At 72.0% G+C, this 55253-nt stretch carries 55 protein-coding genes and 1 pseudogene (1 of these 56 running past the window's edge); 32 read left to right on the top strand and 24 right to left on the bottom strand.

The window, feature by feature from the left end; all coding sequences use genetic code 11:
* From ACIQJT_RS06465 to ACIQJT_RS06450, 4 genes are all read left to right on the top strand, one after another.
* Positions 1-922 carry the end of a S41 family peptidase gene (locus ACIQJT_RS06465; RefSeq protein WP_402640404.1) on the top strand. Its footprint begins 2279 nt before the window's first position, so the window shows 922 of its 3201 coding nt (coding positions 2280-3201); the start codon falls outside the window, past its left edge; its stop codon occupies positions 920-922.
* 87 nt (positions 923-1009) lie between these two features.
* On the top strand, positions 1010-1363 hold the full coding sequence (locus ACIQJT_RS06460) for a histidine triad nucleotide-binding protein (RefSeq protein ID WP_365450454.1): 354 nt from the start codon (positions 1010-1012) through the stop codon (positions 1361-1363).
* A 6-nt stretch (positions 1364-1369) separates the two neighbouring features.
* Positions 1370-2275: a ribonuclease Z gene (locus tag ACIQJT_RS06455; protein ID WP_402640402.1), complete on the top strand. Its 906-nt coding sequence runs from the start codon at positions 1370-1372 to the stop codon at positions 2273-2275.
* 20 nt (positions 2276-2295) lie between these two features.
* Entirely contained in the window at positions 2296-3285 is a 990-nt protein-coding gene (locus ACIQJT_RS06450) for an adenosine deaminase (protein WP_402640399.1), read from the top strand.
* 71 nt (positions 3286-3356) lie between these two features.
* On the opposite strand, the gene ACIQJT_RS06445 is transcribed toward ACIQJT_RS06450, so the two are convergent.
* Positions 3357-4544: an MFS transporter gene (locus tag ACIQJT_RS06445; RefSeq protein WP_365450462.1), complete on the bottom strand. Its 1188-nt coding sequence runs from the start codon at positions 4542-4544 to the stop codon at positions 3357-3359.
* 178 nt (positions 4545-4722) lie between these two features.
* The gene (locus tag ACIQJT_RS06440; protein ID WP_402640397.1) at positions 4723-5526 is read right to left on the bottom strand and encodes an IclR family transcriptional regulator; all 804 of its coding nucleotides are present in this window, start codon (positions 5524-5526) and stop codon (positions 4723-4725) included.
* A 105-nt stretch (positions 5527-5631) separates the two neighbouring features.
* On the opposite strand from ACIQJT_RS06440, the gene ACIQJT_RS06435 reads away from it, so the two are divergent.
* From ACIQJT_RS06435 to ACIQJT_RS06425, 3 genes are all read left to right on the top strand, one after another.
* Entirely contained in the window at positions 5632-6585 is a 954-nt protein-coding gene (locus ACIQJT_RS06435; RefSeq protein WP_402640394.1) for a 5-dehydro-4-deoxyglucarate dehydratase, read from the top strand.
* The gene (locus ACIQJT_RS06430; protein ID WP_402640392.1) at positions 6582-7871 is read left to right on the top strand and encodes a glucarate dehydratase family protein; all 1290 of its coding nucleotides are present in this window, start codon (positions 6582-6584) and stop codon (positions 7869-7871) included. Before ACIQJT_RS06435 ends, ACIQJT_RS06430 begins: the two co-directional genes overlap by 4 nt.
* A gap of 133 nt (positions 7872-8004) precedes the next feature.
* The gene (locus ACIQJT_RS06425; protein WP_402640389.1) at positions 8005-9138 is read left to right on the top strand and encodes a carbohydrate kinase family protein; all 1134 of its coding nucleotides are present in this window, start codon (positions 8005-8007) and stop codon (positions 9136-9138) included.
* A gap of 2 nt (positions 9139-9140) precedes the next feature.
* Here the strand turns inward: ACIQJT_RS06425 and ACIQJT_RS06420 are convergent, their stop codons facing one another.
* Positions 9141-9857, bottom strand: coding sequence for an FAD binding domain-containing protein (locus tag ACIQJT_RS06420; protein WP_402640386.1), 717 nt, complete (start codon positions 9855-9857; stop codon positions 9141-9143).
* Positions 9858-10109: 252 nt separating this feature from the next.
* Between ACIQJT_RS06420 and ACIQJT_RS06415 the strand changes: the two genes are divergently transcribed.
* Genes ACIQJT_RS06415 through ACIQJT_RS06400 form a run of 4 tightly spaced genes read left to right on the top strand, consistent with a single transcriptional unit; the run spans position 10110 to position 13339 of the window.
* Positions 10110-11168 carry a PhoH family protein gene (locus ACIQJT_RS06415; protein ID WP_078959977.1) on the top strand — a complete coding sequence of 353 codons (1059 nt, stop codon included), beginning with the start codon at positions 10110-10112 and terminating at the stop codon, positions 11166-11168.
* Positions 11169-11181: 13 nt separating this feature from the next.
* A complete protein-coding gene (gene ybeY / locus ACIQJT_RS06410) occupies positions 11182-11679 on the top strand; it encodes an rRNA maturation RNase YbeY (protein WP_053849756.1) in 498 nt (165 codons plus the stop codon).
* Positions 11676-12983 (top strand): hemolysin family protein, encoded by a 1308-nt coding sequence (locus tag ACIQJT_RS06405; protein ID WP_365450473.1) that lies wholly within the window; start codon positions 11676-11678, stop codon positions 12981-12983. The genes ybeY and ACIQJT_RS06405 overlap by 4 nt, the downstream gene beginning before the upstream one ends.
* Positions 12980-13339 carry an MmcQ/YjbR family DNA-binding protein gene (locus tag ACIQJT_RS06400; RefSeq protein WP_365450475.1) on the top strand — a complete coding sequence of 120 codons (360 nt, stop codon included), beginning with the start codon at positions 12980-12982 and terminating at the stop codon, positions 13337-13339. The genes ACIQJT_RS06405 and ACIQJT_RS06400 overlap by 4 nt, the downstream gene beginning before the upstream one ends.
* Before the next feature lie 185 nt (positions 13340-13524).
* Here the strand turns inward: ACIQJT_RS06400 and ACIQJT_RS06395 are convergent, their stop codons facing one another.
* Positions 13525-13647: a hypothetical protein gene (locus ACIQJT_RS06395; RefSeq protein WP_365450477.1), complete on the bottom strand. Its 123-nt coding sequence runs from the start codon at positions 13645-13647 to the stop codon at positions 13525-13527.
* A 432-nt stretch (positions 13648-14079) separates the two neighbouring features.
* Between ACIQJT_RS06395 and ACIQJT_RS06390 the strand changes: the two genes are divergently transcribed.
* Positions 14080-14991 (top strand): helix-turn-helix domain-containing protein, encoded by a 912-nt coding sequence (locus ACIQJT_RS06390; protein WP_402640381.1) that lies wholly within the window; start codon positions 14080-14082, stop codon positions 14989-14991.
* 49 nt (positions 14992-15040) lie between these two features.
* Positions 15041-15307: a DUF397 domain-containing protein gene (locus ACIQJT_RS06385; RefSeq protein ID WP_402640379.1), complete on the top strand. Its 267-nt coding sequence runs from the start codon at positions 15041-15043 to the stop codon at positions 15305-15307.
* Between the two features lie 98 nt (positions 15308-15405).
* Here the strand turns inward: ACIQJT_RS06385 and ACIQJT_RS06380 are convergent.
* A pseudogene (locus ACIQJT_RS06380) lies at positions 15406-16122 on the bottom strand (MFS transporter); the annotation flags it as partial.
* A 95-nt stretch (positions 16123-16217) separates the two neighbouring features.
* Between ACIQJT_RS06380 and ACIQJT_RS06375 the strand changes: the two are divergent.
* Complete coding sequence (locus tag ACIQJT_RS06375; protein ID WP_402640376.1) at positions 16218-16571, top strand: cytidine deaminase; 354 nt, start codon at positions 16218-16220, stop codon at positions 16569-16571.
* Between the two features lie 186 nt (positions 16572-16757).
* Here the strand turns inward: ACIQJT_RS06375 and ACIQJT_RS06370 are convergent, their stop codons facing one another.
* Both ACIQJT_RS06370 and ACIQJT_RS06365 read right to left on the bottom strand, forming a co-directional pair.
* The gene (locus tag ACIQJT_RS06370; protein WP_402640373.1) at positions 16758-17096 is read right to left on the bottom strand and encodes a P-II family nitrogen regulator; all 339 of its coding nucleotides are present in this window, start codon (positions 17094-17096) and stop codon (positions 16758-16760) included.
* Positions 17093-18412 carry an ammonium transporter gene (locus tag ACIQJT_RS06365; protein WP_402640371.1) on the bottom strand — a complete coding sequence of 440 codons (1320 nt, stop codon included), beginning with the start codon at positions 18410-18412 and terminating at the stop codon, positions 17093-17095. Before ACIQJT_RS06365 ends, ACIQJT_RS06370 begins: the two co-directional genes overlap by 4 nt.
* 165 nt (positions 18413-18577) lie before the next feature.
* On the opposite strand from ACIQJT_RS06365, the gene era reads away from it, so the two are divergent.
* Entirely contained in the window at positions 18578-19546 is a 969-nt protein-coding gene (era, locus tag ACIQJT_RS06360) for a GTPase Era (RefSeq protein ID WP_365450489.1), read from the top strand.
* On the opposite strand, the gene ACIQJT_RS06355 is transcribed toward era, so the two are convergent.
* Positions 19543-20397 carry a helix-turn-helix transcriptional regulator gene (locus tag ACIQJT_RS06355; protein ID WP_365450491.1) on the bottom strand — a complete coding sequence of 285 codons (855 nt, stop codon included), beginning with the start codon at positions 20395-20397 and terminating at the stop codon, positions 19543-19545. The genes era and ACIQJT_RS06355 overlap by 4 nt on opposite strands.
* 118 nt (positions 20398-20515) lie before the next feature.
* Between ACIQJT_RS06355 and ACIQJT_RS06350 the strand changes: the two genes are divergently transcribed.
* Positions 20516-21370 (top strand): NAD(P)-dependent oxidoreductase, encoded by an 855-nt coding sequence (locus ACIQJT_RS06350; protein ID WP_365450494.1) that lies wholly within the window; start codon positions 20516-20518, stop codon positions 21368-21370.
* A gap of 53 nt (positions 21371-21423) precedes the next feature.
* On the opposite strand, the gene ACIQJT_RS06345 is transcribed toward ACIQJT_RS06350, so the two are convergent.
* From ACIQJT_RS06345 to ACIQJT_RS06330, 4 genes are read right to left on the bottom strand one after another with little or no spacing between them, the layout of a single operon-like run.
* The gene (locus ACIQJT_RS06345) at positions 21424-22662 is read right to left on the bottom strand and encodes an MFS transporter (protein WP_402640368.1); all 1239 of its coding nucleotides are present in this window, start codon (positions 22660-22662) and stop codon (positions 21424-21426) included.
* Positions 22659-23987, bottom strand: coding sequence for a GH1 family beta-glucosidase (locus ACIQJT_RS06340; protein WP_402640365.1), 1329 nt, complete (start codon positions 23985-23987; stop codon positions 22659-22661). Before ACIQJT_RS06340 ends, ACIQJT_RS06345 begins: the two co-directional genes overlap by 4 nt.
* A gap of 58 nt (positions 23988-24045) precedes the next feature.
* Positions 24046-24312 carry a protealysin inhibitor emfourin gene (locus tag ACIQJT_RS06335; RefSeq protein ID WP_365450501.1) on the bottom strand — a complete coding sequence of 89 codons (267 nt, stop codon included), beginning with the start codon at positions 24310-24312 and terminating at the stop codon, positions 24046-24048.
* 21 nt (positions 24313-24333) lie between these two features.
* Positions 24334-25404 carry a M4 family metallopeptidase gene (locus tag ACIQJT_RS06330; protein WP_402640361.1) on the bottom strand — a complete coding sequence of 357 codons (1071 nt, stop codon included), beginning with the start codon at positions 25402-25404 and terminating at the stop codon, positions 24334-24336.
* A gap of 302 nt (positions 25405-25706) precedes the next feature.
* Here ACIQJT_RS06330 and leuA point away from each other — a divergent pair, with 302 nt between their 5' ends.
* From leuA to ACIQJT_RS06305, 5 genes are all read left to right on the top strand, one after another.
* A complete protein-coding gene (leuA, locus tag ACIQJT_RS06325; protein ID WP_365450507.1) occupies positions 25707-27428 on the top strand; it encodes a 2-isopropylmalate synthase in 1722 nt (573 codons plus the stop codon).
* A gap of 186 nt (positions 27429-27614) precedes the next feature.
* Positions 27615-28310: a TerB family tellurite resistance protein gene (locus ACIQJT_RS06320; protein ID WP_402640359.1), complete on the top strand. Its 696-nt coding sequence runs from the start codon at positions 27615-27617 to the stop codon at positions 28308-28310.
* Between the two features lie 137 nt (positions 28311-28447).
* Positions 28448-30523: an MMPL family transporter gene (locus ACIQJT_RS06315; RefSeq protein ID WP_402640356.1), complete on the top strand. Its 2076-nt coding sequence runs from the start codon at positions 28448-28450 to the stop codon at positions 30521-30523.
* Positions 30520-31812: a sensor histidine kinase gene (locus tag ACIQJT_RS06310; protein ID WP_402640354.1), complete on the top strand. Its 1293-nt coding sequence runs from the start codon at positions 30520-30522 to the stop codon at positions 31810-31812. The genes ACIQJT_RS06315 and ACIQJT_RS06310 overlap by 4 nt, the downstream gene beginning before the upstream one ends.
* Positions 31809-32474 carry a response regulator gene (locus ACIQJT_RS06305; RefSeq protein ID WP_402640352.1) on the top strand — a complete coding sequence of 222 codons (666 nt, stop codon included), beginning with the start codon at positions 31809-31811 and terminating at the stop codon, positions 32472-32474. Before ACIQJT_RS06310 ends, ACIQJT_RS06305 begins: the two co-directional genes overlap by 4 nt.
* A gap of 50 nt (positions 32475-32524) precedes the next feature.
* On the opposite strand, the gene ACIQJT_RS06300 is transcribed toward ACIQJT_RS06305, so the two are convergent.
* Together ACIQJT_RS06300 and ACIQJT_RS06295 are read right to left on the bottom strand one after the other, a co-directional pair.
* The gene (locus ACIQJT_RS06300) at positions 32525-33439 is read right to left on the bottom strand and encodes a hypothetical protein (protein WP_402640349.1); all 915 of its coding nucleotides are present in this window, start codon (positions 33437-33439) and stop codon (positions 32525-32527) included.
* On the bottom strand, positions 33436-33963 hold the full coding sequence (locus tag ACIQJT_RS06295) for a SigE family RNA polymerase sigma factor (protein WP_365450521.1): 528 nt from the start codon (positions 33961-33963) through the stop codon (positions 33436-33438). The genes ACIQJT_RS06300 and ACIQJT_RS06295 overlap by 4 nt, the downstream gene beginning before the upstream one ends.
* A gap of 81 nt (positions 33964-34044) precedes the next feature.
* Here ACIQJT_RS06295 and ACIQJT_RS06290 point away from each other — a divergent pair, with 81 nt between their 5' ends.
* Complete coding sequence (locus ACIQJT_RS06290; protein WP_365450523.1) at positions 34045-34470, top strand: protein phosphatase; 426 nt, start codon at positions 34045-34047, stop codon at positions 34468-34470.
* A 4-nt stretch (positions 34471-34474) separates the two neighbouring features.
* Here ACIQJT_RS06290 and bla read toward each other — a convergent pair whose 3' ends face one another.
* The 4 genes from bla to ACIQJT_RS06270 form a co-directional block, all read right to left on the bottom strand.
* Entirely contained in the window at positions 34475-35362 is an 888-nt protein-coding gene (gene bla, locus ACIQJT_RS06285) for a class A beta-lactamase (RefSeq protein ID WP_402641315.1), read from the bottom strand.
* 58 nt (positions 35363-35420) lie between these two features.
* Complete coding sequence (locus tag ACIQJT_RS06280) at positions 35421-36920, bottom strand: alpha/beta hydrolase (RefSeq protein WP_402640345.1); 1500 nt, start codon at positions 36918-36920, stop codon at positions 35421-35423.
* A gap of 73 nt (positions 36921-36993) precedes the next feature.
* Positions 36994-37188, bottom strand: coding sequence for a DUF397 domain-containing protein (locus ACIQJT_RS06275; protein WP_402640342.1), 195 nt, complete (start codon positions 37186-37188; stop codon positions 36994-36996).
* Positions 37170-38003, bottom strand: coding sequence for a helix-turn-helix transcriptional regulator (locus ACIQJT_RS06270; protein WP_402640339.1), 834 nt, complete (start codon positions 38001-38003; stop codon positions 37170-37172). Before ACIQJT_RS06270 ends, ACIQJT_RS06275 begins: the two co-directional genes overlap by 19 nt.
* Before the next feature lie 141 nt (positions 38004-38144).
* On the opposite strand from ACIQJT_RS06270, the gene ACIQJT_RS06265 reads away from it, so the two are divergent.
* From ACIQJT_RS06265 to ACIQJT_RS06255, 3 genes are all read left to right on the top strand, one after another.
* Positions 38145-38357: a hypothetical protein gene (locus ACIQJT_RS06265; protein ID WP_365450689.1), complete on the top strand. Its 213-nt coding sequence runs from the start codon at positions 38145-38147 to the stop codon at positions 38355-38357.
* A gap of 102 nt (positions 38358-38459) precedes the next feature.
* Positions 38460-39209: a DNA repair protein RecO gene (gene recO / locus ACIQJT_RS06260; RefSeq protein WP_280894531.1), complete on the top strand. Its 750-nt coding sequence runs from the start codon at positions 38460-38462 to the stop codon at positions 39207-39209.
* Between the two features lie 27 nt (positions 39210-39236).
* On the top strand, positions 39237-40085 hold the full coding sequence (locus tag ACIQJT_RS06255; RefSeq protein WP_402640337.1) for an isoprenyl transferase: 849 nt from the start codon (positions 39237-39239) through the stop codon (positions 40083-40085).
* A gap of 59 nt (positions 40086-40144) precedes the next feature.
* Here ACIQJT_RS06255 and ACIQJT_RS06250 read toward each other — a convergent pair whose 3' ends face one another.
* The 4 genes from ACIQJT_RS06250 to ACIQJT_RS06235 are packed head-to-tail and all read right to left on the bottom strand — an operon-like array spanning position 40145 to position 43242.
* Entirely contained in the window at positions 40145-40561 is a 417-nt protein-coding gene (locus ACIQJT_RS06250) for a Fur family transcriptional regulator (protein WP_053851443.1), read from the bottom strand.
* Between the two features lie 58 nt (positions 40562-40619).
* A complete protein-coding gene (locus ACIQJT_RS06245) occupies positions 40620-41522 on the bottom strand; it encodes a metal ABC transporter permease (protein WP_402640335.1) in 903 nt (300 codons plus the stop codon).
* Positions 41522-42298 (bottom strand): metal ABC transporter ATP-binding protein, encoded by a 777-nt coding sequence (locus ACIQJT_RS06240; RefSeq protein WP_365450535.1) that lies wholly within the window; start codon positions 42296-42298, stop codon positions 41522-41524. The genes ACIQJT_RS06245 and ACIQJT_RS06240 overlap by 1 nt, the downstream gene beginning before the upstream one ends.
* Positions 42295-43242, bottom strand: a complete 948-nt coding sequence (locus ACIQJT_RS06235; protein ID WP_402640332.1) for a metal ABC transporter substrate-binding protein — start codon at positions 43240-43242, stop codon at positions 42295-42297. The genes ACIQJT_RS06240 and ACIQJT_RS06235 overlap by 4 nt, the downstream gene beginning before the upstream one ends.
* A 131-nt stretch (positions 43243-43373) precedes the next feature.
* On the opposite strand from ACIQJT_RS06235, the gene ACIQJT_RS06230 reads away from it, so the two are divergent.
* The 4 genes from ACIQJT_RS06230 (at position 43374) to ACIQJT_RS06215 (ending at position 47365) form a co-directional block, all read left to right on the top strand.
* A complete protein-coding gene (locus ACIQJT_RS06230) occupies positions 43374-44756 on the top strand; it encodes a glycine--tRNA ligase (protein ID WP_365450540.1) in 1383 nt (460 codons plus the stop codon).
* Between the two features lie 197 nt (positions 44757-44953).
* Entirely contained in the window at positions 44954-45565 is a 612-nt protein-coding gene (locus ACIQJT_RS06225) for a LysE family translocator (protein WP_402640330.1), read from the top strand.
* A gap of 77 nt (positions 45566-45642) precedes the next feature.
* Positions 45643-46653 carry an aldo/keto reductase gene (locus ACIQJT_RS06220; RefSeq protein WP_402640328.1) on the top strand — a complete coding sequence of 337 codons (1011 nt, stop codon included), beginning with the start codon at positions 45643-45645 and terminating at the stop codon, positions 46651-46653.
* Between the two features lie 124 nt (positions 46654-46777).
* Entirely contained in the window at positions 46778-47365 is a 588-nt protein-coding gene (locus ACIQJT_RS06215; RefSeq protein ID WP_365450548.1) for a TetR family transcriptional regulator, read from the top strand.
* An 11-nt stretch (positions 47366-47376) separates the two neighbouring features.
* Here the strand turns inward: ACIQJT_RS06215 and ACIQJT_RS06210 are convergent, their stop codons facing one another.
* Complete coding sequence (locus tag ACIQJT_RS06210; protein ID WP_402640325.1) at positions 47377-47580, bottom strand: hypothetical protein; 204 nt, start codon at positions 47578-47580, stop codon at positions 47377-47379.
* Between the two features lie 89 nt (positions 47581-47669).
* A complete protein-coding gene (locus tag ACIQJT_RS06205) occupies positions 47670-49097 on the bottom strand; it encodes an MFS transporter (RefSeq protein ID WP_402640323.1) in 1428 nt (475 codons plus the stop codon).
* A gap of 101 nt (positions 49098-49198) precedes the next feature.
* Here ACIQJT_RS06205 and ACIQJT_RS06200 point away from each other — a divergent pair, with 101 nt between their 5' ends.
* The 3 genes from ACIQJT_RS06200 (at position 49199) to ACIQJT_RS06190 (ending at position 54949) form a co-directional block, all read left to right on the top strand.
* A complete protein-coding gene (locus ACIQJT_RS06200) occupies positions 49199-50095 on the top strand; it encodes a helix-turn-helix domain-containing protein (protein ID WP_402640321.1) in 897 nt (298 codons plus the stop codon).
* A gap of 112 nt (positions 50096-50207) precedes the next feature.
* Positions 50208-50696, top strand: a complete 489-nt coding sequence (locus ACIQJT_RS06195; protein ID WP_402640319.1) for a hypothetical protein — start codon at positions 50208-50210, stop codon at positions 50694-50696.
* An 8-nt stretch (positions 50697-50704) separates the two neighbouring features.
* Positions 50705-54949, top strand: coding sequence for an HAD-IC family P-type ATPase (locus ACIQJT_RS06190; protein WP_402640317.1), 4245 nt, complete (start codon positions 50705-50707; stop codon positions 54947-54949).
* Positions 54950-55253 lie beyond the last annotated feature (304 nt).

Below are 55253 nucleotides of genomic sequence, written 5' to 3'. Positions count from 1 at the left end.
CTCCCGCCACGAGGACGGCACCTGGCGCATCGACCGCATCCTGCCGACCGAGACCTCCGACCCCGCCGCCCGCTCCCCGCTCGCCGCCCCCGGGGTGGCGGTTCGCGCCGGGGACGCGATCGTGGCGGTGGGCGGCCGTCCGGTCGACCCGGTCACCGGCCCCGGCCCGCTCCTCGTCGGCACGGCCGGCCGGCCGATCGAGCTCACCGTCTCCCCGTCCGGCGGCGGCGAGCTGCGCCACGCCGTGGTCGTGCCCGTCTCCGACGAGGAGCCGCTGCGCTACCACGCCTGGGTCGCCGACCGCCGCGCCTACGTCCACGAGAAGTCGGGCGGGCGCCTCGGGTATCTGCACGTGCCGGACATGCAGGCCCCGGGCTGGGCCCAGATCCACCGCGACCTGCGCGTCGAGGTGGCCCGCGAGGGTCTGGTGGTCGACGTGCGCGAGAACCGCGGCGGACACACCTCCCAGCTCGTCGTGGAGAAGCTGGCCCGCCGGATCGTCGGCTGGGCGCTGCCGCGCGGAATGCGCGCCTACAGCTACCCGAGGGACGCGCCGCGCGGTCCCGTCGTCGCCGTGGCCAACGAGTTCTCCGGCTCGGACGGCGACATCGTCAACGCGGCGATCAAGGCGCTGGGCATCGGCCCGGTCGTCGGCACCCGCACCTGGGGCGGGGTCATCGGGATCGACAGCCGGTACCGGCTCGTCGACGGCACGCTGATCACCCAGCCGAAGTACGCCTTCTGGCTGGAGGGGTACGAGTGGGGCGTCGAGAACCACGGCGTCGACCCGGACGTGGAGGTGCTCCAGCGGCCCCAGGACTACGCGGCGGGCCGGGACGTCCAGTTGGACGAGGCGGTGCGGATCGCTCTGGAGGAGCTGGAGAACAGCCCCGCGAAAACACCGCCGGGGATACCCACCTAGGGGCGCGGGGAACCGCGCGACCAGCCACGACCGACCCGCACCCGCCGACGGTACGATGCCCCCGAAACCCAACGCGAAGGGACGACCATGCCAGGGGAACCCCAGGACGACTGCCTGTTCTGCAAGATCGTGGCGGGCCGGATCCCGGCGACGATCGTCCGGGAGACGGAGACGACCCTCGCCTTCCGGGACATCAACCCCCAGGCCCCCACGCACGTCCTCGTGATCCCCAAGGCGCACCACGAGAACGCCGCCGCCCTCGCCGCCGCCGCACCGCAGCTGGCCGCGGACGTCCTCCAGGCGACCCAGGCCGTCGCCGAGCAGGAGAAGCTGGAGAGCTACCGGACCGTCTTCAACACGGGCTCCGGCGCCGGACAGACCGTCTGGCACGCCCACGCCCATGTGATCGGCGGCCGCGGCCTCCAGTGGCCCCCCGGGTGACTTCCCGTGTCCGTACGTGAGTTGGTCGTCCTCGGCACAGCAAGCCAGGTCCCCACAAGGCACCGCAACCACAACGGCTACCTGCTGCGCTGGGACGGCGAGGGCATCCTCTTCGACCCCGGCGAGGGCACCCAGCGCCAGATGCTGCGTGCCGGGGTCGCCGCCCACGACCTGAACCGGATCTGTGTCACCCACTTCCACGGCGACCACTCCCTCGGCCTCGCGGGCGTGATCCAGCGCATCAACCTCGACCGGGTCCCGCACGAGGTCACCGCCCACTACCCGCAGTCGGGGCAGCGTTTCTTCGACCGGCTGCGGTACGCGACGGCGTACCGGGAGACGGTCCGGCTCACCGAGGCGCCGGTCGAGGCCGACGGGGTGCTCGCGCGGACCGGCGGCTACACCCTGGAGGCGCGCAGGCTGTCGCACCCCGTCGAGTCCTTCGGCTACCGCCTGACCGAACCCGACGGCCGCCGCATGCTCCCGGACCGGCTCGCCGCGCACGGCATCAAGGGCCCCGACGTCGGACGGCTCCAGGCGGAGGGTTCCCTGAACGGCGTCGTTCTCGACGAGGTCAGCGAGGTCCGCCGGGGCCAGCGGTTCGCGTTCGTCATGGACACCCGCCTGTGCGACGGCGTCCACGCCCTCGCCGACGGCTGCGACCTGCTCGTCATCGAGTCCACCTTCCTCGACGAGGACGAGCGGCTCGCCGTGGAGCACGGCCACCTGACCGCCGGCCAGGCCGCGACCGTCGCCCGCGACGCCGGCGTACGGCATCTCGTGCTCACCCACTTCAGCCAGCGCTACTCCGACCCGGAGGAGTTCGAACGGCAGGCGCGGGCCGCCGGGTACGAGGGCGAGCTGACCGTGGCCCACGACCTGCTGCGGGTCCCGGTTCCGAAACGGCGGTAAACCGGTCGTACGATTCTTCGATGCCCCTCCCCAAAGCTGAACTGCACCTGCACATCGAAGGCACCCTGGAGCCGGAGCTGGCTTTCGAGCTGGCCGCCCGCAACGGCGTCGAGCTGCCGTACGCCGCCACGGACGAGCTGCGCAAGGCGTACGACTTCGAGGACCTCCAGTCCTTCCTGAACCTGTACTACGAGCTCATGGCCGTCCTGCGCACCGAGCGGGACTTCGAGGACCTGGCGAACGCCTACCTCGCCCGGGCCGCCGCGCAGGGGGTGCGGCACGCGGAGATCTTCTTCGACCCGCAGGCGCACATCGTGCGCGGCGTGGGGATGGGGACGGTCGTGGAGGGGCTCTGGCGGGCGCTGGGGCGCAGTGCGGAGAACCACGGGGTCTCCACCCAGTTGATCATGTGCTTCCTGCGGGACGAGTCCGCGGAGTCGGCGATGGAGACGCTGGAGGCCGCGAGGCCGTACCTCGACCGGATCGTCGGGGTAGGGCTCGACTCCGCCGAGGTGGGGCATCCGCCGGTGAAGTTCCGCGAGGTGTACGAGACCGCCGCCGCGCTGGGGCTGCGGCGGGTGGCGCACGCCGGCGAGGAGGGGCCGCCGGAGTACATCGCCGAGGCGCTGGACGTGCTGGGGGTGGAGCGGATCGACCACGGGCTGCGGTGCGTGGAGTCGCCGGAGCTGGTGGAGCGGCTGGTGCGGGAGCGCGTGCCGCTGACCTTGTGCCCCTTGTCCAACGTACGGCTGCGGACGGTCGACGTGCTGGGTGATCATCCGTTGCCGGCGATGATGGACGCCGGGTTGATGTGCACGGTGAACTCCGACGACCCGGCTTACTTCGGGGGGTATGCGGGGGACAACTTCGACGCCGTTCAGAGGACTCTGGGGCTGAGCGAGGAGCGGTTGCGGGAGCTGGCCTGCAACTCCTTCCTCGCGTCCTTCCTGGAGCACGATGAAGAGTTGCGGGCCCGGTATCTGGCGGAAGTCGATGCGTACGAATTCTGAGGTGCGTGGTCGGGTGCGGGTGCTTCGTGGCCGGTCGCGCAGTTCCCCGCGCCCCTAAAGGCCAACAGCCCTCACGCAGCCGTCGCCTTGTCGTAGGCCTGGGTCTCCACCGGGATCTCCACCACCGGCAGTTGACGCCTGCCCGCGCCCAGTGCGACCGCTGTCATCGGTACGGCGATCAGCAGCAGACCCGCTGCCAGGACCGTGCCCATCGCCGGGAAGCCCGCCTGGGAGGCGAGGAGGCTGCCGGTGAGGGGGCCCGCTGCCGTGCCCAGGGAGGAGGCCGAGCCCACCAGGACCGCCCAGCGGCCGCGGGGGTCCAGGGAGGCGGCCAGGCCGATGACGTACGACAGGACGATCGGGTAGAGCGTGTTCCACGCGATCTCGCCGGTCGCGAAGGACGTCAGGTCGGTCGCGGAGGCGCTCAGCGTGATGCACGCGGCGATGAGGACCGTGCCGCCGCCGATGGGGAGCGCGCGGCCCAGCCGGGGGCCGAGGGCGCCCGCGCCGACGACGCCCAGCAGGCCCGCGCCCAGCGCGATCGCGAAGACCGCGCCGACCGTCGCCTCGGAGAGGTGGGCCTGGCTGAGGCCGATGCGGCCGCTGACGCCCCAGAGGGCGTTCTGGGCGAGGGACCAGCAGGGGAGGGTCGCGGCGAGGAGCAGGCCGGCCCGCGGGTGGGGCAGCGGGGCGCGGGTCTCCCGCTCCGGTGCGGGGGCGGTGCGCAGCGGGAGGCGGCTCGTCAGGGGCCAGACGGCCAGTGCGGTCAGGGCGATCGCGGCGAGCGGCTGGCCGTGGCCGGGGCCCAGGTGGGGGACGGTCAGGTAGACCGCGCCGGCGAGTGCGGACACGCCGAGCAGGCCGACCGTGGTGACGCGGTGCGGGTCGGGCTGGGCGGCGATGCCGGTGGCGGCCACCGCCGTCGCCGTACCGGAGCCGAAGCCGCCGATCAGGGCGCCCGCGACGACCGCCGGGACGGGGTGGGCGAGGGCGGCGCCGCCGTAGCCGAGGACGGCGAGAGCGAGGCCCACGCGGGCCAGGACGCGGGGGCCGGCACGGTCGACGCGGGAGGCGAGCAGGAAGCCCGCCGCGGCCGAACTCAGCAGCAGCGCGCTGCCGACGGCGCCGGCCTCGGTGGCGGTGAGAGCGAGCCCCGAGTCGAGGCGGCCGACGGTGGTCGGCAGGAGGTAGGGGGCGAGGTACCCGGCCGTGAAAAGGGCGATCAGGGGCCAGGGCAGGGTGGTGCGAGGGGCGGACACGGGCGTTCCCAGGGCATGCGGAAGAAGCGGCTCGAAAAGGGGGTTGGGCGCAAGCCGTCGACGGACAGGAACGCGCGAGGAATTTGTATCAAGCACGCGGTTGCGGAAGAAGAGCGGGATGCGTGATGTGGATCACGTTCTGTTTGGGATGTGCCAACCCGGGTAGAAGCGTCGCCCTCTAACGCCAACTGGGGGCGCCGCCCGCACCCGGTGCCGTCGCCTCGATCTTGCTCCTGATCTCGCGCATCACCGCGACGATCCGCTGTTCGTGATCCGGCGTCAGCCGGGCGACCGGGACCGAGCAGCTGACGGCGTCCTGGGCGGGCGAGTCGTAGTGCAGGGCGAAGCCGAAGCCGACGATCCCGAGGACGCCCTCCTCGCGGTCGATCGCGTAACCGCGGGCACGGACCTCGGCGAGATCGGCCACCAGCGAGTCGCGCGTGGTGTGGGAGTTCGGGGTGAGCGCCTCGTACGGCCCCTCGGGGAGCCGGTCGTCCGGCCGTTCGGCCAGCAGTGCCTTGCCCAGCGCGCCGACGTGCGCGGGCAGCCGGCGGCCCACCCGGCTGATGGTCCGCAGGTACTCGTGCGACTCACGCGTCGCCAGGTAGGCCACGTCCCGGCCGTCGAGCCGCCCCATGTGGATGGTCTCGCCCAGCGCCTGGGACGCCTCGTCGAGATACGGCCGGACGGCCCGGACGCGCGGGTCGGAGTCCAGATAGCTGGTGCCGGTGAGCAGGGCGTGGATGCCGATGCCGTAGAGCGAGCCGGTGACGTCGGTGCGCACCCAGCCGCGCGAGATCAGGGTCTGGAGCAGCGCGTACATCGAACTGCGCGGCACGCCCAGGGCGTCCGCGAGCTCCTGGAGCCGCGCCGGGCGGTCGCCGCGCGCGGCCAGCAGTTCGAGGAGCTCGACCGTGCGGGCCGCCGACTTGACCTCGCGGACACCGCCGGTCCCGGGGCGTCCGGCCCCTGTCTCTGACATGCACCGATCGTAATCGGCCCGGCGAACCCGGGACCGTCCCATTGACGGACGGGATTCGCCTACCTAATCTCCATCTGCATACGTAGATAACGTCTACATAGGGAGATGACGAGGGTGAGCCCCGACCCGGACACGGCCCGACGACTGCGGGACGGCATGGCACGCGGCGTGCTGTCGTTCCCGCTCACGAGCTTCCACGACGACGGCACCCTCGACCCGGACGGCTTCCGCGCGCACGTGGCCGCACAGCTCGGGCGGCAACCGGGCGCGCTCTTCCCGGCCTGCGGGACCGGCGAGTTCTTCTCGCTGGACGAGGACGAGTACCGGCAGGTCGTCACCATCGCGGTCGAGGAGGCAGGCGGCCGCGTGCCCGTCGTCGCCGGCACCGGCTACGGCTGGGCGCAGGCCGCCCGCTTCGCCCGGATCGCCGAGGAGGCGGGGGCGGACGCGCTGCTGGTCCTGCCGCACTACCTGGTCGCCGCCCCGCAGGACGGCCTGGTCGCGCAGCTCGGACAGATCGCGGCCCGCACCCGGCTCCCCCTCATCGCCTACCAGCGCGGCCAGGTCGCCTTCGGCCTCGACGCGTTCCGGCGGATCACCGGCATCCCCGGGGTCATCGGGCTCAAGGACGGGCACAGCGACCTCGACCGGCTCCAGCGCCTGACCCTCGCCGCACCCGAGGACTTCCTGTTCTTCAACGGCGCCTCCACCGCCGAGATCCAGGCCCGCGCCTACGCCGCCGTCGGCGTCCCCGCCTACTCCTCCGCCGTCCACGCCTTCGCCCCCGAGATCGCCGACGCCTTCTTCGACGCCCTGCGGGAAGGCCCCGAGGGCGACGGCACCGTGGAGAAGCTGCTGCGCGACTTCTACGTCCCGCTCGTCGAGCTCCGCGACCGCGTGCCCGGGTACGCCGTGTCCCTGGTGAAGGCGGCGGCACGGCTGCGAGGACGCCCGGTCGGGCCCGTCCGCGCGCCGCTCACCGAACCGTCGGACGCCGACCTGGCGGACCTCCGGCTGCTGCTGACCACCGGCCTCGACCTCGTAGGAGCCACCCTGTGAACCTCACGATCACCGACGTCCGGCTCACCCCGATCCTGGTCGCCGACCCGCCGCTGCTCAACACCCAGGGCGTGCACCAGCCGTACACACCCCGGCTGATCGTCGAGGTCGAGACCGCGGACGGGGTCGTCGGGGTCGGCGAGACCTACGGGGACACCAAGTACCTGGAACTGGCCCGGCCGTTCGCCGCGCGACTGGTCGGACGGCAGGCCTCGGATCTCAACGGGCTGTTCACCGTCGCCGATCAGGTCGCCGTCGACTCCTCCCGGGTCTCCGGGCAGGTCGACGTCGGCGGGCTGCGGGGCGTGCAGACCGCCGACAAGCTGCGGCTGTCCGTCGTCTCCGGGTTCGAGGTGGCCTGCCTCGACGCGCTGGGCAAGGCACTCGGGCTGCCGGTGCACGCCCTGCTCGGGGGCAAGGTCCGGGACGCGGTCGACTACAGCGCGTACCTCTTCTACAAGTGGGCCGCCCACCCCGAGGGCGTCGCCTGCGAGAAGGACGACTGGGGGGCGGCCCTCGATCCCGCGGGCGTGGTGGCGCAGGCCCGGCTGTTCACGGAGCGCCACGGCTTCACCTCCTTCAAGCTCAAGGGCGGCGTCTTCCCGCCGGACCAGGAGATCGCCGCGGTCCGCGCCCTCGCCGAGGCGTTCCCCGGGCACCCCCTGCGGCTCGACCCCAACGGCGCCTGGAGCGTGGCCACTTCGCTGAAGGTGGCCCGGGAGCTCGGCGACGTCCTGGAGTACCTGGAGGATCCCGCGCTGGGGACCGCGGCCATGGCGGAGGTGTCCGCCGGGACCGGCGTCCCGCTGGCCACCAACATGTGCGTGACGACCTTCGCGGAGATCAAGGAGGCGTTCGCCCGGGACGCCGTGCAGGTGGTGCTCTCGGACCACCACTACTGGGGCGGACTGCGCAACACCCAGCAACTCGCCGCGATCTGCCCGACCTTCGGGGTGGGCGTGTCCATGCACTCCAACACGCACCTCGGGATCTCACTGGCCGCGATGACACACGTGGCGGCCACCGTGCCGAACCTCCACCACGCCTGCGACTCGCACTACCCGTGGCAGTCGGAGGACGTGCTGACCGAGCGGCTGGTCTTCGAGGACGGCGCCGTGCGGGTCTCCGACGCACCCGGACTCGGTGTCGAACTCGACCGGGGCAAGGTGGACTTCCTGCACCGGCGGTGGCTGGAAGACGACGGGACGCTCCGGGACCGCGACGACGCCGCTGCGATGCGGGTCGCCGAGCCGGGATGGGTCACGCCCGCCGTGCCCCGCTGGTAGGCGGTGTTCCCGCGGACCGCGGGACCGGACTGCGACGGCCCGACCTGCCGGGCGGGTCGCGGGCGAGCGCCGACCCGATGTCGGCGGCGTGGTGCAGACTGGCCTGATCGGCACCACGTGCAGGGAGCTCACCGTGATCGCGTCCAACGGAAAGGGACCGTCGTACATCGGGGCAGCGGGGCAGTGCCAGGCCCGGGTCGACCCCCTGGCCGCCGTGCGCGCACCCGACGACCCGCCCTGGGACGTCTACCTCACCGGCACCGTCTTCCTCGACATCGTCTTCACCGGGCTCGGCTCCGCCCCGGTGCGCGGCACCGAGTCCTGGGCCCGCGGGATGGGGTCGAGCCCCGGCGGGGTGGCCAACATGGCGACCGCCCTGGCCCGGCTCGGACTGCGCACCTCGCTGGCCGCGGCCTTCGGTGACGACCACTACGGCGAGTACTGCTGGGACACCCTGGAGCAGGGCGAGGGCATCGACCTCTCCCCGTCGCGCCGGGTCCCCGGCTGGCACTCCCCGGTCACCGTGTCGATGGCGTACGAGGGCGAGCGCACCATGGTCTCCCACGGCCACGAACCGCCCCCCGAGGAGCCCGCCCCTGACTGTCCCCCACGCGCGCGTGCGGCCGTGGCCTCCCTGGAGCCGGGCAAGCGCGCCCCCTGGATCGCCCAGGCGGCCGCCAAGGGCACCCGCATCTTCGCCGACGTCGGCTGGGACGAGACCGGCGCCTGGGACCTGGCGGGCCTCGCCGACCTCGAACACTGCGAGGCCTTCCTGCCCAACGCGGAGGAGGCGATGCGCTACACCGGCGCCTCCTGCCCCCGCGAGGCCGCCCACGCCCTCACCGAGCACGTGCCGCTCGCCGTGGTCACCCTCGGCGCGGAAGGCGCCTACGCCGTGGACCGGCGCACCGGGGAGGCCGCCGAGGTCCCCGCCATCGAGGTCGAGGCGCTCGACCCGACCGGCGCCGGGGACGTCTTCGTGGCCGGCTTCGTCACCGGCACCCTCGCGGGCTGGCCGCTGGCCGACCGGCTGGCCTTCGCCGGGCTGACCGCCGCCCTCTCCGTCCAGGAGTTCGGCGGCTCCCTCTCCGCGCCGGGCTGGTCCGAGATCGGCGCCTGGTGGCGCAAGGTCCACTCGGTCGCCTCGCAGGACCCGACCGCGCTGCGGCGGTACGCCTTCCTGGCGGACCTGGTCCCGGAGGAGACGGCCCCAGGCTGGCCCCTGCGACGGGCGGTGCCGACGATCGGCTTCGGCAGGTCGACCTGACCTCAGCGGTCCGCGGCCCGCTCCAGGACCGCCAGCACCTGCTCCCGGACCACCTCGCCGGCCTCCGCGGGCAGCGCCCCGACCGCCGTGCCGCGCAGGGCGTCGAGCACACCGTCCGCGCCCGTGTCGCAGGGCACGCTCCCGGTCAGGAAGTCGTAGCCGTCACGGACGGCGACACGCAGCACGGGGCGCTCGCCGCCGTGCACGGCCGTGGCGACGACCAGGGGCGGCGGGCCGCCGGGTGCCTCGGCCACCTTGCGGTAGCCGCTCACCAGCGGGTCGTCCCAGTGCAGGCTGACCAGCAGCGGCTTCTTGGCGACCAGTTCGCCGAGGTCGGTCTCGAACGGCCCCTCCGCCGCCAGCACCCGGGCGCGGGCGCCGAGCACGAGGGCCGCGGGCAGCAGACAGCGCAGGGTGCTGCCGACGACGTTCCCGCCGACCGTGGCGGTGCGGCGCACGGCCCCGGTGCCGATGCCCGCCGCGGCCCGGCGCAGCACCTCCGGCACCCGTTCGTCGATCCGGTGCAGCAGGACCGCCGCCCCGACCTCCCCGGGGCCCAGGACGTTCGCCTCCGGCACCTCGCGCAGCGACACGGCCTGCTCGGGGAAGCCGTCGCGTTGCCACGCGGCCCACACGAGTGTGGCGCCACCGACGGGTATCGCCCCGTCGGACAGGCACTCCTGTGCCTCGGGCAGGGAGGTGGGCAGACGCAACAGCACGGGTTTCCTGCTTTCTCCGTACGGGCTCCGGGGCCACCACCGCCGTCGAGGTCTTCGAACACACGTGGTAGCGAGCGCATTCTCCCCGGGGCACCGGGGGAGCATGCAGGGCTCACCGCTGCATCGAGGGCGCCCTGATCGCCGAAAAGCCCTACGGCGTTGTCAGTGCACCGTCGTACCCTTGAATCCGCGAGGCCGCCTCCACAGGTGCGGCCGTGACGAGGAGGAACCGCAGGCGTTGAGCGCCGGCCCATGACTCAGACACCCACAGGTCACAGCCCCGCGCAGGGGCAGGCGAGAGCACAGTTCACCGTCCCCGCCCAGCACCCCATGGTCTCGGTCCTGGGGTCCGGCGACTCGCTCCTGCGCGTGATCGAGAAGGCCTTCCCGGCGGCCGACATCCATGTCCGGGGCAACGAGATCAGCGCGACCGGCGCGGCGGCGGACGTCGCCCTCGTCCAGCGCCTGTTCGACGAGATGATGCTGGTGCTCCGCACCGGACAGCCGATGACGGAGGACGCAGTGGAACGCTCGATCGCCATGCTGCGCGCGAGCGAGAACGGGACGAGCGACGGCCAGGAGACCCCGGCCGAGGTGCTCACACAGAACATCCTGTCCTCGCGCGGCCGCACCATCCGCCCCAAGACCCTCAACCAGAAGCGGTACGTCGACGCGATCGACAAGCACACGATCGTCTTCGGCATCGGCCCCGCCGGTACCGGCAAGACCTACCTCGCCATGGCCAAGGCGGTGCAGGCCCTCCAGTCCAAGCAGGTCAACCGCATCATCCTGACCCGCCCCGCGGTGGAGGCGGGCGAGCGGCTCGGCTTCCTGCCGGGCACGCTCTACGAGAAGATCGACCCGTACCTGCGCCCGCTGTACGACGCCCTGCACGACATGCTGGACCCGGACTCGATCCCGAGGCTGATGGCGGCCGGGACGATCGAGGTCGCGCCGCTGGCGTACATGCGTGGACGCACCCTCAATGACGCCTTCATCATCCTCGACGAGGCCCAGAACACCTCTCCCGAGCAGATGAAGATGTTCCTCACCCGGCTCGGCTTCGACTCGAAGATCGTGATCACGGGTGACGTGACGCAGGTCGACCTGCCGAACGGCACCAAGTCCGGGCTGCGGCAGGTGCAGGACATCCTGGAGGGTGTGGAGGACGTGCACTTCTCCCGCCTGTCGTCCCAGGACGTCGTACGGCACAAGCTGGTCGGCCGTATCGTCGACGCGTACGAGAAGTACGACACCGAGAACGGTACGGAGAACGGCACCCACAAGGGCGGCCGGAACAAGCGGAAGTAGACAAGCCAGCACCATGTCGATCGACGTCAACAACGAGTCCGGAACCGAGGTCGACGAGCAGGCGATCCTCGACATCGCCCGCTACGCCCTCGCGCGGATGCGCATCCACCCGCTCTCCGAGCTCTCGGTGATCGTCGTGGACGCCGACGCCATGGAGCAGTTGCACATCCAGTGGATGGACCTGCCGGGGCCCACCGACGTCATGTCGTTCCCGATGGACGAGCTCAGGCCGCCCAGCAAGGACGACGACGAGCCCCCGCAGGGCCTCCTCGGCGACATCGTGCTGTGTCCCGAGGTCGCCAAGAAGCAGGGTGAGGAGGCCGAGACGCAGCACTCCATGGACGAGGAGCTCCAGCTCCTCACCGTCCACGGCGTGCTGCACCTGCTCGGCTACGACCACGAGGAGCCGGACGAGAAGGCCGAGATGTTCGGCCTCCAGGCGGCCATCGTGGACGGATGGCGGCAGGAGAAGGGGCTCACCGGTCCGTCCCCCGCGCCGACCGTCTCATGAGCCTGCCCCTCGTCTCCGGCGCGATCGCCCTGGTCGTCGTCGCCTGGCTCGCCGCCTGCGCGGAGGCGGGCCTCGCGCGCGTCTCCAGCTTCCGCGCCGAGGAAGCCGTACGGAACGGCCGGCGGGGCAGCGCCAAGCTCGCGCAGATCGCCGCCGACCCGACCCGCTATCTCAACGTGGCGCTGCTGGTGCGCGTGGCCTGCGAGATGGCGGCCGCCGCCCTGGTCACCTACGCCTGCCTCCAGGAGTTCCCGGGCACCACCCGTGCCCTGCTGGTCGCGATCGGCGTCATGGTGCTGGTGTCGTACGTGGCCGTGGGGGTGTCCCCGCGCACCATCGGGCGCCAGCACCCGCTCAACACGGCGACCGCGGCCGCGTACGTCCTGCTCCCGCTGGCCCGGATCATGGGCCCGATCCCGTCGTTGCTGATCCTCATCGGCAACGCCCTCACCCCGGGCAAGGGCTTCCGCCGGGGCCCGTTCGCCTCCGAGGCCGAGCTGCGCGCGCTGGTCGACCTCGCCGAGAAGGAGTCCCTGATCGAGGACGAGGAGCGCCGCATGGTGCACTCGGTCTTCGAACTGGGCGACACGCTGGTGCGGGAGGTCATGGTGCCGCGCACCGACCTCGTCGTCATCGAGCGCTACAAGACGATCCGGCAGGCGCTGACCCTCGCGCTGCGCTCCGGCTTCTCGCGCATCCCCGTGTCCGGGGAGAGCGAGGACGACATCGTGGGGATCGTGTACCTGAAGGACCTGGTCCGCAAGACCCACATCAGCCGGGACGCCGAGAGCGAGCTGGTGTCCACGGCCATGCGGCCCGCGGTCTTCGTGCCCGACACCAAGAACGCCGGCGACCTGCTGCGCGAGATGCAGCAGGACCGCAACCACGTCGCCGTGGCCATCGACGAGTACGGCGGCACCGCGGGCATCGTCACCATCGAGGACATCCTCGAGGAGATCGTCGGCGAGATCACCGACGAGTACGACCGCGAACTGCCGCCGGTGGAGGACCTCGGCGAGGACCGCCACCGGGTCACCGCCCGCCTCGACATCACCGACCTCGGCGAGCTGTACGGGCTCGACGAGTACGACGACGAGGACGTGGAGACCGTCGGGGGGCTGCTGGCGAAGGCGCTGGGCCGGGTGCCCATCGCCGGGGCGTCGGCGGTCGTCGAGCTCCCGGACGGGCGCGAGCTGCGTCTGACCGCGGAGGCCGCCGCCGGGCGCCGGAACAAGATCGTGACGGTTCTGGTGGAGCCGGTGGCCGCCCTCGAACCCGTCGTGGAGGAGAAGGAGTCCGAGTGACACCCCAGGAGCTGCGCGCCCTCTGTCTCTCCTTCAACGCCGTGGTGGAGGACTTCCCCTTCAACCCCGAGACCTCGGTCTTCAAGGTGCTGGGCAAGCTCTTCGCCCTGACAAACCTGGACGCGCGGCCCCTGACCGTCAACCTCAAGTGCGACCCCGAGGACGCGGTCCGGCTGCGCGCCGACCATCCCGGGCTGATCGTCCCCGGGTACCACATGAACAAGCGCCACTGGAACACGGTCACCGTCGACGGCGAGCTCCCCGACCGCATGGTCCGGGAGCTCGTCGAGGACTCGTACGACCTGGTGGTGGCCGGTCTGCCCCGCGCGGAACGGCTCCGGCTCGACCGGGCGTGAACCGACGCAGGATGGCGGCTTGCAGCGCTCGCCAAGGCCCCGGAATCGCGGCAGAATGGGTAGTTCGGCGGTTCCTCGACAGGCCCCACTCCGTGTAGGCCGACCAAGCGCACTCGGAGTGGAACCCGTTCTTACGGCGACCGCTTCTCGTGACCCCGGCTCTCGTCAGCCGGGGTCATGTTCTGTCACACGTGGCGGATTACCTCTTCGACGATCTGGTGGATCAGGACGATGAGGGTTATCCACGGGATGGCTGTCGCCACCCTTTCATGCCATGTGCTGCGGCGCCCCTCCGGCTCTGTGGCCATGGGGCCGTTCCTCCTTCTCAGTGGTTCCACACCCGTTGTGGATACCGCGGCGATCCACAGACGTTGGTGTCAGGGAGGGAGGCACCGGATTGCGGTCGAGCCTGCGTCAACATGCACTTCGCGTGGTTAACCTCCCGGCAGGAGACAAGAGTTGACGGCCCGACAGGCCGACAGTGCGCCTTGCAGCCAGCGTAGCCCGCGTAGAGCCGGGTGAACAGTCCCAATCTGCTTGACGGCATGACGGTGCGTCCGATCCGGGACTCAGCCATCAGCTATATAGCATCCCGAGAGATCTCGCGCTGCGGAATCAGCCTTCACCTGGGATGATCAGCATGGCGCATCGAGTGAGCCATCGGTTGGAGAAGTGTCGATGAGTAACCATCTAATCTGCTATGTTGCAACCCGAATGGTCCATTTGGGGGTAGGGTGATCATGAGTGCGCCCAGTGCGGCACTCCAGCGGCTGCGACTTCGTACGGAACTCCGCAAGGCGCGGACCAGGGCCGGCCTGACTCAGCGTCAGGTGGCGGCGAAGATGGAGTGGAGCTCGTCCAAGCTGATCCGGATCGAGGCGGGCGAGGTCGGGATCTCGGTCAACGACCTCCGGCCGTTGCTCGCCGCCTACGGCATCACCGAGTCCCGCAGAGTGGAGCCCCTTCTCGACCTGGCCCGAAACAGCCGGAAGATGCCGTTCTCTGAGTACCGGGATCTCTTCGGCAAGGAGTTCCTGCAGTACCTGGCTTTCGAGTCGTCGGCGTCGATCATTCGGCAGTTCAACTCCCTCCAGCTTCCCGGCCTGTTGCAGACGGAGGAGTACGGCCGCGCCATCATGCGGTCCTATGACAGCAGTGCGGCGGAGGAGACCCTCGACCGGTACGTCGAGGCGAGGCTGCTGCGCCAGGAGCTCTTGATGTCCGACGAGGGCTCTCAGCTTTTCTTCATCCTCGACGAGTCGGTGATCCGCCGGCAGGTGGGTGGCCGTGGAGTCATGCGCGCCCAACTGGAGCGGCTGGCGGAGCTGGCCGTGCGCCCGCGGATCAACATCCTCATCCTGCCGTTCAGTGCCGGAGCGCATGCAGGTATGCAAGGCCCCTTCACGCACTTCGAGTTCGAGGCCGACGAGATGCCGGACTCCATGTATGTGGAGAACCCCCGAGGCGACTCCTACACCAGCAGTGATCCCGAGGAGACCGGGCGCTATCTGGAGCGGTTCTGGGATTTGGAGGATCTGTGCATCAAGGACGGTGTGCCTGATCTGCTGCGTCGGGTGGCGGAGCGGCTGGAGGAGGGCAGTGACGACTTGGTGGTGCTGCTGAATCAGGCCGACAGTACACAGAATCAGTAACTCCGTTTTCTCCTACGGATGTTGGCGGAAACGTCTCATACTTATTTGTATGTGCCGCCGTTATTCTGGAAGAGGTGCTGCGTGTCCACACCCAGGTTGGAGGGACAGCGTGGGTGGCTCATGGTCGTGGCGCAAGAGCAAGGCGAGCGGATCCGGCGGTCAAGAATGCGTCGAGGTCGCCTGGACCGGTGAGTCAGTTCTCGTACGTGACTCCAATGCCCGACGGGGCCCGGTCCTCGCCTTCACTCCCGCCGCCTGGCAGCACTTCTTGCACAGCATGGTGCCTTCTCCGCATGAGCCTGAGGCCCGCCCCTGAGACCAGGAGGCGGGCCTGTCGCTGTGAACGGTCGGTCAGGCGCGGCGGATCCTCCGGCCCGGACTCACCAGCACCGCCGGCAGGGCTAGGGTCACGTGGACGCCGGAGGTGACCGTGATGCCGTACGAGATGATCGCGTCCAGGTGGCACATGCCGGCCAGGGAGACGGCGGTTGTGGCGAGCCGCACGGAGCAGTTCCCGGTGCACAGACCCAGCAGGGCGGCGATCAGGGTGCCCTGGCGAGCGAGCCGACCAGGCTGCGGCGGGGGTCGTAGCGGCTGATGACCCTGGGGGCGTAGGTGCCGGCCCACGCCACCGTGCGCCGGAGCAGCATGGGCGGCGACACCAGGGGCTGTGCGGTGCGGGACTCGACCTTGACGAAGGTGGCGCGCAGCAGCAGGCCCGCGATGAGGGTGATGACGACGTGCGACCGGCCGAAGCCGTGGTCGGCGGCCGTCGGCAGGGCGTAGGTCAGGGCGAGCAGTCCGCCGGTAGCCGTGACCGCGCCGGGCATGTCCAGGCGGGGGGGCGGTCCGGGTACGGGACTCCGGGAGCAGGTCGGGGCGAGCGGCAACACGATCAGGGCGAACAGGGAGAGTTGGGCCAATCGTGGAGCGCCGGTCGAGAGCATCCGTGAGGGTGCCGCCGGTCACCATGCCGATTGTGAAGCCGAGCGAGAGCAGGGTGCCGGAGGTGTCCAGGGCGCGGTCGTGGGCCGGGCCCTCCGGAAAGGTCGTGGTCAGCAGGGACATGCCGGTCGGCACGATGGCCGCCGCGCCGAGCCCTCGGAGCGCGCGTCCGGCGAGGAAGGAGGCGGCCGAGCTGGAGTGGCCGGCGTCGCCGGAGGGGTGGTGCGGGGCGAAGTACCCCGTTGCGGGGTGATGCGGGGCCCGGTTCGTATGCTCCTGTCATGACCGACAACAGTGCGCTTGACCCCGAGGACCGCAAGATCGTCACGCTGGCCCGTTCGGCGCGGGCCCGTAACGGGGTGCCCGAGGGGGCGGCCGTGCGGGACGAGACCGGGCGGACCTATGTGGCGGGGACCGTGGAGCTGGCGTCCCTGAAGCTGAGCGCGTTGCAGACGGCGGTGGCCATGGCGGTGGCGTCCGGGGCGAGGTCCCTGGAGGCGGCGGCCGTGGTGACGGAGGCGGAATCGGCCTCCGAGGAGGACCGGGCGGCCGTGCGGGACCTCGGTGGGCCGCAGACGCCGGTGCTGGTGGCGGGGGTCGACGGCAGTGTGCGCAGCACCGTGACCGCCGGCTGATACCCCAGGTAACGCTTGGCCGGAATTCCGGCTTGCCGTTCCTCGTCCCTCACGCATCAATGGAACCGGAAGTTCCGACGGACCGTCAGATTCCGGCGCGCGGCGTCCCGCACCACGCCCCGTGCGGGCCGGCCGTCCGCCGGGACGCACCCCCCGTCCATTCCCAAGGCCCTCGCGCCGCCCGCCTCAGAGCGCGTCCGGCCCGCGCTCACCCGTCCGTACCCGTACGACCGTCTCCACCGGCATGGCCCAGACCTTGCCGTCGCCGATCTTGCCGGTGTGGGCGGCCTTGACGATCGCGTCGATGACCGTGTCCGTGTCGGCGTCGTCGACGACGACCTCGATGCGGACCTTGGGCACCAGGTCGACCTGGTACTCGGCGCCCCGGTACACCTCGGTGTGGCCGCGCTGCCGGCCGTAGCCGCTGGCCTCGGTCACGGTCAGGCCGTGCACGCCGATCTCCTGGAGCGCGGTCTTGACCTCGTCGAGGCGGTACGGCTTGACGATCGCGGTGATGAGCTTCATGCCTGGGTCTTGACCTTCTGGGCGGAGGGGACGGCGGACGCGCTGACCGGGGCACCGTGGCCCAGGACGCCGTGATCGTATGCCGTCTCGGCGTGCACCGTAAGGTCCAGGCCGGTGTGCTCGTGCTCCTCGTCGGCCCGGAAGCCCATCACCTTGTCGATCAGCTTCCCGATGCCGTACGTCACGGCGAAGGCGTACGCCCCCACGGCGACCACCGCCACCGACTGCTTGCCGAGCTGGGCGAGTCCGCCGCCGTACAGCAGACCCTCGGCGCCCCCGGTCATCGCCTTCTCCGCGAAGACGCCGATCAGCAGGGTGCCGATGATCCCGCCGACCAGGTGCACCCCGACGACGTCGAGCGAGTCGTCGTAGTTCAGCTTGAACTTCCAGCCCACCGCGTAGGAGCAGACGACACCGGCGGCGAGACCGACGACGAGCGCGCCGAGGAGGGAGACCGAGCCGCAGGACGGGGTGATCGCGACCAGGCCCGCGACCGCGCCGGACGCGGCGCCGAGAGTGGTCGGGTGGCCGTCGCGCTTCTGCTCGACGAAGAGCCAGCCGAGCAGACCGGTGCAGCCCGCGGCCAGGGTGTTGAGGAACGCGGCCGCCGCGAGGCCGTTGGCGCCGAGGGCCGAGCCCGCGTTGAAGCCGAACCAGCCGAACCAGAGCAGGCCCGCGCCCAGGACGACCATCGGCAGGTTGTGCGGGCGCATGGCGTCCTTCTTGAAGCCCAGACGCGGCCCGAGGACCAGGGCGAGCGCGAGACCGGAGGCGCCGGAGGTGATCTCGACCGGCAGGCCGCCCGCGAAGTCGAGCGCGCCGAGCCTGTCCAGGACCCAGCCGCCCGGGCCCCACACCCAGTGGGCGACGGGAACGTATACGAGCATTGCCCAGACCGGCACGAACACCAGCCAGGCCGCGAACTTCGCCCGGTCCGCGATCGCGCCGCTGATCAGCGCCGCCGTGATGATCGCGAAGGTGAGCTGGAAGGTGGCGAACAGGAGGGTGGGGACGGTGCCCTGGACGCTGTCGGGGCGCAGGCCGGCCATGCCGGCGTGGTCGAGGCCGCCGATCAGTCCGCCGCCGATGTCGTCGCCGAAGGCCAGGGAGTAGCCGGCCGCCAGCCACACCACCGTCACCAGGGCGATCGACACGAAGCTCATCATCAGCATGTTGAGGACGCTCTTCGTGCGGACCATGCCGCCGTAGAAGAGGGCGAGCCCCGGGGTCATCAGCAGGACGAGGGCGGTGGCGGCGAGCAGCCAGGCGGTGTCACCGGTGTCGATCTCTGCGGCGTGCGCGGCGGCGAGGGTCACGGTCGTCTCCAACGGTGTCGGGGCTCGTCAGAGGGTCACCGGCCCGCGTTTCCGGCCGAGTACGCCGGTGTTTCCGCGATGTTTCGTTGCGTGGAGGTTTCTGGGAGCTCACCGGAACGCGGGCACTCGGGCGCCTGTGCGGCGGGGCTCCGTGGATCAGGGAGAATGGGGCGCATGAGCGTTCGCAGTCAGTCATCCGAGCCGCCGGCGTCGTCGCAGGCCCCCCACCGCGCCGGCTTCGCCTGCTTCGTGGGCCGCCCCAACGCGGGCAAGTCCACCCTCACGAACGCTCTGGTCGGCCAGAAGGTGGCGATCACCGCGAACCAGCCGCAGACCACGCGGCACACGGTGCGGGGGATCGTGCACCGGGAGGACGCCCAGCTCATCCTGGTCGACACCCCCGGCCTCCACAAGCCGCGCACGCTGCTGGGAGAGCGGCTGAACGACGTGGTGCGCACCACCTGGGCCGAGGTCGACGTGATCGGGTTCTGCCTCCCGGCGAACGAGAAGCTCGGCCCCGGTGACCGGTTCATCGCCAAGGAGCTCGCGGGGATCAAGAAGTCCCCGAAGGTCGCGATCATCACGAAGACGGACCTGGTCGACTCCAAGACGCTGGCGGAGCAGTTGATCGCCGTCGACCAGCTCGGCAAGGAGCTGGGCATCGAGTGGGCGGAGATCGTCCCGGTGTCGGCGACCGCGAACAAGCAGGTGGACCTGCTGGCGGACCTGCTGATCCCGATGCTCCCGGAGGGGCCGCCGCTCTATCCCGAGGGCGATCTCACGGACGAGCCCGAGCAGGTCATGATCGCCGAGCTGATCCGCGAGGCCGCCCTCGAAGGCGTCCGCGACGAACTTCCGCACTCCATCGCGGTGGTCGTCGAGGAGATGCTGCCCCGCGAGGACCGCCCCGCCGACAAGCCCCTCCTCGACATCCACGCCTTCGTCTACATCGAGCGCCCCAGCCAGAAGGGCATCATCATCGGCCCCAAGGGCAAGCGCCTGAAGGAGGTCGGCATCAAGAGCCGCAAGCAGATCGAGGCGCTCCTGGGCACACCGGTCTTCCTGGACCTGCACGTGAAGGTGGCGAAGGACTGGCAGAGGGATCCCCGGCAGCTGCGGAAGCTGGGGTTCTAGGGGGCCGTCTGCTGCGGGGACAGGTCCTGCAGTCCGACGACCCGCAGGAGTTGCAGGCGTTCGTACGCCTCCGTCCCCGGGCGGGCCGTGTGCACGACCAGGAGGTGGTGGTGCTCGTGGCTGACCATGACCTCGCAGTCGAGTTCCAGCAGGCCCACCACGGGGTGCACGAAGCGTTTCGTCGCCTTGTCGCGCTGGGTCACCTCGTGTTCGTCCCACAGGCGCGCGAACTCCTCGCTGGCCGCCCGTAGTTCGGCGACCAGGGCGTTCGGTGCCGGGTCGTCGGGGCGGGCCGCGGTCACCGCGCGCAGGGTGGCCACCTGGGTGCGCGCGTGGTCCGCGAGGTCCTCCTCGGGGAAGAGCTCGCGCGCGCTCGGGTCGAGGAAGAAGCGGCGGGTCAGGTTGCGCTCCCGCCGCGGACGCGACATCGCGTCGCCGACCAGCGCCTTCGCCATCGCGTTCTGCGCCAGCACCTCGCCGTGGTCGTTGACCACCTGCGCCGGGGTGTCGTGCAGCCGGTCCAGGATCAGCAGCAGCCCCGGGCGGACGTGCGCCGACGCCGTCTCGCGGCGCGGGGGCTCCTCGCCCACCAGGTGGAACAGATGGTCCTGCTCCACGTCCGTCAGGCGCAGCGCACGGGCCAGCGCCGTCAGCATCTGACGGGACGGCCGCGGGCCCCGGGACTGTTCCAGGCGCGTGTAGTAGTCCACCGACATCCCCGCGAGCTGGGCCACCTCCTCGCGGCGCAGCCCGGGCGTGCGGCGCCGGGCGCCCGGTGTCAGGCCCACGTCGGACGGGTTCAGCCGGGCGCGGCCGCGGCGCAGGAAGTCGGCGAGTTCGGCTCGGTTCACCCCTCCAGCGTGCGGCACCCCGTCCGGCTTATCCAGGGACTGTCGATCCCCTGATCAAGAGGTCTCTCCCGGGGTCCGCTCGGCCGTCCCACGCTGAACGGGACGAGAGGAGCAGGACATGCTGACGTTGGTGACAGGTGTGACGGGACAGGTCGGCCGGCGCTTCGTGCCGAGGCTGCTGGCGCAGTCCCGGCCGGGCGAGCGGGTGCGGGTCCTGGTACGGGACGCCTCGCGCGGCGAGACCTTCGCGGAGCTCGGTGCCGAGGTCGTCGTGGGGGATCTGCGGGACACCGAGGCGCTCGGCAAGGCCGTCGCCGGGGCGGACGCGGTCGTGAACGTGGCCGCGGCCTTCAGGGGAGTGCCGGACGAGGAGGCGCGGGCCGTCAACCGGGACGCGGCCGTGGAGCTGGGCCGTGCCGCGGCGGCCTCCGGGGTCCAAAGGTTCGTGCAGGTCAGCACCGGCCTTGTGTACGGCACCGGGCGGGGGCGACCGGTGACCGAGGACGACGAGTCCCGGCCGGGCGGGGGCATGTGGGGTGCCTACCCGGAGTCGAAGGCGGAGGCCGAGCGGCAGTTGCTCGCGCTGGAAGGGCTCGATGTGCGGGTCGGGCGGCTTCCCTTCGTGTACGGCGAAGGCGATCCGCATCTCGCGCAGTCACTGATGTGGGCGAAGAACTGGGCGTCGACCCAGCGGCTGCACATGGGTCACCACGCGGATGTGGCCCAGGGGCTGCTGCGGATCCTGTACGCGCCGGGGATCTCGGGGCGGGTCTACAACATCGCCGACGACGCCCCGGTGACGGCGGTGGAGTTGCACCAGCTCAACGGGGCCGAGATCCCGGAGGAGTTGTACGAGCGGGTCGACCCGGATCCGTGGCTGGTGATCATGTCCACGGAGCGGATTCGCAGGGAGCTGGGGTATCGGCCGGTTTATCCGTCTGTTTACGCGGCGCGGGAGGCGGGAGCGTTGTGAGCTGCGGGTCCGTCGTGGCTTGTCGCGCAGTTCCCCGGCGCCCCTGAGCAGGTCTACTCGACGCTTCTTATGCGGCCCACCAGGACCGCTCCCGCCAAGCCCAGCGCCGCCGCCACGCCGTACAGCACCCGGTATCCCCCCAGGTGCGTGACGATCGGTGCCGCCAGGGCGGGGGCGGCCACCTGGGGGAGGGCGTTGGCGATGTTGACGACGCCCAGGTCCTTGCCCCGGTCCGTCGCGCTGGGCAGGACGTCCGTCATCAACGCGAAGTCGACCGACATGAACACCCCGAGCCCGACCCCCAGCAGGGCCGCCACGACGATCGCGCCCGGCCAGGTCTGCCACCCGGCGAGCAGGGCCGTGGCCACCGCCATCAGCACGCCCGACCAGCGCACGAACGGCTTGCGCCGGCCCACGCGGTCGGACCGGATGCCGCCCACCACCACCGTGGCCAGCAGGGCCACGCTGTCCACAGCGGTGAGGATCAGGACCCCCTGTTCGGGGTCCTCGTGGTGCAGGCGGTCGCGCAGGTAGTAGAGGAGGTAGAGGATCACCAGCGCGTTGCTGAGGTTGATCAGGAAGCGGGTCAGCCAGGCCCACGCGAAGTCCGGGTGGCGGCGCGGACTGAGCCAGAAGCCGCGCGCGAACGACCGCCAGGACCAGGCGGGCCGGTCCGCGGGCCCCAGCCGGAGGTCCCGGTGGCGGAGCACGTACGGCAGGACGCCCGCCAGCGTGAACACCGCGCACGCCGCATAGCCCGCCGTGATCCCGCCCGCCGCGGTCACAAGTCCCGTCCCGACGACCGCGCCGAGGATCTGCGCCGCCCCGATCCAGCCGCCCACCGTGCCCCGCTGGAGCCGGGGCACCCGGTCCGGGACGGCCGCCGTGACCGCCGCGAAGGCCGCGTTCAGGGTGAGCTGGACCAGGCACCAGCCGAGCGTCATGAGCCACAGGCCGTCCGCGCCCGCGAGCACCAGCAGCGACAGGGCGCCGCCCGCCGCACCCGCCACGATCCACGGGCTGCGGCGGCCCCAGCGGGCCGTGGTGCGGTCCGAGAGCGCGCCGAAGAACGGGTTCGCCGCCAGGGACACCACCGCGCCCACCCCGGTCACCCAGGCCAGCAGGGTCTCCTTGGACATGCCGGTGCCGGGCGCGAAGTCCTCCGCCTGCCGGGCCAGCAGGATCTGGAGCGGGCCGTACCAGCCCACCCAGATCGCCACGTTGGCGAGCGACAGGGACGCCGTCCAGCCCCTGCCGACCCGGTCGACGGGTTCGGCCGGAGCCGTGCTCACCTCTGGGCCCTGAGCAGCTCCCGGTACCAGGCGTACGACGCCTTCGGGGTCCTCGTGAGCGTCTCGAAGTCGACGTGCACCAGCCCGAACCTGCGGGCGTACCCCTCCGCCCACTCGAAGTTGTCCATCAGCGACCACACGAAGTACCCGCGCACGTCCACGCCCGCCTCGACCGCGCGGTGCAGGGCGCGGACGTGGCCGTCCAGGTAGGCGATCCGGTCCTGGTCGTCGATGCCCTCGTAGGAGCAGCCGTTCTCGGTGATGACGACGGGCGGGAGCCGGTCGCCGTAGCGTTCGTGCATGCCGGTGAGGAGTTCGGTCAGGGCCTCCGGGACCACCGGCCAGCCGAAGTCCGTCACCGGGACGTTCTCGATCTCCCGCACGGAGAAGGGGAGTTCGGCGGGGATGGTGAGGCCGCCGAACTCGATGTCCGCGCCCTGCGGGGCGCCCACGCGGGTCGGGGCGTAGTAGTTGACGCCGTAGAAGTCGAGCGGCTCGGAGATGACCTCGAGGTCGGCGGCCACGTCGCCCGGCATCAGGTCGCCCAGCCCCGAGGGGTACTCGCCCAGCAGCAGGGGGTCGGCGAACAGCCGGTTCAGGAGCAGGTCGTAGAAGTCGGCCGCCTCCAGGTCCGGTTGCTCCTGGGAGGCCGGCCAGGTCGGGCCGTGGGAGTTGGCGATCCCGATGTCCGTGGCACCGGCCGCGCGCAGGGCCTGTACGGCCAGCCCGTGGCCCAGGAGCTGGTGGTGGGCGGCGGGCAGCGCGTCGAACATGAGCTGCTCGCCGGGCGCGTGGGCGCCGAGCGCGTGACCGAACAGGGTGTGCTCGGCGGGCTCGTTGAGGGTGATCCACTTCTCGACGCGGTCGCCGAGCCGGCCGGCGACCAGCCCGGCGTGCTCGGCGAACCGGGAGGCGGTGTCCCGCTCCAGCCAGCCGCCCTTCTCCTGGTGTGCCACCGGCAGGTCCCAGTGGAAGAGGGTCGGGACCGGACGGACGCCCGCCGCGACCAGTTCGTCCACGAGACGGTCGTAGAAGTCGAGGCCCTTGCCCTGGTCGAAGAGGACCCGGGGCCAGGAGACCGAGAAGCGGTACGCGTCCACGCCCAGGCCGGCCAGCAGGGCCACGTCCTCGCGGTAGCGGTGGACGTGGTCGCAGGCCACCTCGGCCGTGGAGCCGTCCTTCACCCGCCCCGGCTCGGTCGTGAAGGTGTCCCACACGGACCGCTCGCGCTGGTCCGACGCGCCCTCGATCTGATGGGCCGAGGTCGAGACGCCCCAGTGGAAGCCGGCCGGGAACCGCGGGATCGGATGCTCTTCAGTCGCCATGCGCCGGATCATCCGTACCGGCGGGTAGGGAAGTCAACGGGCAGGCGGGAACGAGGAGTTACGCGCCCTCTTTGAGTACCTTCGAGATCAGCTCGCGCTGCTCCTCCGTCAGCCGGGGATCGGCCGCGTAGACCGTCCGGCCGTCCACGGTGATCTCGTAGCTGAAACCGTCCGGGACCCCGATCGGCGGGGTGCCCCGGCCGGCGGCGACCGCCTTCTCGGCCAGGGCCCGCCACGCGTGGGCATCGGGCCGCCCGGAGGTGTCGACCTCCTTGTGCCGCTCGATGCCCGCGAACCCGCCCGTGCGCCTCACCTGAATACGCATGGGTCCCTGTCTAGTACGGACTCACAGGATCCGCACCCCCACCTGCTCCCAGGCCTTCGACACGGCCTGGAACTCCTCGCCGCCGTCGCCGAAGCGCTCGCGGGCCGCCTTGACGGTGAGCCCCGCGAAGTCGTTGAACAGGGCACGCTCGCTCAGCTCGCCGCCGGTCAGCACGTCGTACCAGATCTGGCCCGCGCGCTCCCAGGCGTGGCCGCCCAGGGCGGTCGCGGCCAGGTAGAACGCGTGGTTGGGGATGCCGGAGTTGATGTGCACACCGCCGTTGTCACGGCCGGTGCGGACGTAGCCGTCCATGGTCGCCGGCTGCGGGTCCTTGCCGAGCACGTCGTCGTCGTAGGCGCTGCCGGGCTCCTTCATCGAGCGCAGCGCCTTGCCGGAGACGCTGGGCGCGAGCAGGCCCGCGCCGATCAGCCAGTCGGCCTCGGCGGCGGTCTGGCCGAGCGTGTACTGCTTGATGAGCGAGCCGAAGACGTCGGACATCGACTCGTTGAGGGCGCCCGGCTGGCCGTAGTAGGTGAGGTTCGCCGTGTACTGCGTGACGCCGTGGGTGAGTTCGTGGCCGATGACGTCGATCGGGATGGTGAAGTCGAGGAAGATCTCGCCGTCGCCGTCGCCGAACACCATCTGCTCGCCGTTCCAGAAGGCGTTGTTGTAGCCCTCGTCGAAGTGGACGGTGGCGTCGAGCGGGAGGCCGTCGCCGTCGATCGAGTGGCGCGCGTAGGCCCTCAGATAGAGGTCGAAGGTGGCGCCGAGACCGGCGTAGGCGCGGTTGACGGTGGCGTCCCGGCCGGGCTCGGAGCCCTCGGCGCGGACCTTGGTGCCGGGCAGGTCGCTCCGGTGCCCGGCGTCGTAGACCGTGCGCAGCGGCTGGTCCGACGGCGCCTTCGCCGGCGGCGCCGGGGCGAGGGAGAACTCGGTGGTCACCCGTCGTTTGCCGCGCAGCTCGCTGTCGCGGACCAGGGTGCGCCGGGCGGGGCCGGACAGGGCGGGGTCCTCGTTGCGGGCCAGCTTGTCGAGGACGTGGGGTGGTACGACCGTGCAGAAGACGGGCTGGAAGCCCCCGTTTGTCGTCATGTCGGGCACCCTGGCACTGCGTTACGCGCTTGTCACCAGCTGCAACCATGATTGGTGAAATGTAGGGATACGGAGGCCCATGGCCGGTAGCTCTGTGCTACCAGGTGGCTGTCGGTCCCGCATACTGATACGGAACCGCCCATCCGGATCGGCTCGGCTAGAGTGGCTCGCATCATGCGTTTCGGGCTGCTTCTTCTTAGCTGCCGCGGCGAGGGCCTGTAGTCCAGGTCGACTCCCTCCCCGCGGAGCTTCGCGTTGCGTGTCGGCCGTCCTTTCCGGACATCCTGAGGAGCCCCGCAATCATGGCGAACCGCCAGCAGCCCAGTTCCATGCCGATCCACAAGTACGGCCGGTACGAGCAGGTCGACATCCCGGACCGCACCTGGCCGGACAAGCGGATCACCGTCGCCCCCCGCTGGCTCTCCACCGACCTGCGTGACGGCAACCAGGCCCTGATCGACCCGATGTCGCCCGAGCGCAAGCGCCGGATGTTCGATCAGCTGGTCAAGATGGGCTACAAGGAGATCGAGGTCGGTTTCCCGGCGTCCGGCCAGACGGACTTCGACTTCGTGCGGTCGATCATCGAGGAGCCGGGCGCGATCCCGGACGACGTGACGATCTCCGTACTGACCCAGGCCCGCGAGGACCTGATCGAGCGGACCGTCGAGTCGCTGAAGGGCGCCAAGCGGGCCACCGTCCACCTGTACAACGCCACCGCGCCCGTCTTCCGCCGCGTGGTGTTCCGCGGCTCCAAGGACGACATCAAGCAGATCGCCGTCGACGGCACCCGCCTGGTCATGGAGTACGCGGAGAAGCTGCTGGGCCCCGAGACCGAGTTCGGCTACCAGTACAGCCCGGAGATCTTCACCGACACCGAGCTGGACTTCGCGCTGGAGGTCTGCGAGGCGGTGATGGACGTCTACCAGCCGGGTCCGGACCGCGAGATCATCCTCAACCTGCCCGCCACGGTGGAGCGTTCGACCCCCTCCACGCACGCGGACCGCTTCGAGTGGATGCACCGCAACCTCTCCCGCCGCGAGTACGTGTGCATCTCGGTCCACCCGCACAACGACCGCGGCACCGCCGTCGCCGCCGCCGAGCTGGCGCTGATGGCCGGCGCCGACCGCGTCGAGGGCTGTCTGTTCGGGCAGGGCGAGCGCACCGGCAACGTCGACCTGGTCACCCTGGGCATGAACCTGTTCTCGCAGGGCGTCGACCCGCAGATCGACTTCTCCGACATCGACGAGATCCGTCGTACGTGGGAGTACTGCAACCAGATGGAGGTCCACCCGCGCCACCCGTACGTGGGCGACCTGGTCTACACGTCCTTCTCCGGCTCCCACCAGGACGCCATCAAGAAGGGCTTCGACGCGATGGAGGCCGACGCGGCCGCCAAGGGCGTCACGGTCGACGACATCGAGTGGGCGGTCCCGTACCTGCCGATCGACCCCAAGGACGTGGGCCGCTCCTACGAGGCCGTCATCCGCGTCAACTCCCAGTCCGGCAAGGGCGGTGTCGCGTACGTCCTGAAGAACGACCACAAGCTGGACCTGCCGCGCCGGATGCAGATCGAGTTCTCCAAGCTCATCCAGGCCAAGACGGACGCCGAGGGCGGCGAGGTCACCGGCTCGGACATCTGGGCGGTCTTCCAGGACGAGTACCTGCCGAACCCCGAGAACCCGTGGGGCCGCATCCAGGTCAAGAACGGCCAGTCGACGACCGACACCGACGGCGTGGACACGCTGAAGGTGGAGGCCACGGTCGACGGCGTCGACACCGTCCTGACCGGCTCCGGCAACGGCCCGATCTCCGCCTTCTTCGACGCGCTGGCGAAGGTGGGCATCGACGCCCGGCTGCTGGACTACCAGGAGCACACGATGAGCGAGGGCGCCTCCGCGCAGGCCGCCTCCTACATCGAGTGCGCGATCGACGGCAAGGTCCTGTGGGGAATCGGCATCGACGCGAACACGACGCGTGCGTCGCTGAAGGCGGTCGTCTCGGCCGTCAACCGAGCCGCTCGATAATCCCCCTGACCGGCGGTTTCGGGGCCTTGGTCGCTGTATACGGCGATCAAGGCCCCGTCGTTTATCGGCCATCGGTACGTGGAGGTCACGAGCAGGTCTCGTCGGGGGTGCTGACTCCGGCTCGCTGATGTGGCTAACATCACGCAAGCGCGGCGATGTTGCCGCGCAGTCACGTGGAGGTGCGACGTGCTGCCAGGACGGGGACGAAACAGCCGTGCTGCCGGGCCTGCGCGCCTCCTGGGCACCCGCGTCGCCTGGACCACCGTCGGCGACGGCGAGTTCTTCTGCCCCGGATGCGGGGGCGACCGCAACTTCCAGCGTCTGACCGGCCGTCGGCGCGTGGTCTTCCTGGGCGTTCCGGTCCTGCCGCGCGGCGACACCGGCCCGGTGGTGGAGTGCGCGGCCTGCCGGCGCCACTTCGGCACGGACGTCCTCGACCACCCCACCACGACCCGCTTCTCGGCGATGCTCCGCGACGCCGTCCACACGGTCGCCCTCGCGGTCCTGGCGGCCGGCGGCACCTGCTCGCGCACCTCCCTGGAGACCGCGGCCGCCGCCGTGCGCGCGGCGGGCTTCGACGACTGCACGGAGGACCAGCTCGAAACCCTGGTCGAGGCCCTCGCCGAGGACACCGGCCGGGTCCACGACCGCCCCTGCGGAGCCGGCCTCGCCATAGAGCTCCACGAGGCCCTCGACCCGCTCGCCCCCCACCTCGCCCCGGCGGGCCGCGAGTCGATCCTCCTCCAGGCGGCCCGGATCGCCCTCGCGGACGGCCCGTACACCCCGGCGGAGCGGGACGCCCTGACCACGGTGGGCGCGGCCCTGACGATCTGCGCGGACGACGTCACCAGGCTGCTGGCGGCGGCCCGGACCCCGTCCTGATACTCCCCGGGGAGTAGTCCGCGGCCCGGCACACCCGCGGCAGTAACCCGCAACTCGCCCTCCCGTCCGACGAACAGCGGCCCTCGCGCCGGAAGTCTGGAACCGACCCAGACGTCCGACCGGAGGGAGGCCCGTCCATGGGGGCCGCAAAGATGAGCGCACGGCGACGGCGTGCCGTGCCCTGGCTCGTGCTGGGGCTGTGGATCGTCGTGCTGGCCGCGGTGTCGCCGTTCGCGTCGAAGCTCGCGGACGTGCAGCGGGACCGGGCCGTGGACTATCTGCCGGCGAGCGCGGACTCGACGCAGGTCGCGAGGATCCAGGACCGGCTGCCCGGGGGCGAGGCCACGCAGATGGTCGTCGTCTACCACCGGGACGGCGGGCTGACCGCGGCCGACCGGACGACCGCCGCCGACCAGATCGGGCGGATCGCGGACGAGCACGCGCTGACCGCCGAGCCGCGGGGCATCCCGTCCGCGGACGGGACCACCGTGGTGTACCCGATCGCCAGCACCGAGCCGGGCACCGACGAGAAGGCCCGCGACCGGCTCGTCAACGACGTGCGGGACATCGCCCGCGGCGGGGACGGCCTCGGCGTCGAGGTCGGCGGCGAGGGAGCCCTCGCCACCGATGCCGCCGAGGTCTACAACTCGCTCGGCGGGCCGCTGCTCTACACCACCGCCGGGGTGGTCGCCCTGCTGCTGATCGTCATCTACCGCAGTCCGCTGCTGTGGCTGGTGCCGCTCGGCGTCGCGGGCATGTCGGAGTTCCTGGCGCGGGCCGTCGCCTACGGGCTCAACCAGGGCTTCGGGACCTCCGTCACCGGCCAGAGCGGCGGCATCATGACGATCCTCGTCTTCGGCGCCGGCACCGACTACGCGCTGCTGCTCGTCTCCCGCTACCGGGAGGAGCTGCGGCGCAACGAGCGGCCGTACGACGCGATGGCGGCCGCGCTGCGGGGCTGCGGGCCCGCCGTGCTCGCCTCCTCCGGGACCGTGGCCGCGGGCCTGCTGTGCCTGCTCGCCGCCGACCTCAACAGCAGCCGCGGCATGGGTCCGCTGGGCACCGTCGGCGTGCTGGTGGCGCTCGTCGCGATGCTGACGCTGCTGCCCGCGGTCCTCGTCCTGCTCGGCCGCCGGGTGTTCTGGCCCCTCGTGCCCCGCTACGGCAGCACCCCCAAGGTCCGCCGGTCCCTGTTCGCCGCCATGGGCAGCTCCGCCGGCCGGCGGCCCCTGACCGTGCTGGTCGGCGGGGCCGCACTGCTCGGGGCGCTCGCGCTCGGCGTGCTGAACCTGCCCGGCAGCCTCAAGCAGGAGGACTCCTTCACCAGCAAGCCCGACGCGGTCACCGCCATGGGGACGCTCGCCGAGGCCTATCCGGAGCGGAGCACCCAGCCCATCACCGTCATGACCCCGGCCGACCGCGCCGACGCGACCCTCGCCGCGGTCCGCGGCACCGAGGGCGTCGACAGCGCCCGCGAGGGCCGTACCGGGGACGGCTGGACCGAGATCTCCGTCATCGCCCGGCACGCCCCCCAGTCCGCCGGGGAGACCGCGACCATCAAGGCCCTGCGCGCCGAGCTCGACGGCTCCTACGTGGGCGGGCCCAGCGCCCAGCAGCTCGACCTGAAGGACACCAACAGCCGCGACCGGATGATCGTCGTGCCGATCGTCCTCGTCTCCGTGCTGCTCATCCTCATCGCCCTGCTGCGCTCCCTGGTCGCACCGCTGCTCCTGGTGGCCGCCGTCGTCGCCGTGTGGGCCGCCGCCCTCGGCATCGGCGGGCTGCTCTTCGGACCGGTGTTCGGCTTCGAGGGCACCGATCCCGGGCTCGGACTGCTGTCCTTCGTGTTCCTGGTCGCCCTCGGCGTCGACTACGGCATCTTCCTGATGCACCGCATGCGGGAGGAGTCCCTGGCCGGGGCCGAACCGGTCACCGCCGCCCTCACCTCGCTGCGGGCCACGGGCGGCGTCATCGCCTCCGCCGGACTCGTCCTCGCGGCCACCTTCGCGGTGCTGACCAACATGCCGCTGGTCCAGCTCGTCGAGCTGGGCTTCGTGATCGCGGTGGGCGTGCTGCTGGACACCTTCCTGGTGCGGACCTACCTGGTCACCAGCGCGGCCGTGGCGCTGCGGCGCAAGGTGTGGTGGCCGGGGGCGCTGTCCCGGGCGCCCGAGCCGCCCGTACCGGCCGAGCGGCAGCCGGAACCGGTGTGACGAGGTCGCTCCTGGGCGCCCTTCCCTCCTGGAAGGGCGCCTTCCGGCCCGAAGTCCCGGAAGATGACACCGTGCAGGAGACCACGAGACCCCGGCTGGGCGAACGGATCATGGCGGCGGTCAACCGTGACCCGCGGACCGCCCCGCACGGCACCCGCAACGACGCCCTGCTCGCCGCCGTGCTCGCGGCGGTGGCCGTGTGCGTCGGCCTGTTGAGCGACGAGGGCCGCCGCCCGGACGCCCTCGGGTGGACGCTGCTGCTGGCCGCGCACGTGCCGATCGTGTGGCGGCGGCGCCGCCCGATGCTCGTGCTGGCCGCGATGGTCGCGCTGATCGTGCCCTACCACGCCCTCGACAACAACCATTTCGCCCCCACCCCGGTCGCCTACGTCGCCCTCTACACGGTCGCCGTCACCGGCCGCCCCCTGCGGACGGTCCTGACGGGCGTCACCGTCGTCGGCCTGTCCACGAGCGTCATGCTCACCGTCAGCACCCACCAGGCCGTCGAACTGCTGCGGATCTCCGGCTGGATCATCGCCGTCCTCTTCTGCGGCATCGACGTCCGCTACTACCGCCAGTACGTCGCCTCCATCGTCGAGCGCGCGGTCCGCGCCGAACGCACCCGCGAGGAGGAGGCCCGCCGCCGGGTCGCCGAGGAACGCCTGCGCATCGCCCGTGACCTGCACGACCTGCTCGCGCACAGCATCACCCTCATCGGCGTGCAGACCTCCGTGGCCGCGCACGTCCTGGCCGCCGACCCCGAACGCCTCGACCGGGAGACGGTCGCCAAGGCCCTCGACGACATCGCCGAGACCTGCCGCACCGCACGCGGCGAACTCCGTACGACCCTGGAGGTGCTGCGCGAACACGGCCCCCAGGACACCCGCGGCCCGCTGCCCGGCCTGGACGGACTGCCCGACCTCGTCGCGGCGGCGCGGCTCGCGGGCGCCCGCGTCGAACAGGACCTGCGGGTGCGCACCGACCCGCCGCCCGCCGTCGGCGCCGCCGCCTACCGGATCGTCCAGGAGGCGCTCACCAACGCGGTCCGGCACGCGGGCCCCGCACCCGCCGTACGCCTCAGGCTGTACGACGAACCGGGCGCCCTGCGGGTGACGGTGACCGACGACGGCACCGGCCCGCTCCCCGGCGGCACTCCCGGTTTCGGGCTGGTCGGCATGCGCGAGCGGGCCCGCAGCGTGGGTGGCACACTCGACGCCGGACCACGCCCGGACGGCGGGTTCGAGGTGACGGCGGCGCTGCCGCTCGCCGTGGGGGAGGGGACCGTATGACCATCCGCGTGCTGCTCGCCGACGACCAGACCCTGGTGCGGGCCGCGTTCGCCATGCTCGTCGAGTCGGCGCGGGACATGGAGGTCGTGGGAGAGGCGGGCAGCGGGCGGGAGGCCGTGGCGGTGACCCGCGCGGTGCGCCCCGACCTGGTGGTCATGGACATCCGCATGCCCGACCTCGACGGCATCGAGGCGACCCGGCTCATCGCGGCCGACGAGGACCTCGCCGGGGTGCGGGTGCTGGTGCTGACCACCTACGACAGCGACGAGAACATCGTCGAGGCGCTGCGCGCGGGCGCCTCCGGCTTCCTGGTGAAGGACACCCGGCCCGCCGAACTCCTCGACGCCATCCGCACGGTGGCGGCCGGCGAGGCACTGCTGTCGCCGGGCCCCACGGCACGGCTGATCGAGCGGTTCCTGCGCAGCCCCTCGGTACCGGTGGCGGGCGGCGGCCCCGAGTGCCTGTCCGACCGGGAGCGGGAGGTGCTGGCCCTGGTCGCGCGGGGCCTCAACAACACCGAGATCGCCGAGGCGCTGGGCCTGAGCCCGCTCACCGCGAAGACCCACGTCAGCCGCATCATGGGCAAGCTGGGGGCGCGGGACCGGGCCCAACTGGTCATCGTCGCCTACGAGTCGGGCATGGTGACCCCGGGGACGCCGTAGAGGAGCGGGGGCGCCGACCCCTGTACGGCGCCCCCGCACCCGGTGTCCCGCTACGGCAGCTCCTGCTGGTACGTCGTGTCCTGGTCGGAGTCGTAGATCAGCTTGCCGCCCTTGTCGTAGCCCTTGACGTGCGGGTTCCTGGTGACCTGGGTGGTCAGGGTGCCGGAGGCGACGAACCAGCCGTGGTCGAGGACCGCCTCGCGGTCGGCGCCGCCGTAGGAGACGGTCACCTCGGCCACGTTCGGTTCGACCGTGCCGATGAAGCCCCAGCTGAACGGCAGCCGCCAGTTGCCCTTGTCGATGAAGGACTGCTGGTAGAGCTTGTTGGCGTTGATGTCGGCCAGCACGGGCGGGGAGTCCGGCTGCCGGTCGCTGCCGCCGCTGAAGTTGTAGCCGGAGGCCTCGCCGTCCTTGATGTTGCAGATCAGCCGGATCTCCTGCGGCTTGTCCTGCACGGCGACCACGAAGACGCCGTCCCCGGGCGAGTTGCTGTCGCCGGTGCTCTTCAGCGCCAGGATGATCCGGTAGTCGGCGGCCTCGCCGGGGTCCGAACCGTGCGCGCCCTGGGCGATGTTCCGCCGTTGCAGCGCCAGGCACTTGTCCAGGCCGTCGACGGCCTGTGCCCGTGTGATCCCGTCCCGGAGCTGCCCCGCCGTGGCCGGGCCCGCGGGCCCGGTGGGCGTGGGGGAGGGGGTGGGGGTCGGCCGGGCGCTGGCGGACGCCGTGGGGGTCGTCGCCGTGTCGGCCGTCCCCGTCCCCGCGCCGCCCACCGCGAACGCCCCCACCGGCACCGCGGCCAGCGTCACCAGGACCGCGCCCGCCACCACCACCCGCCGGCGCCGCTCGGCGACGCCCCGGCGGCGGATCTGCGGGTACGGCACCGGCGCGGGCCGGATGGTGTAGGCGTCCTCGGCGAGCAGCTCCCGCAGCTGCTCCTCGAAGTCCCGCTGCGCTTCCTCGCTCATCTCGTGCCTCCCTGCGGGGCGCGGTCCATGACCTGTGCGAGCCCCGGATACGTACGCAACTTCGCCAGTCCCTTGGACGCCTGGCTCTTGACCGTGCCCTGGGAGCAGCCGAGCACCTCGGCGGCCTCCGCCTCCGACAGGTCCTCCCAGTAGCGCATCACGACCACGGCCCGCTGCCTGGGCGGCAGTTGGGCCAGGGCGGCCATCAGCACCCCGCGTTCGTCGACCCGGGCCACGGCCTCGTCACGGCCCGCCCGCTCCGGCGGCGCGTCGGTCAGCGACTCCTGCACGCGCCGCTTGCGGAAGCGGTCGCTGTTGCAGGTGACCAGCATCCGCCGGACGTACGCCTCCGGGTTGTCGCTGCCGGACACCCGCCGCCAGGAGCGGTACGCCTTCGCCAGCGCGGTCTGCGTCAGGTCCTCGGCGTGATGGGCGTCGCCGGTGAGCAGATAGGCGGTCCGCACGAGGTGCGACCACCTGGCTCTGACGAATTCCTGGAACCGGTCCTCTAGTTCGGCCTGCATCTGGCACCCTCCCTCGCCCACCAGACCACCGGGGGAGCGGATTCGGTTGCCCGCTCGTCGACGACGGGTTCGAATGGGGTCATGGAGGGGTGGGACGAACACGGGCCGGGCATCCTGCGACTGCCGTCCGGGCGCCTGGTGCGGGGCCGCGGTCTGCGGCACCCGCTGGATCCGGCCGCGCCGCGACCGGCGTACGGCGTCTATCTGCTCGGCGGGAAGCCTCCCGAGGTGCCCTGGGAGTCCCGCTGGTTGCGCTGGCCGGACTTCCGGCTGCCCGTGGACCGGGCGGAGGCTCGTGCGGTGCTCGGCGAGGTCTGGCGGCGGTGCGCCGGCGAACGGGTGGAGATCGCGTGCGGCGGAGGCAAGGGCCGCACGGGAACGGCCCTTGCCTGCCTGGCGGTGCTGGACGGCGTGCCCCCGGCGGAGGCGGTCGCCTACGTGCGTGAGCACTACGACCGGCGAGCGGTGGAGACCCCCTGGCAGCGGAGGTACGTCCGCCGCTTCTGACCGGTCAGCCCAGGGTGCCGGCGACCACCGCGGCCGCGTCGGCGACCAGGGCGTCGTCCCGTACGGCGTCCGGCGCGGGCATGGTCGACAGCACCGACAGGACGATCGGGTCGCCGGTGCCGGTCCACACGACGCCCACGTCGTTGGCGGTGCCGTAGGAGCCGCTGCCGGTCTTGTCGGCGATCGTCCATGTCTTCGGCAGGCCCGCGTGGAAGCGGTTCACGCTGGTCGTGTTGTGCAGCAGCCAGTGCGTGAGCAGCTCCCGGTCCCGCCGGTTCAGCGCGTCGCCGAGGACCAGCCGGCCGTAGGTGCGGCCGACGGCGTACGGGCTCGTCGTGTCCGTGAGCCGCCACGGCTCGGCGGTGTTGAGCTCGGGCTCCCAGCGGTCGAGGCGGGTCACGCGGTCGCCCAGCGAGCGGGCGAAGCGGGTGATCGCGGTGGGCCCGCCGAGTTCGCGCAGCAGGAGGTTGCCGGCCGTGTTGTCGCTGTGGGTGATGGCCACCTCGGCGAGCCCGGCGATCGTCATGCCCTCCGCCAGATGGGCCGCCGTCTGGTCCGAGCCCGGGATCACCAGGTCGTCCTCGGTGTAGTGGATGCGGCGGGCCAGCACCTCGCCGTGCCGGTCCAGGTCGCGCAGGACGGCCGCGGCGGCGAGGGCCTTGAACACCGAGCACATCGGGAAGCGCTCGTCGGCGCGGTACCGCACGGACCGCCCGGTCGAGGGGCGGTGGGCGAAGACGCCGAGCCGGGCGCCGTAGCGCTCCTCCAGGGCGCGGAGCCGGGCGGTGACGCCGTCCTCGGCGGCGTGCGCGCTCGTGGTGGTCGAGGCGGTCAGGAAGCCGGCCGTGCCGGCGGCCAGCAGGGTGCGTCGGGACAGTTCTCCGGAGCGGATCGTGCTCTCCTTCGCTCGGTGACGGTTACCGGTCTCTTCGATGATCGACGCCAGTGGCTCATCCCTTGGTTGCGTCGCGGGGGCAGTAGAGGTCCTCGGCGGGGCGCTTGCCGGTGGCCAGGAAGCGGGAGACCGCCGCGTCGCCGCACGCGGTGCCGTTGTCCAGGTAGGCGTCGTGGCCGGTGGAGTCGTTGACGACCATGACGGCCCGCCGGCCGAGCGCCTCGCGCAGCTTGAGGGCGCCGCTGAGCGGGGTGGCGACGTCCCGTGCGTTCTGCACCATCAGGACATTGGACGGGCCGCGGTCGGTGACGTGCACCGGCGCCTCCTTCGGCTCCCACGGCCAGGCGGCGCACGGCATCGCGTTCCTCGGCATGCCCCCGGTCAGCGGGAACCGGGAGCGGCTCTCGGCCACACCCGCGCGGTACACCTCCGGGTCGGCCGGCCAGTCGACGTCGTTGCAGATGGTGGCGGCGGCGACCGCGGTGTAGTTCTGCACGACGGCCTCGGGCGGGGCCGCCGGGGCGGGCGGCACCGTGCCCTTCCGGGCGGCGAGGACCAGTTCGGCGAGGGCCGGGTAGTCGTCCGGGTCGTAGAAGGAGTCGAGCATCGACTGGCGCAGGACGTTGCCGTTCAGCTCCTCGGGGTTGGCGCCCGGCCAGGGGATCGGCTCGCGGTCGAGGCGGGCGGCGAGGCGCAGGAAGAGCGGGCGCACCTCGGCGGCCGTGTCGGCCAGGCGGCGGGGATTGCCGGGCGCGGAGGCCCACGCGGCGAACTCCGGGAAGTTGTCCTCGGCCCCCTGCTCGAAGGCGTTGAGCCAGGCGCGCTCCCCGAGGACGGGGTCCGCGTTGTCGTTGCTGTCCAGGACGACACGGTCGAGGCGCCGGGGAAACAACTGGAGGTAGGCGTCGGCGACGTAGGTGCCGTAGGACACGCCCCACGCGGACACCTTGCGCTCGCCGAGCGCGGCCCGCACGCGGTCGAGGTCACGGGCCTCGTTGAGGGTGCTGATGTGCCGGATCAGCTCGCCGCCGTTGCGCTCGCAGGCCTCGGAGATGCGCTTGCCCGCGGCCATGGCCGCGTCGACGGAGCCGTCCGGGGAAGGCCAGGGCAGCAGGGTGGTACGGGCCAGGTCCCGGTGTTCGAGCCCGCAGTCGACGGCCGTCGAGGGGGCCATCCCACGCGGGGCGAAGCCGATCAGGTCGTAGGCGTCCCGCACCTTCTCGGGCAGCTTCTGCCCCTTCCCGGACGGGTCGTTCAGGCTGTCGCCGCCGGGTCCGCCGGGGATGAGCAGCAGGGCACCGCGCCGGGCGTGCGGGTTCTCGCTGCGGATACGGGAGACGGCGATCTCGATCCTCGGGCCGTCCGGGTCGGCGTAGTCCATGGGCACGGCGACGGTCGTGCACTGCTGGCGCGGGTCGAGGCCGCCGCCCTCGCACTTGGTCCACTTCAGGGCCGGGGCGCCGGAGTCGGCGGACGCGGACAGCGGGGTCAGGACACCGAAGACGGCGCCGGAGGCGGCGGCGATCAGGGCGAGGCTCTTCGTCATCTGCTTCATGCGAGGAGCCTCGCGGATCGCCCGCCGTCACCCCATCCGGTCAACTGCCCGATCCGCAGGGGGGTTTACCCCCCTACCTGAGCAGCCCGAGGAACTGGGTCCAGGTGTCGGCGGGGAAGACGAGGACGGGGCTGTCGGTGCCGAGTTTGGAGTCACGGACCGGCATGGCCCCGGGGACCGCGTCGGTGACCTCGACGCAGCTACCGCCCTCGCCGTTGCTGTAGCTGCTCTTGCGCCAGCGGGCGTTGCTCAGGTCGTACTCGCGCATTGTCTGAAGTCCTCCGCCGCCGACTCGACCAGGGCCAGGGACGCCTCCGGCGACAGCGCGGCGACCCTGAGCAGATCGTAGGCGCGCTGAGCCCTTTTCACCACGGCCGGATCGTCGATGAGCGTCCCCGAAAACGCCGTCTCTGTATAGGCGAGGGGAGGTGCGTCGTCGAACTCCATGAGTTGCAGCATCCCGGCGATCGAGGCGTAGGCCCCGGCCGCGAACGGCACCACTGTCAGCCACACCTTGCGATCCCGCATCAGCTGTGCGATGCAGTCCAGTTGCTCGGCCATGGACTGCGGACCGCCGACCGGGATGCGCAGCACGCTCTCGTGCAGGACCACCCAATACTCGGGCCTGGTCGCGTCCTTGAGGATGCGCGCCCGTTCCAGGCGGGCGGCGACCTTCTCCTCGACATGCTCGTCCGTGACAAACGGGTTCGCGGCGATCGTCACGGCTCCGGCATAAGCCGCCGTTTGCAGCAGGCCGGGCACCACCGTCGGCGCGAACTCACAGATCCTCGTCGCCGTGCGCTCGAACTCCACGACCTGCGCGAAGTAATCCGCATACCGCTTGTCGTCGATGAGCTTCCTGCACAACCGCTCGAAAATACCGTCGGTTTGTAGAACTTCGTCGATCCGCTGCGAGATATCCAGTTGCGGCTTTCGAAAAGCCTGCTCGAACTGCCCGATGTAAGCGCCCGAGACGAAGACGCGTGACCCCAGCTCCGCCTGGGTCATCCCCACCTCCTCCCGGTGCCGCCGCAGTTCCGTGCCGAAGAACTCCCACGCCGCCTGCCGTGAACCATTGGCCATGGCCAACCCCCTTGTTCAGCTTCGCACTTGTAGTGCACAGACTCCTGCCGAGTGTAGGGAAAGAAGAGCACCGTGGAGACGGGAAGAGTGAAACCCGAAAAAGGCGGGGAGTTCGAGGGAATCGGCGTCTGGAGGGAATCGGTGACGAAATTGCCCGTGGGTTCGTACGTCGTGGACACCCGCACCGGGAGGTCCGGCGTGGTGATGGGGCACGAGGGGCCGTACGTCCAACTCAGACCCCACGGCGGCGGCAGGGAGTGGGACGCGGCGCCGGAGGAGGTCCGGGAGGCCGGCCCGGCGGAGTGGCCGAAGATCACCGGTGGGTACCGGTCCGCCGAGGAGGGCCGGCCGTAGTCGGGGACACCGGCGAGCACGGTCCCGGGTAGGCGAGAATGGGTTCATGAGTCTGTTCCGCGAAGAGGGCACCGTGCCGCGCACCCGGCGCGGGGGTGTGCGATGAGTCTCTTCCGGGACGACGGGATCGTGCTGCGGACGCAGAAACTGGGAGAAGCGGACCGGATCATCACGCTGCTCACGCGCGGGCACGGGCGGGTGCGGGCCGTGGCCAGGGGGGTGCGGCGGACCAAGTCGAAGTTCGGGGCGCGGCTGGAGCCGTTCTCCCACGTGGACGTGCAGTTCTTCGCGCGGGGGAGCGAGCTCGTCGGGCGCGGGCTGCCGCTGTGCACGCAGAGCGAGACCATCGCGCCGTACGGTGGCGGGATCGTCTCCGACTACGCGCGGTACACCGCCGGGACGGCCATGCTGGAGACCGCCGAGCGGTTCACCGACCACGAGGGCGAGCCGGCCGTCCAGCAGTACCTGCTGCTCGTGGGGGCCCTGCGCACCCTCGCCCGGGGCGAGCACGCGCCCCACCTCGTCCTCGACGCGTTCCTGCTCCGCTCCCTCGCGGTCAACGGCTACGCCCCGAGTTTCAGCGACTGCGCGCGCTGCGGCATGACCGGCCCGAACCGCTTCTTCTCGGTGGCCGCCGGCGGCTCGGTCTGCGTGGACTGCCGGGTGCCCGGCAGTGTCGTACCGTCGCCGCAGACCCTGGAACTCCTCGCCGCGCTGCTTACGGGAGACTGGGAGACCGCGGACGCGAGCGAGCCGCGGTACGTCCGGGAGGGCAGCGGGCTGGTGTCCGCCTACCTGCACTGGCACATGGAGCGCGGGCTGCGCTCCCTCCGGTACGTCGAGAAGTCGTAGAGCACCACTGAGGAGACGAGAAGCACCATGGCCGTAAACGGGATCCTGGGGCGCCGGCGGCGCGAGTACAGGGCGCCGGAGCCGCACCCGTCCGGTGCCCGCGCGCCGAAGCTCCCCGGTGAGCTGATCCCCGAGCACGTGGCGATCGTCATGGACGGGAACGGCCGGTGGGCCAAGGAGCGCGGGCTGCCCCGGACGGAGGGGCACAAGGTCGGCGCCGAGCGGGTCCTCGACGTGCTCCAGGGCGCCATCGAGGCCGGCGTGAAGAACATCTCGCTCTACGCCTTCTCCACCGAGAACTGGAAGCGCTCGCCCGACGAGGTCCGCTTCCTCATGAACTTCAACCGGGACTTCATCCGCAAGACCCGCGACCAGCTCGACGAGCTCGGCGTCCGGGTGCGCTGGGTGGGCCGGATGCCCCGGCTGTGGAAGTCCGTGGCCAAGGAGCTCCAGGTCGCCCAGGAGCAGACCAAGGACAACGACCGGCTCACGCTGTACTTCTGCATGAACTACGGCGGCCGCGCCGAGATCGCCGACGCCGCGCAGGCCCTCGCCGAGGACGTGAAGGCCGGCCGCCTCGACCCGTCGAAGGTCACCGAGAAGACCCTCGCGAAGTACCTGTACTACCCGGACATGCCCGACGTGGACCTGTTCCTGCGGCCCAGCGGCGAGCAGCGCACCTCCAACTACCTGCTCTGGCAGAGCGCGTACGCCGAGATGGTGTTCCAGGACGTCCTGTGGCCCGACTTCGACCGCCGCGACCTGTGGCGGGCGTGCGTCGAGTTCGCCTCCCGGGACCGCCGCTTCGGCGGGGCCGTCCCGAACGAGGAGCTGCTCGCCATGGAGGAAGCGATGAAGGGCGAGCCGGAGGACTGACCTCCGACCCGCCCCCGGCGGCCGTGTGCGGGTGGTCCGCGGCGCACACGGCCAGTGGGTCAGTCCTGGGCGGCCGCGCAGTCCGCGCAGGTGCCGAAGATTTCCACGGTGTGCGCCACGTTGACGTAGCCGTGCTCGGCGGCGATCGCGTCGGCCCACTTCTCGACGGCCGGGCCCTCGACCTCCACGGCCTTGCCGCAGACCCGGCAGACGAGGTGGTGGTGGTGGTCGCCGCTGGAGCAGCGCCGGTAGACGGACTCGCCGTCGGAGGTGCGCAGGACGTCCACCTCGCCCGCGTCGGCGAGGTTCTGGAGCGTGCGGTAGACCGTGGTCAGACCGACGGCGTCGCCCTTGTGCTTGAGCATGTCGTGCAGTTCCTGCGCGCTGCGGAACTCGTCGACCTCGTCGAGGGCCGCCGCCACGGCGGCCCGCTGCCGGGTGGCGCGGCCCTTCACGGGCGGTCCTGCGGTCGTCACGGGTTCCTCCTTCGTTCGGCGGCTGCCGGGCCATTGTGCCAGCCCGGCCTGTGCCGGGTCAGACGCCGACCGGGCCGTCCGCCTCCCGGCTGGCCGGAATCACACACTCCGCGGGGTCCGGGGCGGGCTGCGCGGCGGCGGCCGCCCGGGCCCGTCGCCGGGCCAGCGGAGTGGCGAGCCCGGTCAGCAGGATGAACGCCCCGATGGTCAGCAGCACGATCGTCGCGCCGGGCGGCACGTCCTGGTAGTACGAGGTCACGGTGCCGCCGATGGTCACCGTCACGCCGATGGCCACCGCGATCGCGAAGGTGGCCGCGAAGCTCCGGCTGAGCTGCTGCGCCGCCGCCACCGGCACCACCATCAGCGCGCTCACCAGCAGCAGTCCGACCACCCGCATCGCGACGGTCACCGTCACGGCGGCCGTGACCGCGGTCAGCAGGTTGAGCGCGCGCACCGGAAGGCCGGTGACCCGGGCGAACTCCTCGTCCTGGCTGACCGCGAAGAGCTGCCGGCGCAGTCCCAGGGTGACGAGCACCACGAACGCGGCCAGCACGCAGATCGCCGTCACGTCCGAGGCGGAGACCGTGGACAGCGAACCGAACAGGTACGACGTCAGGTTGGCGTTGGAGCCGCCGGGCGCGAGGTTGATGAACATCACGCCGCCGGCCATGCCGCCGTAGAAGAGCATCGCGAGGGCGATGTCGCCCCGGGTTTTGCCGTACCAGCGGATCAGCTCCATGAGGACCGCGCCGAGCACCGAGACCAGGGTGGCCATCCACACCGGCGACCAGGAGAGCAGGAAGCCGAGGCCGACGCCGGTCATCGCGACGTGGCCGATGCCGTCGCCCATGAGGGCCTGGCGGCGCTGGACGAGGTAGATGCCGACGGCGGGGGCGGTGATGCCGACCAGGACGGCGGCGAGCAGGGCCCGCTGCATGAAGGCGTAGTCGAGGAAGTCCATCAGCTCAGCAGTCCCGTACGGATCGGCTCGTGGTCGTGGGGGTGGACGTGGTCGTGGCCCGGCAGGGCGTGCTGGCCGACCGCGCGCGGGGGCGGGCCGTCGTGCTGCACGCAGCCGTCGCGCAGGACGACCGCCCGGTCGATCAGCGGCTCCAGGGGCCCGAGTTCGTGCAGCACGAGCAGGACCGTGGTGCCCTCGGCGACCTGGTCCCGCAGGGTCCGGGCCAGCACCTCCTGGCTCGCCAGGTCCACGCCCGCCATCGGCTCGTCCATGATCAGCAGTTCGGGTTCGGCGGCGAGTGCGCGGGCGATCAGCACCCGCTGGTGCTGGCCGCCGGAGAGGGCGTTCACGGAGTCCTTCGCCCGGTCCGCCATGCCGACCAGCTCCAGGGCCCGGCGCACGGCCGCGTGGTCCGCCTTGCGCAGCACGCCGAAGCGGGCCCGGGACAGCCGGCCCGAGGAGACGACCTCGGTGACGGTCGCCGGGACACCGCCCGCGGCGGTGGTGCGCTGCGGGACGTACCCGACCCGCGCCCAGTCCCGGAAGCGCCCGCGCGGAGTGCCGAAGAGCTCGACCTCCCCCGCGGCCGCGGGGACCTGCCCGATGATCGTGCGGATCGCGGTGGACTTGCCGGAGCCGTTGGCGCCGAGCAGCGCGACGACCTCACCGCGGTGCACGGTGAGGTCGATGCCGCGCAGGACGGGCCGCGAACCCAGGTCGGCGCGGACCCCGCGCAGGGATACGACGGGTTCGGTCATGCCGTCCTCCGATGTCATTTCGCTCCCAGGGCGGCCTGAAGCGCCTTGAGGTTGGCTTCCTGGACCGCGAAGTAGTCCTTGCCGCGCGACTTCTCGGTGATGCCCTCGATCGGGTCGAGGACGTCCGTCTTCAGCCCGGCGTCGGAGGCGATGGTCTTCGCGGTCCTGTCGCTGACGAGCGTCTCGTAGAACACGGTGGTGACGCCGTCGGCCTTCGCCATCTTCTCAAGGTCCTTGACGCGGTTGGCGCTCGGCTCCGACTCCGGGTCCAGGCCGTTGATGGCCTCCTCGGTCAGGCCGTAGCGCTCGGCGAGGTAGCCGAAGGCGGCGTGCGTGGTGATGAAGACCTTGCTGTCGGTGTTCTTCAGCCCGTCCTCGAACCTGGTGTTCAGGGCGTCGAGCTTCTTCACCAGGGCCGCGGTGTTGGCCTTGTAGTCGGCCGCGTGGTCCGGGTCGGCCTTCTCGAAGGCGGCGCCGACGCCCTTGGCGACCTCGGAGTACTTCACCGGGTCGAGCCAGATGTGGGGGTCCTTGCCGCCGGCTTCCTCGCCGTGTTCGTCGTCGTGCTCGGCCGCGTGGCCGCCGACCTCGTTGCCGTGCTTCTCCAGGGAGGTCAGGGTGGCCGCGTCGATCGTGGTCTTGACCCCGGCCTGGGCCACCGCCTCGTCGACGGAGGGCTGGAGGTTCTTGAGGTAGAGCACCGCGTCGGACTCCTGGAGCTGCGCGGTCTGCTTGGCGCTGATCTCCAGGTCGTGCGGCTCCTGGCCGGGCTGGGTCAGGCTGGTGACGCTGACGTGGTCGCCGCCTATCTGCTCGGCGAGGAAGGCCATCGGGTAGAAGGACGCAACGACGTCGAACTTGCCGGTGCCGCCCGCCGCGGCACTGTCGGTGGAGCAGGCGGAGAGGGCGGCCAGGGCACCGGCGGCGGCGATCATGGGTATCAGGCGTCGTCGTTCGTTCATGACAGTCATTTTCATCAAATATGGAAACCGTTGTCAACAAAGTCCCGCTCGCGAACCGATTTGATACGGGGGGTGGCGGCGCCGGTAACCTGAGGCATTCGCTGCCGTCCATTCGTCATGAAGAGAGCACCGTGGCCGCCGACAAGATCGACACCATCGTCAGCCTGAGCAAGCGCCGGGGCTTCGTTTTCCCCTGTAGTGAGATCTACGGCGGCCAGCGCGCCGCCTGGGACTACGGACCGCTGGGTGTCGAGCTCAAGGAGAACCTGAAGCGTCAGTGGTGGCGTTACATGGTCACGTCGCGCGAGGACGTGGTCGGTCTCGACTCGTCCGTGATCCTGGCCCCCGAGGTCTGGGTCGCGTCCGGTCACGTGGCCACGTTCACGGACCCGCTGACCGAGTGCACCTCCTGCCACAAGCGGTTCCGCGCGGACCACCTGGAGGAGGCGTACGAGGCCAAGAAGGGCCACGCCCCGGAGAACGGCCTCGCCGACGTGAACTGCCCCAACTGCGGCAACAAGGGCCAGTTCACCGAGCCCAAGCAGTTCTCGGGCCTGCTCTCCACCCACCTCGGCCCGACCCAGGACAGCGGCTCCATCGCCTACCTGCGTCCCGAGACCGCGCAGGGAATCTTCACCAACTTCGCCCAGGTGCAGGTCGCTTCGCGCAAGAAGCCGCCGTTCGGCATCGCCCAGATGGGCAAGTCCTTCCGCAACGAGATCACGCCCGGCAACTTCATCTTCCGCACCCGCGAGTTCGAGCAGATGGAGATGGAGTTCTTCGTCAAGCCGGGCGAGGACGAGAAGTGGCAGGAGTACTGGATGGAGCAGCGCTGGAACTGGTACACCGGCCTCGGTCTCCGCGAGGAGAACATGCGCTGGTACGAGCACCCGGCCGAGAAGCTCTCCCACTACTCCAAGCGCACCGCCGACATCGAGTACCGCTTCCAGTTCGGCGGCAACGAGTGGGGTGAGCTGGAGGGCGTCGCCAACCGCACCGACTACGACCTCAACGCCCACTCCAAGGCCTCCGGCCAGGACCTCTTCTACTACGACCAGGAGGCCGGCGAGCGCTGGACGCCGTACGTCATCGAGCCCGCGGCCGGTGTCGGCCGCGCGATGCTGGCGTTCCTGCTCGACGCGTACGTCGAGGACGAGGCCCCCAACGCCAAGGGCAAGCTGGAGAAGCGCACGGTGCTGCGTCTCGACCACCGCCTCGCCCCGGTCAAGGTCGCGGTCCTGCCGCTGTCCCGCAACGCCGAGCTGTCCCCGAAGGCCAAGGGCCTCGCCCAGACGCTGCGCCAGAACTGGAACATCGAGTTCGACGACGCCGGCGCGATCGGCCGCCGTTACCGGCGCCAGGACGAGATCGGTACGCCGTACTGCGTGACGGTCGACTTCGACACCCTGGACGACAACGCGGTGACGGTCCGCGAGCGCGACTCCATGAAGCAGGAGCGCGTCTCCCTCGACCAGATCGAGGGCTACCTGGCCGGGCGTCTCGTCGGCTGCTAGGTCCGTCGGCTGCCGGGTCTCCGGGCTGTGAGGTCCGGTGGCTGCCGGTGCGTCGTCGTCCGCGGACGCGTCGTGGCCGGTCGCGCAGTTCCCCGCGCCCCTGACGGGGCGCGCCGAGGGCGCCTTGACGAGTGGCCCCCGATACAGGTCTCCGTGTGGACCTGTATCGGGGGCCTTTCCGTGTCCAGGCTGACCCCATGAGCCTCGCCTTCCTCCTCACCACCCTCGTCGTGGTCGCCACCCCCGGCACCGGAGTCGTCTACACGCTCGCCGCCGGGCTCTCCCGCGGTCGGCGTGCGAGCGTCGTCGCCGCGTTCGCCTGCACCCTCGGGATCGTGCCGCACGTCCTGGCCACCGTCACCGGGCTCGCCGCGCTGCTGAACGCGAGCGCCGTGGCGTTCCAGGCGGTCAAGTACGCCGGAGTCGCCTATCTGCTGTACATGGCCTGGGCGACCGTGCGGGACAGGACGGTGATCGACGTCGACCAGGACGACGCACCCCGGTCCGCGGGCCGCGTCATCGTCCGCGGCGTGCTGGTCAACCTCCTCAACCCGAAGCTGACGATCTTCTTCCTCGCCTTCCTGCCCCAGTTCGTGAACCCGGCCGAGCCGCACGCCCTGCCGCGCATGCTGGCGCTGAGCGGGGTCTTCATGCTGGCGACCTTCGTGGTCTTCGCCGGTTACGGGGTGCTCGCGGCCTCGGTGCGCAGTCATGTGATCTCACGGCCCCGGGTGATGGCCTGGCTGCGGCGGAGCTTTGCGGGCTCCTTCGTGCTGCTGGGGGCGAAGCTGGCCACGACGGACGGATGACGGGTGCCGAATGATGGGTGACAGATGACGAATGACAGATATTGAAATCTGTCATTCGTCATGGCAGGGTGGATGCCATGACGATGCGAACCCGAACCCTCGGCACCACCGGCCCCCAGGTCTCCGCGCTCGGCCTCGGCTGCATGGGCATGTCCGGCATGTACGGCGAGAGCGACCGGGCCGAGTCGATCGCCACCATCCACGCCGCCCTGGAGGCCGGCGTCACCCTGCTGGACACCGGCGACTTCTACGGCTCGGGCCACAACGAACTGCTGATCAGCGAGGCGCTGCGGACGGCCCCCGCCGCCCTGCGCGAGAAGGCGCTGCTCAGCGTGAAGTTCGGCTCCCTGCGCGACCCGGACGGCGGCTGGTCCGGCTTCGACGGCCGCCCGGCCGCCGTGAAGAACTTCGCCGCGTACTCCCTCCAGCGCCTCGGCGTCGACCACATCGACGTCTACCGCCCCTCCCGGCTCGACCCCGAGGTGCCGATCGAGGAGACGGTCGGCGCGATCTCCGAACTGGTCGAGAAGGGCTGGGTGCGGCACATCGGGCTCAGCGAGGTCGGCGCCGACACCATTCGCCGGGCCGCCGCCACCGCCCCGATCTCCGACCTCCAGATCGAGTACGCGCTGATATCCCGGGGCCCCGAGCGGGAGATCCTGCCCACCGTGCGCGAGCTGGGCATCTCCGTCACCGCGTACGGAGTGCTCTCCCGTGGGCTGATCTCCGGCCACCTCACCGCCGACCGGCGCCTGCCCGCGAACGACTTCCGGGCCCACGCGCCCCGCTTCCAGGGTGAGAACCTCCGGCACAACCTCGCGCTGGTCGAGTCCCTGCGCAAGGTCGCCGAGGAGAAGGGCGTCACCGTCGCGCAGATCGCCATCGCCTGGGTGGCCTCCCGGGGCGAGGACATCGTGCCGCTGGTCGGCGCCCGGACCCGCGAGCGGCTCGGGGAGGCCCTGGGGGCGCTGGACGTCACCCTGGACGCCGCCGACCTCGCCGCCGTCGAGGCGGCCGTACCGGCGGACGCGGCAGCGGGCGAGCGGTACGCGGCACCGCAGATGGCCATGCTGGACAGCGAGAAGTGAACACCGCGCGGCCGGTCGCTGCCGCGGGCGGGTGGGGGGTGGTCGCGCGGTTGCCCGCGTCCCTGGGTGGGGTCCGTGCGGGTATCCGTCCGGCGGGGAACGCCTTGCCAGGTACCGTCTAGGCATGCCCCCGACCACCGAGATCCTGACCGCCGAGCGCATCCTCGAAGCCACCGAGGAGGTGCTGCGCCGCCACGGCCCCGCCAAGGCCACCGTGGTGGACGTGGCACGCGCGCTCGGCGTCAGCCACGGCAGCGTCTACCGCCACTTCCGCACGAAGGCGGCGCTGCGGGAGGCGGTGACGAAGCGGTGGCTGGACCGGGCGACCGGCATGCTGGCCGAGATCGCCGCCCAGGACCGCGCCCCGGAGGCCCGGCTGCGGGACTGGCTCGCCGCCCTCTTCGAGGCCAAGCGCCGCAAGGCGGGCGACGATCCGGAGCTGTTCGCCACGTACACGGTCCTGACCGGTGAGAACGTCACGGCGGTCAGCGAGCACCTCACCGAGCTGACCGGCCAGCTCACCCGCATCGTCGGGGACGGCGTCGACGCGGGCGTCTTCACCGTCGCCGACCCGGCCGTCGCGGCCCTCGCCGTCTTCCACGCCACCGGCCGCTACCACGACCCCGCCTATGCCGGGGAGTGGGAACAGCCGGGCGCCCAAGCGGAGTTCACGGCGCTGGTGGACCTGCTCGTCCGGGGCCTCACGGCCTGACCGCCGACGCGCTACTTCGAGGGATCCACCGTCGCCTGGTGGGCCTCCGCGAGATGTTCCTCCGCCTTCAGCCAGGGCAGGAACTGCGCCGCCCTGCGCCAGCCGCAGGTGTCGCACCTGATCGTGCGCTGCGCGCCCTTGCGCTCCACCTGGACCACGTGCCGGCGCCCGTGCTGGTCGAAGCGGCTCACCCTGCTCGTGCCGATCTGCACCATCTGCCTCGCCTCCGGCAAGGAGTGTGCAGCAAGAACAACATCAACAGCGGTATCTTCACGGGGCGTTCGCCAGGACTTGAGCCGCGCCCTCAGTCGATCGTCCGCGGCAGCCGCAGACTCAGCACACCGGTCAGGGCCACCCCGGCCAGCTGGACCAGCAGCGTCGTCACCAGCGCGTCCCGCATGCCCATGCCCGGCACCAGGGTGAGGAAGAGGCTGCCCAGCGTGGCCACGCCGAGCGCCAGGGCGGCCTGCTGGGTGGTGACCATCACGCCACTGCCCACCCCGGCCCGCGCGGGCGGTACCTCGGACAGGACGATCCGGAAGACCACCGGCAGCTGGAGGGCCTGGCCCACCCCGGCGATCGCACCACCGGGCAGCAGGGGCAGCAGTCCGAGGTCCGGCCAGGAGGAACGGGCCGCCAGGATCATCAGCCCCAGACCGACCGCCTGGACCAGCGCGCCCGCCGTCACCACCCGGGTGCCGAAGCGGGTGATCAGCCGGGGCCCGGCGACCGACGTGACCAGGAACGTCACCGCGAGCGGGACCAGCGCGAGACCCGCCTGCACGGGACTGCGGCCCGCCCCCTCCTGGAGGGCCACCGCGATCACGAACATGAAGCCGGCGAACCCCATCGAGAACGGCACGATCAGCAGCAGGCCGCGCCGCAGGGACACCAGCGCGAACAGGCTCGGCGGGACGAGCGGCGTCCGGCCCGCGCGGTCCGCCCGGCGCTCCACCGCGAAGAACGCCCCCGCGAGGAACGGGAACGCCGCCAGCGACAGCCACGTCCACAGCGGCCAGCCCGCCGCCCTGCCCTCGGTCAGCGGGGCGAGCAGCGCCAGCAGGGTCACCGCCAGCAGGACCGTGCCGGGGCCGTCCACCGGTTCGGGGCGGGGGGAGCGGGTCTCCGGGACCGTACGGGCTCCGAGGAACAGGCCGACCACGACGACCGGGACGTTCACCAGGAACGCGGCCCGCCAGCTCGTGCCCGCGATGTCGGCCGCCACCAGGACCCCGCCGAGGATCTGGCCCGCCACCATGGCGAGGCCCGCCGTCGCGCCGTACAGGCCCATCGCGCGGGCCCGGCGGGACCCGGCCGTCGCCGACTGGATGGTGGCGAGGACCTGCGGCAGCATCGCGGCCGACGCGGCGCCCTGCGCGACCCGCGCCGCGACCAGCGTCCACGCGGTCGGCGCGAGCCCGCACGCCAGCGAGGTCAGCCCGAACGCCAGCATGCCGCCCAGGAACAGCCGGCGGCGCCCGAAGAGGTCACCGAGCCGGCCGCCGAGGACGAGGAGGACGGCGTACGCCAACCCGTAACCCGCCACGACGAGTTCGAGGACCGACTCGCTCGCGGAGAGGTCCGCGCCGATGCTGGGCAGGGCGACGTTGACGATGAAGAAGTCGATGAGGGGGAGTGCCGCGGCGAGCAGCACCGTGAACAGTCCGAGGCCGCCCAGCTCGGGTGGCGCGGCGGTGCGGACAGGGCGTGGAGTCGTGGTGTCGGTGGTCACGTCCCCGAGCCTGCGCCCACTCCCAGACGGGTACCAGAGTCTTCTTATCCTGGTAGAAGAACCACCTGGCAACAGGGTCCCGGTGGAGGCAGGCTGGAGGCATGACCACCGTGGCCCAGGAGACAGCCGTACCCGCGACCGCGTCCCTGTCCGTGATCCGGCGCCTTGAGCTCGCCGCCTTCCTGCGCCACCGCCGCGAGCACATCACCCCCGAGCAGGTCGGCCTGCCGCGCGGTCGCAGGCGCCGCACCCCGGGCCTGCGCCGGGAGGAGGTCGCTCAGCTCTCCGCGGTCGGCGTCACCTGGTACACCTGGCTGGAGCAGGCCCGGGACATCCAGGTCTCCGTACAGGTACTGGACGCCCTGGCCCGCGCCCTGCTGCTGGACCCGACCGAGCGCTCGCACCTGTTCCAGCTGGCCGGAGCGGTCGACCCGACCCCGGCCACCGTCTGCCCCTTGATCACCCCCGCCGTCCGGCAGGTGCTCGAACAACTGGAACCGCTCCCGGCCTGTGTGCAGAACAGCCGCTACGACATCCTCGCCTACAACCGCACCTACGGCCTGCTCCTGTGCGACCTGGACGCGGTGCCGCCCGAGGACCGCAACTGCATGATCCTCTCCTACACCCACGACGACTGGCGCTCCTCGATCGTCCACCTGCCGGAGGTGCAGCGCCTGATGGCCGCCCGCTTCCGCGCCACCATGGCCGGCCACCTCGCCGAGCCCGCCTGGAAGATGCTCCTGCACCGGCTGCGCACCGAGTCCCCGGAGTTCCGCGAGGTCTGGGACCGCCACGAGGTCATCGAACACCGGGGCCGCCGCAAGGAGTTCACGAACCGCTACGTCGGCCGCGTCTCCGTCGACCACACCGACCTCTGGCTCGGCCCCGAGGCGGGCCCCCGCATGGTGACCTACGCCCCCGCCGACGAGGAGTCCCGGCGGCGCCTGGAGCGGCTGCACGCGATCGCCCTGGAGAGGGTGCCGGCCGCTCGGGCGTGAGACACCCGCACGCGCCCTTACGCCTCGGTCGCCGCAGGTGGGGATGAGTGTCCGAAGTACGGGAACCCGGTTTGTCCGAAAGACAGAACCCCCCCCACGTGCGAGGCGAGTCATGGCCGAGCAGAAGTCGTCGCAGCAGGCAGCAGAACCGCGGTCACCGGCGCAGGGGCTCCCGCAGCCGCTGCGGGCGGCCGCATCGGTGCTGGGGAAGGTGCCCGGGGCCGGGACCGTGGGCCGGGTGGCCGAGGGAGCGCTGGACCGGGTCGGGGCGGTGTCCCCACGCGGCCGGCGGCTCGCGGTGTACGCCGGGGCCGGGGTGCTGGGCGTCGCCGGCATCGTCGAATGGCCCGTCGCGGTCACCGGGGCCGCGGTGGCGTGGCTGACCCAGCCCAGGCCGGGCCGGGAGGAGTCCGGCGGCGAGAGCCGGCCCACGCCCCGCGTCCTGGCGTCGACCCACGGCAAGCCGGACCTCGCGTCCCGCCAGGCGGCCGCCGCGCCGCCCACGCCCTCCGACAAGCTCCCGCCGCACGAGACGGCGGCGCCGTCCGGGCGGGGCGGCCCCGGGGGCACCACCACGGGCCGTACCCGATCCGGCGACTGAGGACGACCATGAACCGAGGACTCACGACAGCGGCCGCGGGCCTCGTCCTGGCCGGCCCGCGCCTGCTCGCCAGGGGTACGCCCACCGCGGTCGGCGTGGCGGCCGGGGCGGTGGCGGGAACGGCCCGGGCCGGTGTGCGCACCGCGGACTTCGCGGCCCGCACGACACGGGCCGCCCGGGCCGCCCTCCCGGGAGCGTCCCCGAACTGGCGGGCGGGCCACCGCGTCCACGTGCCCCTGCGCACGCAGGCGGACCCGGCACATGGGGAACACGCCCCGACCGAGCACCGCGCCCGCCGTCTCGTCGACGCCCTCGCCGAGCACCCCGACATCGCGCTGGCCTACTGGGACCAGGGCCTCGGGCGGCTCGTCGTGACCGCCGTGGAGGGGGTGGCCACCGAGCGCGTCGAGAAGCGGGTCTCGGTGCTCGCCGAGCGGTACGGGCTGGTCGCGGACGACCAGGACGTCGAGGAACTCGCCCACCCCGGCGACCCCGGCTCCGTGCGCACCGCCGCCCTGGCGCTCGCCGCCGACGCCGTCGGAGTCGTCGCCGCGGTCACCGGGTCCGCGCTGAAACTGCCCGCCTCCCCGCGGCCGGTGACGGCGGTCGTGACCCTGCTGCGGGAGAACCCCCGCTTCAGGGGCTGGCTGCGGGGACGGCTCGGAAGCGCCCGCATGGACGTGGCGCTGGCCGTCGTGAACGCCGCCGTGCACGGCGCCGGCCAGAGCCCCACCTCCCTGCTGCTCGACGGGACGCTGCGCTCCTGCCAGCTGACCGAGGCCCTGGTGCGGACGGCCGCCTTCGAGACGATGCACGACGACCTGTGCGTCCCCGACCGTGACAGCGTGCCCGCCCAGGCGGCCCTGCGCCCGCCCCCGCGCCCCTCACCCGCCCAGGACTACGCGAGCCACGCCGCGGCCGGCAGCATCGCCGGCGCCGTCGCCGCGCTCCTCGTCAAGCACGACGTGACCGAGGCCGCGGAGGCCGTCCTCGCGGGCTCCCCCAAGGCCGCCCGCTACGGCCCCGCCGCCTTCCACGCCGTACTCGGCACGGCCCTGTCGCGGTCCGGCGTCCTCGTGCGCGACCCTGACCGACTGCGCCAACTGGAGACCGTCGGCACGGTCCTGCTGCACCCGAGCGCCCTGCGCCCCCCGGGCGCGGGCGCCGACCCCTGGGCCGAACCCGTGCTGGACGCGGCCCGGCACGCCGGACTGCGGGTCGTCGTCCTGGACGACCCCGCGCTGGCCGACTTCACCGGCCTCGCCGACCAGGTCGTGGACGCAGGGCGGCCGCTGCCGGAGATCGTCGACGGGCTCCGCAACGACGAGGGCGGTGTCCTCACCGTCGCCCGCCCCCAGGACGCCGACGTCGTGGCAGGACTCCTCCGCGGCGACGTGGCCGTCTCCCTCACCGACGGCGGCTGCGCGGTCGCCTGGGGCGCCGACGTCCTCGCCCCGCACGGACTGCCCGACGTCTGGCGGCTGCTGACCGCCGTGCCGGCGGCCCGCGCGGTCGGCCGCCGCTCCCAGACCCTGGCCCGCTCGGGCGCCGCCCTGTCCGGCCTCCTCGTCGCCGTCGGCGAGTCGGGCCGCAGCCGACGCCGTACGGCACTGCCCGGCCTGCGGCACGCACCCGTCGACGTGGCCGCGGCCGCCGCCCTGTTCACCGGCACCCGCACCGCCCTGCGGGTGGCGGCCACGAGCCTCCCCCACCCGCGCCCCCGGGTGCCCTGGCACGCCCTGGACCCGGACGACGTACGCGACCGGCTGGAACAGCAGGCACCCCCGGAACCGACGCTCGCCGAGCAGACGACCGCACGGGTCCGCACCGCCGCCGACGCCGTCGTACGCCTGCCCGTGCTGGCCCCCGTCAGGTGGTCGGCGCAGCTCGCCCGGGCCGTGCGCGGAGAGCTGGACGACCCGCTCACCCCCGTCCTCGCGGTCGGCTCGGCCGCGTCCGCGATCCTCGGGTCCGCCATGGACGCCCTGCTGGTGGTCGGCGCCCTCGACCTCAACGCGCTCGTCGGCGGCCTCCAGCGGCTGCGCGCCGAGCGGGCCCTGTCCGGGCTGCTCGCCCAGCAGAAGCAGAAGGCCCGGGTCGCCGAGGAGGACGCGGAACCGCACGTCGTCGACGCCGCCGGGCTGAACCCCGGAGACGTCATCGAGCTCACCCTGGACGACGTCGTCCCCGCCGACGCCCGCCTGCTGTGGCAGGACGGCCTGGAGGTCGACGAGTCCGCGCTGACCGGCGAGTCCCTCCCGGTGGGCAAGTTTACCGACCCGAGCCCGCACGCCCCCGTCGCCGAACGGCACTGCATGGTCTTCGAGGGGACGACCGTGGTGGCCGGGAACGCCCGCGCGGTCGTCGTGGACACCGGCGACCGCACCGAGGCCGCCCGCGCCGTCGCCCTCGCCGCCCGCACCCCGGCCGCCGGCGGGGTCCAGGCCCGGCTCCAGGAACTCACCCGCAAGGCGATGCCGTTGACGATGGCGGGCGGCGCCGCGGTCACCGGGCTCGCCCTGCTGCGCGGCACACCCCTGCGGCAGGCGGTCAGCGGCGGCGTCGCGGTCGCGGTGGCCGCCGTCCCCGAAGGGCTGCCGCTGGTCGCCACGGTCGCACAGCTCGCCGCCGCCCGACGGCTCAGCGCGCACGGCGTCCTGGTCCGCGCCCCGCGCACCCTCGAAGCCCTCGGCCGCATGGACACCATCTGCTTCGACAAGACCGGCACCCTCACCGAGAACCGGTTGCGCCTGGTCCGGGTCGCCGACGCGGACGGGCGGGTCCACGCCGCCGGCGAGCCCGACGCGGACGGCCCGCTGCGGATCGCGGCCCGCGCCTGCCCCCAGCTCGACGGCGACTCCGAGCAGCGCCCGGCCCACGCCACCGACGAGGCCGTCCTGGACGCGGCCGCCCCGGACGAGGAGTGGACCCAGCTGGAGGGCCTGCCCTTCGAGGCGGGCCGCGGTTACGCCGCCGCCGTCGGACAGGCCGGCGACGACTCCCCGGTCCTGGTGCTCAAGGGCGCCCCGGAGACGGTCCTGCCCGCCTGCTCGGACCTGCCCCCCGACGCCTCCGAGCGGGCCCACTCCCTGGCGGCCGACGGTCTGCGGGTCCTCGCGGTGGCCCGGCGGCCGCTCGGCGGTGACGACAGGGCCGTACTCGAGGAGCCGCTGCGGGACCTGGAGTTCGTGGGCCTGCTGGGCCTCGCCGACGTGGCCCGGGACACCTCCCCCGACCTGGTCCGCGGACTGCGCGAGGCGGGGGTACGACCGGTCGTGCTGACCGGTGACCACCCGCAGACCGCCCACGCCATCGCCACCGACCTCGGCTGGCCCGAGGACGCCACGGTCGTCACCGGCGACGAACTGGCCGCCGCCGACCGCTCGGCCCGCTCCCGGATGCTGTGCGACGCCGACGTCGTGGCCCGGGTCGCGCCCGAGCAGAAACTCCAGGTCGTCGAGGCCCTCAGGGACGCGGGCCGGGTCGTCGGCATGGTCGGCGACGGCGCCAACGACGCGGCCGCCATCCGGGCCGCCGACATCGGCGTCGGCATCAACGCCCGCGGCTCCGCCGCCGCCCGCAACGCCGCCGACCTCGTCCTCACCGGCGACGACCTCACCGCCCTCATCGAGGCCGTCCGCGAGGGCCGCGCCCTGTGGCACAGCGTCGCCGACGCCATCGCCATCCTGATCGGCGGCAACGCGGGCGAGGTGAGCTTCGGCATCCTCGGCACCCTGCTGTCGGGAGCGGCCCCCCTGTCCACCCGCCAGATGCTCCTCGTCAACCTCTTCACCGACCTGTTCCCGGCGATGGCCGTGGCGGTCACGCCGACGGAGAAACCCACGGAGGACAACCCCTCGGTCGACACCATCCTGGGCACCTCCCTCACCCGCAAGATCCGTGACCGCGCCTTCACCACCTGCCTCGGCGCCACGGTGGCCTGGCTCATCGGCCGCTTCACCCCTGGCACGGCCCGCCGCTCGACGACCATGGCGCTGTGCGCGGTGGTCGGCACCCAGCTGGCCCAGACCCTGGCGGACCGCCGGGAGAGCCCACTGGTCCGGGTGACGTCCCTGGGCTCCGCGGCGGCCCTGGTCGCCCTGGTGGAAACCCCGGGAGCAAGCCAACTCTTCGGCTGCACCCCCCTGGGCCCGCTGGCGTGGGCGGGAGTCGCAGCGGCGATAGCCCTGGCACTGACGGGCCAACGGTTCGTACCGGCGGTGGAGCGGACAGTACTGAGCCGCCTGCACTGAGCTCTGCACGGGCCGGTTGTGCGGTGGGTGCTGCCCCCAGTCGGCTGTGGTCACCCACCCGAGGACGCGGTCGGCCGTCGGCCGGCGGACTACGCGCTGAGGTCCGAGGAGGGGGGTGCTGTCTCGGTTCGGCTGAGGTCACCCACCCAGGGGCGCGGGGAACTGCGCGACCGGCCCCCACCGGCCGTCGGCCGGTGGACTACGCACCTGAGGTCCGAGGAGGGGGGTGCTGTCTCGGTTCGGCTGAGGTCACCCACCCAGGGGCGCGGGGAACTGCGCGACCGGCCCCCACCGGCCGTCGGCC

The organism is Streptomyces sp. NPDC091972, from assembly GCF_044756385.1.
Classification (GTDB): domain Bacteria; phylum Actinomycetota; class Actinomycetes; order Streptomycetales; family Streptomycetaceae; genus Streptomyces.
Note: the sequence above shows the minus strand (reverse complement) of the source record. Positions and strands in the feature narration are given on the sequence as shown.

What these genes read in the sequence shown, in the direction of transcription:
- ACIQJT_RS06435 (WP_402640394.1), top strand. Translation starts at nt 5,632, where the DNA reads ATGACGAGGGTGAGCCCCGACCCGGACACGGCCCGACGACTGCGGGAC.
- ACIQJT_RS06390 (WP_402640381.1), top strand. Translation starts at nt 14,080, where the DNA reads ATGAGTGCGCCCAGTGCGGCACTCCAGCGGCTGCGACTTCGTACGGAA.
- ACIQJT_RS06190 (WP_402640317.1), top strand. Translation starts at nt 50,705, where the DNA reads ATGAACCGAGGACTCACGACAGCGGCCGCGGGCCTCGTCCTGGCCGGC.
- ACIQJT_RS06375 (WP_402640376.1), top strand. Translation starts at nt 16,218, where the DNA reads ATGACCGACAACAGTGCGCTTGACCCCGAGGACCGCAAGATCGTCACG.
- ACIQJT_RS06290 (WP_365450523.1), top strand. Translation starts at nt 34,045, where the DNA reads ATGGAGGGGTGGGACGAACACGGGCCGGGCATCCTGCGACTGCCGTCC.
- ACIQJT_RS06370 (WP_402640373.1), bottom strand. Translation starts at nt 17,096, where the DNA reads ATGAAGCTCATCACCGCGATCGTCAAGCCGTACCGCCTCGACGAGGTC.
- recO (WP_280894531.1), top strand. Translation starts at nt 38,460, where the DNA reads ATGAGTCTCTTCCGGGACGACGGGATCGTGCTGCGGACGCAGAAACTG.
- ACIQJT_RS06405 (WP_365450473.1), top strand. Translation starts at nt 11,676, where the DNA reads ATGAGCCTGCCCCTCGTCTCCGGCGCGATCGCCCTGGTCGTCGTCGCC.
- ACIQJT_RS06270 (WP_402640339.1), bottom strand. Translation starts at nt 38,003, where the DNA reads ATGGCCAATGGTTCACGGCAGGCGGCGTGGGAGTTCTTCGGCACGGAA.
- ybeY (WP_053849756.1), top strand. Translation starts at nt 11,182, where the DNA reads ATGTCGATCGACGTCAACAACGAGTCCGGAACCGAGGTCGACGAGCAG.
- ACIQJT_RS06195 (WP_402640319.1), top strand. Translation starts at nt 50,208, where the DNA reads ATGGCCGAGCAGAAGTCGTCGCAGCAGGCAGCAGAACCGCGGTCACCG.
- ACIQJT_RS06245 (WP_402640335.1), bottom strand. Translation starts at nt 41,522, where the DNA reads ATGGACTTCCTCGACTACGCCTTCATGCAGCGGGCCCTGCTCGCCGCC.
- ACIQJT_RS06330 (WP_402640361.1), bottom strand. Translation starts at nt 25,404, where the DNA reads ATGACGACAAACGGGGGCTTCCAGCCCGTCTTCTGCACGGTCGTACCA.
- leuA (WP_365450507.1), top strand. Translation starts at nt 25,707, where the DNA reads ATGGCGAACCGCCAGCAGCCCAGTTCCATGCCGATCCACAAGTACGGC.
- ACIQJT_RS06200 (WP_402640321.1), top strand. Translation starts at nt 49,199, where the DNA reads ATGACCACCGTGGCCCAGGAGACAGCCGTACCCGCGACCGCGTCCCTG.
- era (WP_365450489.1), top strand. Translation starts at nt 18,578, where the DNA reads ATGGGGCGCATGAGCGTTCGCAGTCAGTCATCCGAGCCGCCGGCGTCG.
- ACIQJT_RS06220 (WP_402640328.1), top strand. Translation starts at nt 45,643, where the DNA reads ATGACGATGCGAACCCGAACCCTCGGCACCACCGGCCCCCAGGTCTCC.
- ACIQJT_RS06295 (WP_365450521.1), bottom strand. Translation starts at nt 33,963, where the DNA reads ATGCAGGCCGAACTAGAGGACCGGTTCCAGGAATTCGTCAGAGCCAGG.
- ACIQJT_RS06305 (WP_402640352.1), top strand. Translation starts at nt 31,809, where the DNA reads ATGACCATCCGCGTGCTGCTCGCCGACGACCAGACCCTGGTGCGGGCC.
- ACIQJT_RS06255 (WP_402640337.1), top strand. Translation starts at nt 39,237, where the DNA reads ATGGCCGTAAACGGGATCCTGGGGCGCCGGCGGCGCGAGTACAGGGCG.
- ACIQJT_RS06215 (WP_365450548.1), top strand. Translation starts at nt 46,778, where the DNA reads ATGCCCCCGACCACCGAGATCCTGACCGCCGAGCGCATCCTCGAAGCC.
- ACIQJT_RS06335 (WP_365450501.1), bottom strand. Translation starts at nt 24,312, where the DNA reads ATGCGTATTCAGGTGAGGCGCACGGGCGGGTTCGCGGGCATCGAGCGG.
- ACIQJT_RS06210 (WP_402640325.1), bottom strand. Translation starts at nt 47,580, where the DNA reads ATGGTGCAGATCGGCACGAGCAGGGTGAGCCGCTTCGACCAGCACGGG.
- ACIQJT_RS06300 (WP_402640349.1), bottom strand. Translation starts at nt 33,439, where the DNA reads ATGAGCGAGGAAGCGCAGCGGGACTTCGAGGAGCAGCTGCGGGAGCTG.
- ACIQJT_RS06450 (WP_402640399.1), top strand. Translation starts at nt 2,296, where the DNA reads ATGCCCCTCCCCAAAGCTGAACTGCACCTGCACATCGAAGGCACCCTG.
- ACIQJT_RS06240 (WP_365450535.1), bottom strand. Translation starts at nt 42,298, where the DNA reads ATGACATCGGAGGACGGCATGACCGAACCCGTCGTATCCCTGCGCGGG.
- ACIQJT_RS06275 (WP_402640342.1), bottom strand. Translation starts at nt 37,188, where the DNA reads ATGCGCGAGTACGACCTGAGCAACGCCCGCTGGCGCAAGAGCAGCTAC.
- ACIQJT_RS06350 (WP_365450494.1), top strand. Translation starts at nt 20,516, where the DNA reads ATGCTGACGTTGGTGACAGGTGTGACGGGACAGGTCGGCCGGCGCTTC.
- ACIQJT_RS06395 (WP_365450477.1), bottom strand. Translation starts at nt 13,647, where the DNA reads ATGGCCACAGAGCCGGAGGGGCGCCGCAGCACATGGCATGAAAGGGTG.
- ACIQJT_RS06225 (WP_402640330.1), top strand. Translation starts at nt 44,954, where the DNA reads ATGAGCCTCGCCTTCCTCCTCACCACCCTCGTCGTGGTCGCCACCCCC.
- ACIQJT_RS06315 (WP_402640356.1), top strand. Translation starts at nt 28,448, where the DNA reads ATGGGGGCCGCAAAGATGAGCGCACGGCGACGGCGTGCCGTGCCCTGG.
- ACIQJT_RS06340 (WP_402640365.1), bottom strand. Translation starts at nt 23,987, where the DNA reads ATGGCGACTGAAGAGCATCCGATCCCGCGGTTCCCGGCCGGCTTCCAC.
- ACIQJT_RS06385 (WP_402640379.1), top strand. Translation starts at nt 15,041, where the DNA reads ATGTGCCGCCGTTATTCTGGAAGAGGTGCTGCGTGTCCACACCCAGGT.
- ACIQJT_RS06460 (WP_365450454.1), top strand. Translation starts at nt 1,010, where the DNA reads ATGCCAGGGGAACCCCAGGACGACTGCCTGTTCTGCAAGATCGTGGCG.
- ACIQJT_RS06235 (WP_402640332.1), bottom strand. Translation starts at nt 43,242, where the DNA reads ATGAACGAACGACGACGCCTGATACCCATGATCGCCGCCGCCGGTGCC.
- ACIQJT_RS06440 (WP_402640397.1), bottom strand. Translation starts at nt 5,526, where the DNA reads ATGTCAGAGACAGGGGCCGGACGCCCCGGGACCGGCGGTGTCCGCGAG.
- ACIQJT_RS06280 (WP_402640345.1), bottom strand. Translation starts at nt 36,920, where the DNA reads ATGAAGCAGATGACGAAGAGCCTCGCCCTGATCGCCGCCGCCTCCGGC.
- ACIQJT_RS06415 (WP_078959977.1), top strand. Translation starts at nt 10,110, where the DNA reads ATGACTCAGACACCCACAGGTCACAGCCCCGCGCAGGGGCAGGCGAGA.